We start from the raw sequence: 57,671 nt of genomic DNA, 5'->3' as shown, positions 1-57,671 counted from the left end.
TGCTGCGCGACTACCTGACCGACCTGTTCCCGATCCTGGAGCTGGGCACCAGCGCCAAGATGCTGTCGATCGTGCCGCTGATGGCCGGTGGCGGCCTGTTCGAGACCGGCGCCGGCGGCAGCGCGCCCAAGCACGTGCAGCAGTTCGTCGCCGAGGACTACCTGCGCTGGGATTCGCTGGGCGAGTTCCTCGCCCTGGTCGCTTCGCTGGAACACCTGGCGCAGCGTTACGACAATGCCGCCGCCGCGGTACTGGCCAAGGCGCTGGACGCGGCCAACGGCACGTTCCTCGACAACGACCGCTCGCCGGGCCGCAAGCTCGGCACCATCGACAACCGTGGCAGCCATTTCTACATCGCCCTGTACTGGGCGCAGGCGCTGGCCGCGCAGGACGAGGATGCCGCGCTGAAGGCGAAGTTCGCGCCGCTGGCCAGGGCGCTGGCCGAGAACGAGCAGAAGATCGTCGAGGAACTGGTGGCGGTGCAGGGCAAGGCCGTGGACATCGGCGGCTACTACCGCCCGGTGGTGGACAAGGCCGGCCAAGCGATGCGTCCCAGCGCGACCTTCAACGCGGCACTGGCGGCCCTGTAAGCGCCACCGTCGGTACGCCGCTGGCGTAAACGCCAGGGGCCGGAGGGCGGCGGGCCGGAGCAGGTGCTCCGTTCCGCCGCCCTCCGCGTTTCCGCCGTTGTGCAGGCGAACGGCGCCGTTCGTGCGCCGCGTGCTCCTGTATGCACCGGCATCGCCCTGATCTGTGGAACCCATCACGCCCATTCGTCGCGGCGTTCGCCTAGCCTTGGTCTTCAGGTCGGGCAGTGCGTATCCATCACACACGGGGACAGGCGCATGGCTAGGGTGCTGGTCGTGGGTTCCGACATGCAGGGAGAGCAGGCCCTGCTGCAACGTCTGCGCGGCGTCGCCGCGCTGCCTGCCGGGGTACAGGTCAGCAGCTGCAACGCGCTGGATGCCTGCGACCTGCTGGTGATCAAGGACACCCCGGCGCTGCGCAATGCGGCCCTGCGCATGCTGTCCCTGCGGCCGTGGCTGCACTGCTGGGTGGAGGACCGCCACGGACGCCTGCATGGCGGGCTGTCGGATGCGCCGGTGCCGCTGGACGATGCCGCCATCGCCCGTGCGCTGGGCGACATGCAGGCCGGCAACCGGGACACCGCCGCGGCGCATGCCGCGCCGCCGAGGGCGACCGCGGAAGCCGCGACCGGGGACATCGCCGAGGGCATGCAGGCGATCATCGAGCAGCTGCGGAGCGCACTGGCCTCCGGCGGCGGACGGCTGTCGCTGTGCCTGGGCGGCGAACCGGTGCTGCTGCTGGACATCGAACAGGAGCAGGCCATCGCGCTGCGCGCGGTGGCCGGCCTGCCGCAGCTGCTGGCCGACAGTTTCGAGGCGCTGCAGCTGCAGGTGCCGACGTCGGCGGACTGGCAGCGGCTGGACGCGGGCCTGCCGCGGCATCCCCTGCGGCCGTTGTTGTGGCAGTGGGGCCAGGCCAGCAGCGTGCGCTGGCCGGACCTGGACCGGCAACTGGACGCGGGCGCGGCGGTCCGGCTGTCGCGCTGGCCGGATTTCCGCGTGCTCGGGCACGACCATGACGGCTTCCGGCTCTGCTCGCTGCTGCTGAAGCTTCCCTGCACCGCGGCGCAATGCATGCAGCTGCTGGCGCTGCCGCCGGCACAGGTGCGCGGATTCATCCACGCTGCGTACCTGGGCGGATACGCGGTGATCGAGGCGCCGTCACGGAAAGCCTCCGCGCTGTCGGTCGCCGGTACCGGCGGCCTGTTGGCGCGCATGTGGCGCAGCATGCGCCAGCGGCCGGGGCGCGTCCATGCGTGAGCACAAGATCGTGGTGCTTGGCAGCATGGGCAGCGGCAAGTCCACGCTGGTGCGCAGCATCGCCGACGGTGCGGTGGTCAGCACCGATGTCGCCAACAGCGACCGCGCGGCGGCCGACAAGCCGGCCACCACCGTCGCCCTCGACTATGCCGACATCGACCTGCCCAACGGCGACCGCCTGCGGCTGTACGGCACGCCAGGGCAGCAGCGTTTCGATTTCCTGTGGCCGATCCTGCTGCAGGGCGCGCGCGGCGTGGTGGTGCTGCTGGATGCCGCGCACGCCCAGGCCGGCGACGAACTGGCGTTCTACCTGGGGGTGGTGGCCCGGCATGCACCGGGTGTCGCGGCGGTGGTGGGCATCACCCGGCTGGACATGATCGACCACGCACCGGTGGATGCCTGGCAGCGCCAGGCGGCGCCGTTGCCGCTGCTGCCGCTGGATGCGCGCGAACGCGAACAGGGGCTCTGGTTGATGGACATGCTGATGAGCGAGATGGAAACCCACGAACTGGCGGCCAGCCATGGCTGAGGGCGGCGGACACGGGCTTCCCGACGCGGCGCTGCGCAGGCGCCTTGCACGGCCGCTGGAGGCGTTCGCCGAGCGCGTGGAAGGGGTGCGCAGCGTGGTGCTGGCCAGCGTCGACGGCTTCGCGCTGGTCCAGGCCGGCACCCAGGGCAACAGCGAGCGGCTGGCGGCCATGACCAGCGCGATGCTCGCGCTCGCCGTGGCCGTGGGCCGCGAGCTGGCGCTGGGAGACCTGCAGACGCTGATGCTGGAGGCGGGCGAGGGCAAGGTGTTGATGCTGGCGCTGCCCGCACGGCCGGCGCCGCTGCTGCTGATGGCCGCCTGCGACCGGCGCAGCGTCATCGGCCAGGTGCTGTGGAACGCACGCGAATGCGGCCAGGCGGTGCTGGCCGAACTCGGCGGTCCGTGAGCCAGACCGTCAAGGAACCACCGGCTCGAACCACATGGGGATGCACATGGCTGGATTGAATGAATCGTTGAGCGAGTTGATGGGCATCGACGGCGCGCAGGCGGTGGCGCTGGTCGACTACGAGAGCGGCATGCTGCTGGGCGAAGCCGGGTCCGGTGTGGACATGGAGGTGGCCGCGGCCGGCAATACCGAGGTGATCCGCGCGAAGATGAAGACGGCCGCCTCGCTGAACCTGGACGACTCCATCGAGGACATCCTGATCTCGCTGGGCCGCGCGTACCACATCATGCGCCCGGTCGCCAAGCGCAAGGGCCTGTTCTTCTATCTGGTCCTGGACCGCAACAAGTCCAACCTGGCGCTGGCCAGGCGCAAGGTGCAGGACGTGGAAAGCGGGCTGTCGATCTGAGTTCGCGCGGACCGTGCCGGAGCCGGTAAGGTAGGGCCTCCCGTCCAGGAGCCCAGTGGCGATGCCCTCCACCGGCCCGGCGGCGGCCGCGCAGCGGCTGGCCGCGGCGATCCATGAGGCGTTCGAGGCCTACCACGCGCGTTTCGCCGCGGTCACGCGGCGCGCGCGGCAGCGCTTCGAGCAGCGCGACTGGGCCGCGGCGCAGGCCGACGCGGTCGAGCGCATCGCGCTGTACGACCTGTGCATCGCCCAGTGCATGGCGGACCTGCCGGCGGTGGCCGGCGGACGCCTGCCGGACCGCGATGGATGGCGCGCGGTACGCGCCGCCTATGCCGGGCGGATCGAAGGGCTGATCGACGGCGAACTGTACAAGACGTTCTACAACACCCTGACCCGGCGCCTGTTCGCCACCCACGGGGTGGACGATGCGATCGAGTTCATGGCCATCGACCTGGAACCGTCCGATGCCATCACCCACCCGGTCGCGCGGCATGTCTACAGCGTGTCCGAAACGCGCCCGGCGGAGGCGTTCGAGCGCGCCCTCGCCGACGCCAGGTTCCACGTGCCCTACCGCCACCGCCTGCGCTGCGCGGCGGCCATCGCGGTGCGCCTGCAGGACGACCTGGCGCATTGGGGGCCGTACCCGGTGCGCGCCATCGAGCTGCTGGAGACGGTGTTCTACCGCGAACGCCGTGCCTACCTGGTCGGCCGCGTGTTCGGCGAGCACCGCTTCTCGCCCTGCGTGATCGCGCTGGTCAACGACGGCCAGGGACTGCGTGCCGAAGCGGTGCTCAGCCGGCGCCGCGACGTGGCCCACCTGTTCGGTGTCTCGCGCAGCTATTTCCAGGCCGACCTGCCCACCGTCGCCGATGCGGTGGTGTTCCTGCGCAGCCTGCTGCCGGGCAAGCCGGTGGACGAGATCTACACCGTGCTGGGCCGCGCCAAGCAGGGCAAGACCGAGCGCTACCGCACGTTCTTCCGCCACTTCCTGCAGAACCGGGACGAGCGCCTGGTGGCGGCCGAGGGCACGCCCGGGATGGTGATGTCGGTGTTCACCCTGCCCAGCTATCCGCTGGTGTTCAAGCTGATCCGCGACCGCTTCGCCTGGCCCAAGACGGTGAGCCGGCAGGACGTGGAGGACCGCTATGCGCTGGTGTTCAACCTGGACCGGATCGGCCGCCTGCTCGATGCGCAGCCCTACCGCCACCTGCGTTTTCCGTTGCGGCGTTTCGCCCCGGACCTGCTGGCGGAGCTGCAGGAAAGCTGCGCGCGCAGCGTACGGGTCGAGGGCGACGACCTGGTGATCGCGCTGTGTTATGTGCAGCGGCGCTTCCGTCCGCTCAACCTGTACCTGCGCGAACAGGGCGCTGATGCCGCGCGTTCGGCGGCGCTGGACTATGCGCAGGCGATCGTGGACATGGCGCGCAACGACATCTTTCCCGGCGACATGCTGCTCAAGAACTTCGGCGTCTCCCGGCATGGGCGCGCGGTGTTCTACGACTACGATGAGCTGTGCCGGGTCGGCGACTGCAACTTCCGGGCGTGGCCGCAGCCGCACAGCGCCGAGGAGGCGATGGCCGCCGAACCCTGGTTCCATGTCGCCCCCAACGATGTGTTTCCCGAGCGCTTCCCGTTGTTCATGGGCCTGCCGCAGTCGCTGATGGATGCGGTGCGCGAGGCGCATGGCGAGCTGTTCGACCCGCAGTGGTGGCGCGACCTGCAGGCCACGTTCGCGCGCGGCGAGCATCCCGATACGCCGCCCTATCCGCGTGCGCTGCGGCTGGCCTGAAGGTACTTCCGGATCGGGTGATCCCGCGCCGCGGTACGCGCCGGTGGCGGCCCGGTCCTTCCCGCCGTTGCCGGGCAGCCCGTGTCCCGGATACGGATGCCGCCGCTGTCACCGCGGTTACACAATGCGCCACTAGATTGCTGCGTCGCAGAAGGCACGGCGCCCACCGGCATCCCCGACAGGGCCACCGCGCCATCCGCTCCAGGGGGTGTGCGCGCGAGGGCGCCACATCGACGCAGTACCGCCACCGGGAACGTGGCGGGCCTCCATTCCGGGGATTGCATGCCCGCAGATGGCCGGCCGATGCCGGCCGCGTCCCGGTGACGTTCGTTCGCTTCCCGGCGGGAGGGCCGGGAGCGTCCGTACACCTGTCGTGAAGCAGCGCGCCCGAGTGCGCGCGCCATTCTTTGCCCAACCTTCGAGGGAGTCGTTTCACCCATGCGTACCGTTTCCCGCGTTTCCCGGACCCACCTGGCACTGGCTGTCGCTGCGGCGATGGCGATGAACCCCGCGGTGCAGGCCGCCACCGCCACCGCTGCCGATGAGGATGGCGTCCCGATGCAGGGAGCCGTGGCGTCGGCGCCGGCCGCGGACGCCGGCAGGGAGGGAGCGACCACGCTCGACAAGCTGGTGGTGACCGGCACCCGCATCGCGCGCAGCGAACTGGAATCGGTGATGCCGATCTCGGTGATGGAGTTCGAGCAGGCCAAGGACTTCGGCCGTTTCAACCTGTATGACGCGCTGATGATGAACCCGGCGGTCGGACCGGGCATCGGCGAAATGAATTCGATGGGCCAGGAGTACGACAAGGGGGTCGCCAACGTCGACCTGCGCAGCATGGGAACCAACCGCTCGCTGGTGCTGGTGGACGGCCACCGCTGGGTGTCCGGCGGCGCGCGCACCGCGGCGGTCGACCTCAACACCATTCCCTCGGTGCTGGTGGACCGCATCGAGACGGTGACCGGCGGCGCCGCGGCGATCTACGGGGCCGATGCGGTGACCGGCGCGGTCAACGTGGTGATGAAGAAGCGCATGGACGGCAGCACCGTGTCCGTGACCAGCGGCATCTCCGACAAGGGCGATGCCCAGCAGACCCACGTCTCGGCGGCCACCGGGTTCGACTTCCTGGACGGCGCCGCGCATGTCGTGATCGGCGGCAACTACATCAAGACCGACGAGATCCCGCTGCTCGACCGCTACGACAAGCTGTGGAGCTACCAGCCCAACCCGCGCAACACCGGGCCGGCCGACGGCATCCCCGACAACATCATCATCGACTACCACCAGTTCTACCGCTCCAACCATCCCACGTTCTGCATCTACGACGGCGCCAGCCGTTGCGGCAGCAACAACGGCGACTGGTACCAGCTGATCGACGGCCAGGTGGTGAACATTCCCAAGGACAGCTATACGGTCATCTCCAACGGCGACACCGGCGTCCAGGACGGCGGCCCGGATACCGCCTTCGGCATCTACGACTACATGCTGCTGCGCGACAAGTCGGAGAAGAGCTCGGTGTACGCCAACCTGGAGTTCCAGCTGACGCCGGAACTGGTCTGGAACACCAACGTCGGTCTTGCCCATACCTATGTCAGCGGCCACTCGCAGTGGCCCGGACACCGCGACGACGCGCGCCCGGTGAACTGGTGGGGACCCAACGTCGGCGGCGCCGCCGGCGGGAACCCGGGCGGCATCGCCCGCCTGGACGATCCGTTCCTGCCCGAGGCGCTGCGTGCGTTCATGGTGGAGAAGGGCCTGAGCGAGCTTCCCCTGAACCGGCATTACTCCAACCTGCCGATGTCGCGCGAGATGCACAGCCGCACGGCGATCAGCTTCGGCAGCGAGCTCAGTGGCCGCCTGAGCGACCGCCTGGACTGGCAGGGCTTCTTCCGCTACGGCCAGGTGGAGGACGACATCCGCACCAGCAACATGGTCGGCCGCAAGGAATGGCTGTACGCCCGCGACGTCACCGTCGATGCCGCCGGCAAGCCGATCTGCGCCGATGCCGGCGCGCGTGCCGCCGGCTGCGTGCCCACCAACCTGTACACCACCGCGCCGCCGAGCCAGGCGTGGGTCGACTACGTGATGCCGTACGAGCGCCATGAGGACACCCGCAACACCCTGCTCAATGCCGGCTTCGGCATCAACGGCAGCCTGTTCTCGGTGCCGGCCGGCGACATCCGCGTGGCCGCCGGCGTGGAGTGGCGCTCGGAGAAGCTGACCACCCGTGACGACCCGGATGCCGCCAAGCTGGCCAACATCATCTGGTCGCCGGGCATGGACCTGGCCGTGCACCCGTCGATGGATGCCAGCCGCAAGGTGTCCGAAGCCTATGCCGAGCTGGTGGTGCCGCTGCTCGCCGACCTACCGGGTGCCCACAAGCTGGACATCGAGGGGGCGTACCGCTACTCGGACTACAGCGACAACCCGTCCACCAACACCTGGAAGTACGGGATCATCTGGTCGCCGTTCGAAGGCCTGAGCCTGCGCGGCGTCAAGTCGTTCAGCACTCGCGTGCCGAACTTCGGCGAGCTGTATTCCCCGGTGAGCATGGTCACCCTGGGACATATCGGCGATCCCTGCCAGGACCGCCTGATCACCCAGCACCCGGAGCGTGCGGCGAACTGTGCCGCGATCGTGCCGGGCTGGACCGGACCGCTGCCGAACCCGAACGAGAACGCACCGCGGGTGTTCAGCGGCGGCAACCACGAGCTCTCGCCGGAGACCTCGGATTCGTTCTCGTACGGCCTGGTGTGGCAGCCGGGCTTCCTGCGCGGGCTGGAGGTCACCGCCGACTACTGGCAGATCGACATCGACAACGTGATCACCTCGCTGGCCTACGGCACGATCATGAACAACTGCGTCGGTGCTTCGGGCGGGCCGGACATGGGCTACTGCCAGTTCGTCCACCGTTTCACCGAGACCTCGGGCAACCATGTCGTCGGCGAGGTCGACTATGTCCAGGCGCAGTACGCCAACCTGGCCGGGCGCAAGACCCGCGGCGTCGACTTCAGCGCCAACTACCGTTTCGATCTCGGCCCGGGCCGCTACCACGTCGGCATGAACGGAACCCGGACCCTGGAGCGGCGGATCATCGCGCAGAAGGGCAGCAAGGGCACCGACTACGCCGGACAGATCCAGTACCCGAAGTTCCGCGCCAGCCTGCTCAACAGGTACGACATCGGCGATTTCAGCGTCGGCCTCAACACGCACTACGTCAGCGGCAGCCGGTTCAACGTCAACGATGCGTCGAACGAGACGCGCGAGCAGCCCAACGTCCCGGCGTACTGGCAGCACGACCTGAACATCGGCTGGCACCCCGGGCTGAAGTACTCGGTGTCGCTGGGCATCAAGAACCTCACCAACAGCCGGATCGGCCACCCGGTCATGCGCTCCTACGGCACCACCCCGCACCTCACCGCGGACACGGTGAACGCCAACAACGGCGCCGCCTACACCGACGCGATCGGCCGCTACTACTTCGCCACGCTGAAGATGGACTTCTGAGCATGAAAGCGACTTCGATCCTTCTGTGCGCGGCGCTCGCCGCCGGCCTGCTGCCGCCGGGGCCGGCGGCGGCACAGCAGACGCCGGTGCTGCGCGACCCTTCCCGGGTGCTGGTGATCGCCCACCGCGGCTGCGTGGGCGAGGCGCCGGAGGTCTCGGTGGCATCGATCCACGCCTGTGTCGGCAAGGACATCGACGGCATCGAGCTGGACATCCGCAAGACCCGCGATGGCGTGCTGGTGTCGATCCATGACGACACCGTGGACCGGACCACCGACGGCAGCGGGCGGGTCGACGGCATGACCCTGGAGGAGATCCGCCGCCTGCGGCTGCGCCGCGGCAATGGCGGGGCGTATGCGGTGGTGACCGACGAACCCGTCCCGACGCTGGAAGACATGCTGCGGGCGGCCAGGGAGGCGGGCTTCATCGTCCACCTGGACATCAAGGATGCCACCCATGCGGAGGTCGCGGCAGTGGTGCAGCGGCTGGGAATGGCCGGGCGGGCGAGCGCCTGGATAAGCGGTGCGCCGGCCGCCGCCCACCAGCCCGATCCGCGGGTGGGCGAGGTGCTGGCGATCATCCCGCGGATCCAGGAATGCCCGCCGTCGGAGCATCCGGCCTGCCGCAGTGGCGCGCTGGACGACCTGGAGGGCTTCGCCGCCTACCGCCCCGCCGGCTATTTCCTCTGGTACCGGAGCACGCCGGCCTTCTTCCAGCGCTTCAACGCGGCCGCGCGGGTGCCGGAAACGCGGGTGGCCACCGAGACGCTCTGGGAGATCGACAACCTGCCGACGCCGCAGCGCCACGCCCGCTATCGGGAGCTGCGCGCGCTCGGCGCCACGCTGTTCCTGACCGACAAGCCGGCGGACATGGCGCGCGTCCTGCGTGGCCAGGGCGGAGAAGGATGATGGGCCGTCCGTACAGGTCGCTGGCCGCGCTGCTGCTGTGCGCCGCCAGCGCCGCGGCCCTGGGCGCGGGGCCGATGATCGTCGCGCACCGTGGTGGCGCGCTGGCCTGGCCCGAGAACAGCCTGCATGCGTTCCGGATGGCGGAGCAGGCCGGGGTCGAGTTCCTCGAATTCGACCTGCAGATGACGGCCGACAACCAGCTGCTGGTGACGCACGACGCCGACATCAACCCCCAGTTCTGCACCCCGGAAGCCGGGTCGGGGCTGGTGGCCAAGCCGGTGCGGGTACTGACCCTGGCGCAGAGCCGCGGATTCGACTGCGGTGCGCGCTCGCGCGCGATCTACCCGGAGGCGGAGAAGCGTCCGGGCACGCGCATGCCGGCGCTGGAAGAGGTGTTCGCCGCGTTCAGCGGCAACACGCGCATCCGCTATTTCATCGAGACCAAGCTGCCCGGGGAGCGCGCCGCAGGGGCGCCGGTCGACACCACGCTGTATGCGGCCAAGCTCGACCAGCTGATACGCAGGTACGGCCTGGAGGAACGGGTCGTCCTGCAGTCCTTCGACTGGCGCACACTGCGGGCGATGCGCGAGCTCAATCCGGCGGTGCGTACCTGTCCCCTGGGCGTGCCGCGGAACAGTGCCGACTACCACGCCACCGTGCGCGAGCTGCAGGCCGGCTGCATCGTGCTGGCGGCCGAGGAGACCACGCCGGCGCAGGTCGCGCGGTTCCAGCGCGACGGGGTGCTGGTGTTCTCGGGCGTGATCGACGCGCCCGGCGACTGGGAGACGGCGGTGGAGACCGGCTACGACGCCATCTTCACCAACGATCCGGTCGGTGCCGGCGACTACCTGCGCGCCAGGGGCCTGCGGCGCTGACGCCGCCAACGGGGCGGTCGCGACGGCCGCAGCGGCCGGCCGTCGCGGAGCGGGCGCTGGAGGGGGAAGGGCGGATGCGCCCGCACGCCGGGCCTGCGGCCCACAACGCACAAGGCCTCCGGGAATCCCGGAGGCCTTGTGCGTGTCGCACCGGGCCCGCGGGCCTCAGCGCTTCATCGAGCTGAAGAACTCGTCGTTGGACTTGGTGTTCTTCATCTTGTCGAGCAGGAACTCCATCGCCGCGATCTCGTCCATGGGATGCAGCAGCTTGCGCAGGATCCAGATCTTCTGCAGCAGCTCCGGCTCGATCAGCAGGTCCTCGCGGCGGGTGCCGGAGCGGTTGATGTCGATGGCCGGGTAGACCCGCTTCTCGGTGATGCGGCGGTTCAGGTGCACTTCGCTGTTGCCGGTGCCCTTGAACTCCTCGTAGATCACCTCGTCCATCTTCGAGCCGGTTTCCACCAGCGCGGTGGCGATGATGGTCAGGCTGCCGCCTTCCTCCACGTTGCGCGCGGCACCGAAGAAGCGCTTCGGGCGGTGCAGGGCATTGGCGTCCACGCCGCCGGTCAGCACCTTGCCGGAGCTGGGCACGACATTGTTGTAGGCACGCGCCAGGCGGGTGATCGAGTCGAGCAGGATCACCACGTCCTTCTTGTGCTCGACCAGGCGCTTGGCGCGCTCGATCACCATCTCGGCGACCTGCACGTGGCGCGCGGCCGGCTCGTCGAAGGTCGAGGAGACCACTTCGCCGCGCACGGTGCGCTGCATCTCGGTCACTTCTTCCGGGCGCTCGTCCACCAGCAGCACGATCATGTGCACTTCCGGGTGGTTGGTGGTGATGGCCGTGGCGATCTGCTGCATCATCATCGTCTTGCCGGCCTTGGGCGGGGAGACGATGAGCGCGCGCTGGCCCTTGCCCTGCGGCGCCATCAGGTCGAGGATGCGGCCGGTGATGTCTTCCGAGGAACCGTTGCCGCGCTCCAGGGTGAAGCGCTTGCGCGGGAACAGCGGGGTCAGGTTCTCGAACAGCACCTTGTTCTTGGACGCTTCGATCGGCTCACCGTTGATGGTGTCGACGATGTTCAGCGCGAAGTAGCGCTCGCCGTCCTTGGGGAAGCGGATGCGGCCGGCGATATGGTCGCCGGTGCGCAGGTTGAAGCGGCGGATCTGGCTGGGCGAGATGTAGGTGTCGTCCGGGCCGGCCAGGTAGCTGGCCTCGGCCGCGCGCAGGAAGCCGAAGCCGTCGGGCAGGATCTCCAGCACGCCGTCGGCGGCCACGCCGTCGCCGTGGCGGGTGAGCACCTTGAGCAGCGCGAAGATCACGTCCTGCTTGCGCGCGCGGGCCACGCCGTCGTGGATGCTGAGCTGGTCGGCGATCTCCAGCAGCTTGTGCGCCGGCATCCGCTTCAGGTCGCTCAGCGAGTAGGCCGGGAAGCCTTCCGGCACGTTGGGATGCGGACGCGGCACGAAGGGCTCGCCGCCGCCGTCCTGCGGCATGCCATTGTCGTCGCGGTAGCGGTCGCGGTTGCGCTCGCGGCGGTTGCGGAAGCGCTCGCGGCGGTTGCCCTGACCCTGGCCTTGGCCCTGCGGACTCTGCTGGCCGCTGCGCTGCGACGAGCCGCCGGTGCCGTCGCCACGGGGTTCGCCGCCTTCCTGGCCGGCCTGCGGGCCGCCGTCGGTCGCTGTCGGCGCACGGTGCTCGGTGTCCGCCGGCGGCGCGGAGGCATCGGCAGCCGGAAGCGGCAGCGCGGACTGCGCCGGGGGAGCCGCGGCGGGAGTGGACGCGGGGGCGCCGGCATCGCCGGTGTCGGCGACCTTGGCGGCACGCGGCTTGCGCACGCGCTTTTCGACGGGTGCGTCGGCGCTCCCGGTTTCGGAAGGAGTGTTCTCGGACAAGTGCTTGATTCCTCTCGCTGACGTGCGAGCGCCCAGCAGGGCGGCGAACTGGTTGGGAATGATCCGGACGAGAACCCGGCCGGAGGGTGCGGCAGGCGAAGGCTGCCGGATGTCGCGACACTACCACCGCCACGCGCGGCGGCGCAAGGTCGCGGGAAATCGTCGTTGGGCCGCGGTATGGCTGGCCCGGAGCCGGCGGTGGCGGCCGCCGGCCGGGGGGGTCAGGCCAGCGCCTTGTCGATCATCTGGCTCAGCTGGCCCTTGCCGACGGCGCCGATCTGGGTGGCCTGGATCTGGCCATCCTTGAACAACAGCAGCATCGGGATCGAGCGCACGTGGTACTTGACCGCGGTGGCGCGGTTCTCGTCGACGTTGAGCTTGGCGATCTTCAGCTTGCCGTCGTAGGCGTCGGCCAGTTCGTCCAGCACCGGGGAAATCATCTTGCAGGGACCGCACCATTCGGCCCAGAAGTCCACCAGTACCGGGGTGTCGGACTGCAGCACGGCGGCCTCGAAATCGGCGTCGCCGACGTGTAGAACCTTATCGCTCACTTGGGGAGTCTCCTGAGGCAATGCGACGACCCATGCCGGGTTGGCCTCCGCATTGCGCTAAACTGGGGCATTGCGCGGACAGAAGGCATGGCCTTGGCGTCGCGCGACCCGGCGCAGGGGCCGCAGTGTGCGACGGGGCCCGATACGATGCAAGCCGCCCGGCCGTTGGCCGACCGCCACTACACAAGACAGAATTAATGAGCGACAAACCGCTGACCGATGTGACCTTTTCCTCCTTCGAACTGCAACCGGCGCTGCTGGCCGGACTGGAAGGAGCCGGATTCACCCGCTGTACCCCCATCCAGGCATTGACCCTGCCGGTGGCGTTGCCCGGTGGCGATGTCGCCGGGCAGGCGCAGACCGGCACCGGCAAGACGCTGGCCTTCCTGGTGGCGGTCATCAACCGGCTGCTGAGCCGGGCGGCGCTGGCCGACCGCAAGCCGGAGGACCCGCGCGCGCTGATCCTGGCGCCGACTCGGGAACTGGCCATCCAGATCCACAAGGACGCGATGAAGTTCGCCTCCGACTCCGGCCTGCGCTTCGCCCTGGTCTACGGTGGCGTCGACTACGACAAGCAGCGCGAACTGCTGCAGAAGGGCGTGGACGTGATCATCGCCACCCCGGGGCGCCTGATCGACTATGTCAAGCAGCACAAGGTGGTGTCGCTGCATGCCTGCGAGATCTGCGTGCTGGACGAAGCCGACCGCATGTTCGACCTGGGCTTCATCAAGGACATCCGCTTCCTGCTGCGGCGCATGCCCGAGCGCACCACCCGCCAGACCCTGCTGTTCTCGGCCACGCTCAGCCACCGCGTGCTGGAGCTGGCCTATGAGCACATGAACGAGCCGCAGAAGCTGGTGGTGGACGCCGAGACGGTGACCGCCGAGCGGGTGCGCCAGCGCATCTACTTCCCGGCCGACGAGGAGAAGCTGCCGCTGCTGCTGGGCCTGCTGTCGCGCAGCGAAGGCGCCCGCACCATGGTGTTCGTCAACACCAAGATGTTCGTCGAGCGGGTGGCGCGCTCGCTGGAGAAGGCCGGCTACCGGGTCGGCGTGCTGTCCGGGGACGTGCCGCAGAAGAAGCGCGAGAGCCTGCTCAACCGCTTCCAGAAGGGCCAGCTGGAGATCCTGGTCGCCACCGACGTGGCCGCGCGCGGCCTGCATATCGACGGGGTCAAGTACGTCTACAACTACGACCTGCCGTTCGATGCCGAGGACTACGTGCACCGCATCGGCCGCACCGCGCGGCTGGGCGAGGAGGGCGACGCGATCAGCTTCGCCTGCGAACGCTATGCGATGGGCCTGCCGGACATCGAGGCCTACATCCAGCAGAAGATCCCGGTCGAGCCGGTCACCACCGAGCTGATGACCGCGCTGCCGCGCCCGGAGCGGCCGGCACCGGCGCCTGGCGAGGCCGGCGACGAGGACGAGAGCGTCGGCGCGATCTTCCGCGAGGCACGCGAACAGAAGGCCGCCGACGAGGCGCGCCGCGGTGGTGGCCGCAGTGGCCGCTCCGGCGGCGCGGGCCGCGGCGAACGTCGCCCGGTGGGCGAGGCCCGGGGCGAGGGCGATGCGGAAGGCCGCCGCCGTCGCCGCAAGCCGCGCCCGGAAGGCGAGCAGGCGGCCACTGTGGCCACTGCCGCCGCGCCGGGTCCGGCGGCCGAGCAGGCGCCGCCGCCGGCCGTCGAGGGCGAGCGCGCACCGCGCAAGCGCCGTCGCCGCCGTCATGGACGTCCGGTGGAAGGCGTGGAAGCCCCCGCCGCGGCGGCCGCCGGCAGCAGGGCCGGGGCAGGCCCGGTGCAGGTGCCGGCCAAGCCGGTGCGTCCGTCGCGCGAGGAGAACGACTCGTTCCTGACGCGGCTCGGGCGCAAGATCCGGCGGATGCTTGCGGGCGATTGACCGCCCGCCACCGGCCCTGCGCTGCCCGCCCGCCACCGGAAAGGTGCCTGCGGCGGGCACCGGGCGGGGCCGCAGCCTGTCGCGCCCGCAACGCGCGACCCTGCGCGGCGCCGCGTCCGGCATAATCGGCGCATGAGCGTTCTGCGTTTCGACAATGTCAGCAAGCACTATGCGGGCGGCCACCAGGCGCTGGTGGACGTCAGCTTCGAGGTCGCGGCGGGGGAGATGCTGTTCGTCACCGGGCATTCCGGCGCCGGCAAGAGCACCCTGCTGAAACTGATCCACCTGAGCGAGCGTCCCACGCGCGGCACCGTGCTGTTCGGCGACCGCAACCTGCTCAAGGTGCGCGGCGGCAAGGTCGCGCTGCACCGCCGCGAGGTCGGTGCGGTGCACCAGGACCACCGCCTGTTGACCGACCGCAGTGTCGGCGAGAACGTCGCGCTGCCGCTGATCCTGCGTGGCGACCGCCGCACGGACACCGGCAAGCGGGTGCGTTCGGTGCTGGAGCGCATGGGGCTCGGGCACCGCGAGAAGGCGCTGCCCACCCAGCTGTCGGCCGGCGAGCAGCAGCGCGTGGGCATCGCCCGCGCGATCGTCGCCGAGCCCCGGCTACTGGTGGCCGACGAACCCACCGGCAACCTCGACCCGACCCTGGCCGCGGAGATCATGGCGCTGTTCGCCGAGCTGCCCGGCCGCGGCACCAGCGTACTGGTGGTCAGCCACGACCTGCCGCTGCTCAAGCGCATGCGCAAGCGGGTGCTGATCCTCGACCACGGCCGGCTGGCCGATGACATCTCGCCACAGGATCTGGCCGAATGAGCAGGGCGGTACCGAAGAAGGAAGCGGGTGCGCCCTCGCGGCTGGCGGTTTGGTCCGCGCACCATCTGCACAGCATCGTCTTCAGCCTCGGCCGCGCGCTGCGCAAGCCATGGGCGACGGCGCTGACCGTGGCGGTGATGGCGCTGGCGCTGGCGCTGCCGCTGGGGCTGTCGATCGTGCTGGACAACCTGCGGCATTTCGCCGGCAGCGTGCAGCAGTCGCGCGACATCAACCTGTTCCTCAAGCCGGAAATCGATGCCGCCGCGGCCCAGGACGTGGCCACCGCGCTGCGGGCCCGCGCGGAAGTGGCCGAGGTGCTGCTGCGCACCCCGGACGAGGGCCTGGCCGAGCTGCGCCGCAGCGCCGGGCTGGAGGAGGCGATCGATGCCCTGGCCGGCAATCCGCTGCCGACATTGCTGATCGTCACCCCTGCCGAGGGCGACGACGCGGCGCTGGCGGCCTCGCTGCAGGCGCTGCCGCAGGCCGACCTGGTCCAGCACGACGCGCTGTGGCGCAAGCGCCTGGATGCCTGGCTGCAGTTCGGCACCCGGCTGGTGCAGGTGCTGTCGCTGCTGCTGGGGCTGGGGGCGGTGCTGGTGGTGGGCAATACCGTGCGCCTGGACATACAGGCACGGCGCGAGGAGATCGACGTCCTGCAGCTGCTGGGCGCCAGCGACGGCTTCATCCGCCGGCCGTTCGTCTATCTGGGAGCCTGGTACGGCCTGGCCGCGGGTGCGCTGGCGCTGGCGCTGATCGGGGCCAGCGGCCTGGCCCTGCGCCCGCCGCTGGCGGCGCTGTCGCAAAGCTATGGCAGCCAGTTCGTCCTGCATGGGCTCGACGCCCTGCACTCGGGCATGGTGCTGCTGGGAACGCTGGTGCTGGGCTGGCTGGGGGCATGGCTGGTGACCGGCCACTTCCTGCGGCAGACCCGCCCGGCCGGGACGTGAGCCGACGCATGTCCACGCATGAACTCAGGCACCTGATCAGCGACGCCCCCCGGGTCATGGTGGTGGATGGCTCGAAACTGGTGCGCAGGCTGATTTCCGACATGCTGCAGCGCGAGCTGCCGGATGTGGAGGTGGTCGGGTGCGCCGGCGTCGAGGAGGCGCAGTCGGCGCTGGCGACCGGCCCGGTGCACCTGGTCACCACCTCGCTGGCGCTGCCCGACGGCGACGGCCTGGCCCTGGCCCGCAGCGTGCGCCAGGCAGCAGGGCAGACTTACGTGCCGGTGATCGTGGTGTCCGGCGATACGCAGCGGCACCTGGAGCAGCGGCGGTTCAACGAATACGTCACCGACTACTTCGACAAGGCGCTGGGCCCCGGCGCACTGGCCACCTTCATCCGCGGCTATGTGCAGCCCGAGCCGGTGCCGGGTGCCACCGTGCTGTATGTCGAGGACAGCCGGGTGGTGGCCGAGGCGACCAAGCGCATCCTCGAGCGCCATGGCCTGCACGTGGTGCACGTGCTGACCGCCGAGGATGCGTTCTCGCTGCTCACCGCCGAATCGCTGGGGCGCACCGAGCGCCGCATCGACCTGGTGCTGACCGATGTCACCCTCAAGGGCGAACTCAACGGCCGCGACGTGATCGAGCGCGTGCGCATCGACTTCGGCTACGGCAAGCACCACCTGCCGGTGCTGGTGATGACCGGCGACAGCAACCCGCACAACCAGTCGGCGCTGCTGCAGGCCGGTGCCAACGACCTGGTGCAGAAGCCGATCGAGGAGCGCCTGCTGGTGACCAAGGTGCTGTTCCAGCTGCGCCTGACCCGCCTGGCGCAGGCGGAGCCGCAGTGAGCGCGGCCCCCAGCATCCAGCTCGAACCGAGCTGGAAGGCGCGGGTGGGCGAGTGGCTGCTGCGCCCGGACATGCGCGAGCTGTCGGCCTTCCTGCGCCAGCGCAAGGCGGCCGGGGCCCGGGTGTTCCCGCCGGGTCCGCAGATCTTCGCTGCCTTCGAGGCCACCCCGTTCGACCAGGTGAAGGTGGTGGTGCTGGGACAGGACCCGTACCACGGCCCCGGCCAGGCGCATGGCCTGAGCTTCTCGGTGATGCCGGGCGTGCCGGTGCCGCCGTCGCTGTTGAACATCTACAAGGAGCTGGAAAGCGACGAGGCGCTCGTCCCCGCATTCCAGCGCCCCGACCACGGCTGCCTGCTGCCATGGGCGCGGCAGGGCGTGCTGCTGCTCAATGCGGTGCTGACCGTGGAGCAGGGCCGTGCCGGCGTCCACCAGGGCAAGGGCTGGGAGGGGTTCACCGACCATGTGGTGGACGTGCTCAACCGCGAGCGCGAGGGCCTGGTGTTCCTGCTCTGGGGCAGCTATGCCCAGGCCAAGGGCAAGGTCATCGACAGCGGTCGCCATCGGGTGCTCAGGGCGCCGCATCCCTCGCCGCTGTCCGCCCACCGGGGATTCCTGGGCTGCCGGCACTTTTCGACGGCCAACGCCTATCTGGCCCGCCGCGGGCAGGCGCCGATCGACTGGCGCCTGCCGCCGCGTGCCGCGCTGGACGGCCTGCCGGGCCAGGCCTGAACGGTCTCGGCGGCTGTCATCGGACGGTGACAGGACGGGGGGTAGAGTGCGGGAATCCCTGTCGGGGCGGTCCTCCGGGCCTGGCGGGGCGGTTTGTCGACGGATTTGGAACGCTGGAACTTTTCCTGTACCGGGCAGTCCAATGGAACGGCTGCTAAGATGAGATCCCATGAGCTCGAACACCTCTACTGCCCTTGTGGCAAACAATCTTCCGATCCCCAGCGCGCTCGGCTCGCTGGACGCCTATATCGGTGCCGTGCACCAGATCCCGGTGCTGTCGGTCGATGAGGAACAGGTGCTGGCGCGCCGTTTCCGCGACGAGCAGGACCTGGACGCCGCGCGCGAGCTGGTGCATTCGCACCTGCGTTTCGTGGTGCACGTGGCCCGTGGCTACAACGGCTACGGCCTGCAGCTGGGCGACCTGATCCAGGAAGGCAACATCGGCCTGATGAAGGCGGTCAAGCGCTTCGATCCGGACATGGGCGTGCGCCTGGTCTCCTTCGCGGTGCACTGGATCCGTGCCGAGATGCACGAGTTCATCCTCAAGAACTGGCGCATCGTCAAGGTCGCCACCACCAAGGCCCAGCGCAAGCTGTTCTTCAACCTGCGCAAGTCCAAGACCCGCCTGGGCTGGATGAACGCGGCCGAGGTCAGTGCGGTCGCCAAGGACCTGAACGTCTCCGAGCGCGAAGTGATGGAGATGGAGTCGCGCCTGTCTGGCCGCGATGTGGGGTTCGACGCGCCGGTGGGCGAGGACGACGACCATGCGCCGCCGTCGCCGGCCGCCTACCTGGTCGCCCGTGACGAGGACCCGTCGCAGGCCTACGAGCGCCAGGACAGCGAGGACAACCAGCTGCAGCTGCTGCGGCAGGGGCTGGCGAATCTGGATGCGCGTTCGCGGGACATCGTCGCCCGCCGCTGGCTGGACGATGAGAACAAGCTGACCCTGCAGGAGCTGGCCGACGAGTACGGCGTGTCGGCCGAGCGCATCCGCCAGATCGAGGCCAACGCGCTCAAGAAAATGAAGGCGTTGTTCGCCGCCTGATCGGCCGCCGGTTCGACGACGACACATGCAAACGCCCGGGGAAACCCGGGCGTTTGCGTTGCGTGGTCGCGACGCGGGGACTCCCGTGCCATCGCGGCCATGTGGATCTCCGTTCCTGCATCCACGAACGGAGGCGACGGCGCAGGGGTGCTGCCTGTGCGGCGCGATCGGCGTGGTCGCCAGCGAAGCCGGCTGTTCTGCGCCATTGCTCGATGTGCCGGCGCAGGCCGGGTGGGCCGATGTCCGTGGTGCATTGCGGTAGCGCTACCCGTCTCGAGGGAAAGCAGCCTGGCGTCTACCACTCCGAGTGGGCGGCGCGTGGCTTCTGCCCGGTCCTATCCGTCCGCTGCCGGCGGGGCTGTTCCAGCTCCAGAGCCTGCTCTTCATCGATGGGAAGCCGGCGTTCCGTGGGGTGGCCAATGCCGTCGAAAAGCTGACCGGCCAACAGGTGCCGGCGCGCTTCGCGCCCGGCGGCGGGTGACGCCGGCGGCGGCGTTCACTCCCGCAGGGGCGGCCCATCGCGCGGCCCGCTGTCGGCATCGCCGAAGATGATCCGCGCGCTGCGCTGGTAGCTCCAATAGGCCACGGCCCAGTTGAGCAGCACCACCAGACGGTTGCGGAAGCCGATCAGGAAGAATACGTGGGCGGCCAGCCAGAACCACCAGGCGAGGATGCCGGAGAGCTTCAGGCGGCCCATGTGCACGATGGCGGCCATGCGTCCGATCGTGGCCAGGTTGCCCTGGTCGCGGTAGCGGAACGGCGGCGGTGCGGGGCGTTCCCGCAGTCGTGCCTGGACCACCGCGGCCACGTACTTGCCCATCTGCTTGGCGGCGGGCGCCACGCCGGGCACCGGGCGCCCGTCGGCCTGCGCCAGCGCGGCCAGGTCGCCGGCGACGAAGATGTCCGGGTGCCCGGGCACGCTGAGGTCCGGCAGCACCTGCACGCGCCCGGCCCGGTCCAGCGGTACGCCCAGCGTGCGCGCCAGCGGCGAGGCGGCCACGCCGGCGGCCCAGACCACGGTGCGGGCGGGGACGTCCTGCGTGCCGAGGCGGAACCCGTGGTCGTCGATGGCGGTGACCGGGGTGCCGGTGTGGACCTCCACGCCCAGCCGCTCCAGTTGCTGGCGGGCCTTCAGCGACAGGGCTTCGGGGAAGCTGGACAACACCCGTGGCCCGGCCTCGACCAGACGTACCCGCGCCGAGGCGGGGTCGATGTGGCGGAACTCGTTGCGCAGGGTGTGGCGTGCGATCTCGGCCAGGGTGCCGGCCAGCTCCACCCCTGTGGGGCCGCCGCCGACGATGGCGAAGCTGAGCCAGGCGGCCTTCTCCGCCGGATCGGATTCGGCCTCGGCCCTCTCGAACGCCAGCAGCAGCCGGCGCCGCAGCGCCAGCGCGTCGTCCAGGGTCTTCAGCCCCGGCGCGTGCGGTGCCCACTGGTCGTTGCCGAAATAGGCGTGGGTGGCGCCGCAGGCCACCAGCAGCAGGTCGTAGTCGAGGCGGTCGCCGTCGCGCAGGCAGGCCTGGCGGCGCGCGGTGTCGATGGCCTCGATCTCGCCCAGGCGCACCTCGACATTGCGCTGCCGGCCGAGGATGTGCCGCAGCGGCGCGGCGATGTCCGGCGCCGACAGGCCGGCGGTGGCCACCTGGTACAGCAGCGGCTGGAACAGGTGATGGTTGCGGCGGTCGACCAGGGTGATGCGCAGGGCGGTTCCGGCCAGTGCGCGGGTGGCCCAGAGGCCGGCGAAGCCGCCGCCGATGATCAGCAGGCGGGGCGGACGGTCGTGCTGCATGGGCGCTACTCCGGTGGCGCCGGCCGTGGTCGGCGGGAGGCGGGGCGGACTGCGCGCAGTTTCGCACGGGGTGCGCATGCGGGGGGCAATGATCGATACTGGCGTCCAGCCCAGCGTCATGGAGAGAACAATGCCCGATCCCGAGAAGCGCATCGCCCTGCTGATCGATGCCGACAACGCGCCGGCCGCCAAGATCGACGAGGTGCTGGCCGAGGTGGCCCGCTTCGGCGTCGCCAATGTGCGCCGCGCCTATGGCAACTGGAAGAGCCCGCGGCTCAAGGGCTGGGAAGCGGTGCTGCACGAGTATGCGATCCGCCCGGTGCAGCAGTTCGCCTACTCCAAGGGCAAGAACGCGTCGGACATGGCCATGGTGATCGACGCGATGGACCTGCTCTATGCGCGCAACCTGGACGGCTTCGCCATCGTCTCCAGCGACGCCGACTTCACTCCGCTGGTGATGCGGCTGCTGACCGATGGCGTGAAGGTCTATGGCTTCGGCGAGAAAAAGACCCCCGATCCCTTCGTCAACGCCTGTTCCAAGTTCACCTACCTGGAGGCGCTGGGGCAGTCGCATGCCAGTGCGCCGGAGGTCGGCCCGGAGGCGGGCGACGAGACCCGGCCGCGCAAGAGCGGCGCCGAACTGCGCGGCGACACCCGTCTGGTGAAGATGCTGCGCCGTGCGGTGTCTTCGGCCGAGGGCGAGGATGGCTGGTCGCACCTGGGGCCGGTCGGCAGCCAGATCGGCAACCAGGCCTCGTTCGATCCGCGCAACTACGGCTACGGCAAGCTCAGCGACCTGCTGGCGGCGATCGGCCTGTTCGAATTGAAGAAGGACGGCAAGTCGTCGTACGTGCGCGCATTGCCGAAGAAGGCCGCCGCCAAGCCGGCCAAGCCGGACGCGGCATGACGGGTTCCAGCGCCGTGGCCGTCCCGTCCGCCGGCGGCGGCTGGTGCGGCCCATGCCCGCAACGGAGGCCGTCATGCTGAAGATCTGGGGACGGCGCAATTCCAGCAACGTGCGCAAGGTGCTGTGGTGCGCCGAGGAGATCGGCCTGTCCTACGAATCGATCGAAGTGGGCGGGGCGTTCGGCGGCACCCAGTCGCCGGCCTACCGGGCAATGAATCCCAACGGCCTGGTGCCGGTGATCGAGGACCAGGGGCTGCCGGTCTGGGAATCCAACGCCATCGTGCGCTACCTGTCGGCGCGCTATGCGCTGGGGACGCTGTATCCGGAAGACCCGGCGGCACGCGCGCAGAGCGAGAAGTGGATGGACTGGACCCTCTCCAGCTTCGCGGTCGCGTTCCGCGACCTGTTCTGGGGCGTGGTGCGTACCGCGCCGGGCGACCGCGATGCGGCGCGCATCGATGCGGCGCTGGTGCGCTGCGGTGAGTTGCTGGCGCTGGCCGATGCCGAGTTGGCGCGGCAGCCGTGGCTGTCGGGCGACACGCTGGCGATGGGCGACATCCCGTTGGGCGCATTCGCCTACGCCTGGTTCGAGATGCCCATCCAGCGTCCGGACCAGCCGCACCTGGCGGACTGGTACGCCCGCCTGCGGCAGCGCCCGGCCTATCGCACGGGAGTGATGACGCCGCTGACCTGAGTCGATGGCGTGCGCATGCGTACGCCGTGCCGCAGCGTGCCGGCCGATGCGCCGGCGTGGATGCGGGCGGCCGTTCCCGCGGACGACCGGGGCGGAAACGACGACAGCCGCCAGTGGCTGCGCGGCTGTCGTCGAACGCTGCGGAACACCGGAATCAGAACGTCCAGTTCAGCCCCAGGTACAGCTGGCGGCCACTGTACGCATTGGCGTAGAGCCGGGCCCGGGTGTCGTTGCCCAGGTGCACGCGCTGCTCGGACTTGGTGGCGTTGAGCACCGCGGCGCTCAGGGTCAGGTCGTCGCGGATGTTGAACGCGGCGTTGAGGTCCAGCTGGTCGTAGGGCTCGGTGTACAGGGTGAAGCCGTTGTTCAGGCCACCGACCACCTCGCCGCGGCGGTTGTACGAAGCGCGGGCCATGAAACGGCCGCTTTCGTAGAACGCGGTGAAGTTGGCCTGGGTCTTGGCGCTGCCGACCAGCGGCGAAGAGCCGATGCGCTCGCCGTCGATCTCCACCGAGGCCAGGTTGGTGTCGTTGTACGTGTAGTTGGCCTGGAAGCCCAGGCCGAAGTCGAAGGTGTACTGGCCGTACACTTCCACGCCCTGCGACACGCCATCGCGACCGTTGGCCTGGGTGGAGTAGTTCTGCACGGTCACCGTCTGCCCGTCGATCACCATCTGCTGGTCGCGGACCACCGGCACCGTGAAGTTCTTCACGTCCTTGCGGAATACACCCACGCCGGCGACCGCGCCCGGCTGGAAGTACCACTCCAGGCTGAGGTCGTACTGGTTGGCCTCGAACGGCTTGAGGTTCTTGTTGCTGCCCGAGCCGTACCAGCCCGGATTGGGCGCGCCGCCGGCGACCCGGCGGTCGTTGCTGTATTCCTCGGTGTAGTAGCTCAGGCCGCCGGGGTAGGCGATGCTGGTGTAGCCCGGGCGCGCGATGACCTGGGACGCGGCCGCACGCAGGACCAGGTTCTCGCTGATGTCCCAGGCGATGTTGAAGCTGGGCAGGACGTCGGTATAGGTCTTGTCCAGCGATGCCAGGACATAGCTCTTTTCCCGCGCCATCTCGTCGGGCAGGCGGACGAAGCCGCTCTCGCAGCTGTAGCCGCTGTTGGCGCCCAGCAGCGCACCGGCGGCCGGGTCGTTGCAGGACATCGGCGCCCCGCTGCTGTTGTTGGCGAAGTAGTCGATGAAGCGCTCGACCGCATCGCTCGATTCGGCGTGCTGGCGGGTGCGGGCCACGCGCACGCCGATGTTGCCGCGCACGCGTTCGGTGCGGAAGTTGGCCTGGAAGTAGCCGGAATGGACCTTCTCGCCGACGTTGTAGACGAAGTCGTCCTCGCGGCGGTTCTGCATGCCGCCGTAGCGCTGGTTCAGGTACGCGATGTAGGCGGGGTAGTCGATGCCCGGGAAGACGTTGGCGTTGAAGCCGCCGGCGATGTCGCCCAGCGGCCGCGACAGGAAGTACCCCGGCTGGGCGATGCCGGCACTGGCGTCGCAGCCGGCCTGGTACCGCTTGCTGTAGTCGCCCGGGTCGGCCCCCTGGCAGACCCAGTAGGTGTTGCCGGTGTTGCGGTGGACCTTGCCGTCGCTGTACTTGGCGCCGAACTGGATCGAATCGAGCCAGCCGCTTTCGAACAGTTTGGTGATGTCGGCCTGGAAGTGGTTCTGCTTGACGCTGGTCTGCATCCACGAGGAGTCGGTCGAGCCGGTGTCGACCTCGGCGACGCCGGCCATCAGCTGCTCCTGCAGGTCCGGCGAGACCGACAGCGACGGCGTGCCGTTCAGGTCCCACGCGGTGTAGTGGTTGCCGGCCTGCCAGACCCCGTTCACCTGGCGGCGCGGCTTGGCCGCCATGCGGAAGCTCATCGATGGGCCACCGTCGGACCAGGTGCGGCCGCCGTTGAAGGAGGCCTTCCACAGCGGGCTGATGTCCCAGTCGACGCTCAGGTCGGCGGTCTGCGAGAGGGCCTTTTCGCGGCTGTGGGTGCCGGTGATCTGCGGCGTGGGGATGGTGCAGTCGTCCGGGCCCCAGCCGCCGCCCGGCATGCCGGCCGCCGCGGCCTGGTCCTCGTTGCAGTAGTAGGCCTTCCCGGCCAGCATTTCATACTCGGCGCCGGTGACGATGGTGCCGCTGGGATCCAGCGTGAACCCGTTGAGCAGGCGTCCGCCCTGCCAGTTGCCGTCGCCGGCCACGCGCGCCAGGTTCCATTCCGGCACCTTGAGCATGTTCTGGGTGTAGTTGCCCTGCAGCTCGAAGCGGAAATAGTTGCCGGTCAGGGTGAGGTTGTCGACCGGGCGGAACTGGAAGGTCAGCTGCCCGCCGGTGCGCTCGCGCTTCTCGTCCTTCACCGCGAAGTTGACCGAGGTGGGCATGAACATGCCCGAGTAGTGGCCGCCATTCTGGTCGTAGATGCCGGACGCGCCCCAGAAGCGGGAGGCGCCGGGCAACGGGTTGCCGTGGACATCGGTGGGCGGGTGCCGGGTGGTGCCGGCGACGTTCCACACGTAGTCGTCGATGATGTTGCCGTTGGCATCCACACGATCACTGTACCACTGCCAGTCTTCGGTGGTCACGTCCATGCTGCGGTTGTTGCGGTTCTGCCGGGTCGCGCCGACCAGCAGTCCGAAGCGCTCGTCCTCGCTGTGCCAGGCGTACATCGCCGATGCCTGCGGATCGGTGCCGTTGCTGGTGTCGGAGGTGGTGTACTCGATCGTGGCGAAGCCCGAGTTGGCCTTCATGTCCAGCGGGCGGTGGGTGCGCAGGATCACGGTGCCGCCGATGCCGCCTTCGTCGATGCGCGCTTCGGGCGTCTTGAACAGTTCCGCGCTGGAGAGCATGTTCGACGGCATCAGCACGTAGTTGAACGAGCGCGATGCCTCGTCGTTGGTTTCCGAGGAAGCGATGTAGTTGCCGTTCAACTGGGTCAGGGTGAGGTCCGAGGCCAGCCCGCGCACGCTGACGTTCTTGCCCTCGCCGCCGCTGCGGCTGATGATCACGCCGGGAACGCGCTGCAGCGCATCGGCGACGTTCTTGTCGGGGAACTTGCCGACGTCCTCGGCGGTGATGACCTCCACCACCGCATTGGCGTCGCGCTTCTGCTGCAGGCTCTTCTCGATGGCGTAGCGGTAGCCGGTGACGGTGACGCTGTCCAGGGTCGTCGCATCGGGGGCGGCCTGCTGGGCGAACGCGCAGGCCGGGATGGCCGCGGCGACGGCGGCCAGCGCGAGCGTGATCGCGCCGGACAGCGCGCTGGGGGCGTGCATGCGTGACATCTGTTTCATTCCACTCTCTCCCTCTCCTGGATTGAATCGGTACTGACGCGAAAAGATTGAATCGATCTAAGTTCCGGGGTCGGGTACCCCGTGATGCTCCAGGGTCGTTTCGCGCATGGATCGAGTGACGAATCCGGCCCGTCTTCCCCTGCCCGCATGCCCACGCATGCCGTATCCGATTTGGATCGATCTAAAATGATTGGCGAGAAATTTTTAACACAGCGCCACGGCCGGCGCATGCTGCTGCGCAATATGTCCCGCCGGCGAAACCGGCCGGCAGAGGGAAGCGGCCGCTGCCGGCGGGCGGTGAAACCCGCGGATGGGCCTGGCCGGGGCTTCCGTGGGCGAAGCCGCCACGCCGCGCCGAGGACGGCCGGCCGCGCCGGGCCGTGTGCAGGACGGCGCACGTGGATGGTGCGCCGCAGAATGCGGGGCGATGACCAGGCATGCTTTACTTGAATCGATCTAAATTCAGTGTCTGCCGGATTTGGAACGATACAAGCCGGGTGAGGATCGGGTGTCGAGGGCACCGCCGCCATTCGCTGCCTTCGGCAGCCCAGGGCGTGCGGGGAGCCGCACCGGCCTGCCGGTGTGCATCGATCCCGATCCGCGCAGGGGGCCCGTCCCCGCCACCGACTTCGTGATCCCGGCACTCTCTCCATCCCCGGCGGGGATGGGCCGGGCATCACGGGTCCGGCTCCGGCCGGACCCGCCTCCACCGCCGTACCGACATCGACCCTGAGGAACCGCCCATGCGCCGATCGCCGTCCATCCTCCGCCACCGCCGCGCCGCCGGCCTGGCCTGCCTGCTGGCGATGGGCCTGGCCCCGTCGCTCCCGGCCGCGACGCCCGCGCTGGAGCGCGAGGTCAACACCTTCATCGGCAGCAAGGACGACGGCAACACCTTCCCGGGCGCGTCGGCGCCGTTCGGCCTGATCCAGGTCAGCCCGATCGGCAGCCATTACGCCGGTTGGCGCTATGACGACGAAACGATCCGCGGCTTCGGCCATTCGTTCGTGTCCGGGGCGGGCTGTTGGGAGCAGGGCGGGCAGGTGTCGGTGCTGCCGGTGACCGGCCGCATCGGTCCCGGGGGCGATTTCGACACCGGCGATGCCAAGGCCTTCGACCACACGCGCTATGCCTCGCCCTACCGCCACGAGGGCGAGGTCGGCGAGGCGGGCTACTACAAGGTCCGGCTCACCGGCTACGGTGGCATCGACGCGGAAGCCACCGCGCGGACCCGCGCGGCGGCCGAGCGCTACACCTTCGGCGCGGGAGCCGCCCAGGGCCATGTACTGGTCAATGTCGGCCAGGCCAACGAGCGCCACTCGGTGATCGGCAGCGTGATCGACGTGGTTGGCGACCGGGCCGTGGAAGGCAAGCTGGTGACCAAGAGCTTCTGCGGCGGCCACCAGTACACCACCTGGTTCCGGATCGAGTTCGACCGCCCGTTCCAGGCCTTCGGCACCTGGGGCGAACAGGGAGGGCTGCCTGCCGCGCGCCATAGCATGGAAGGCGAGCTCAAGCCGAACGGCGCCTGGTTGAGCTTCGACCTGGCCGATGGCCGTTCGGTCACCGCCACCAGTGCGATCTCGCACGTCGATGCCGAGGGCGCACGCACCAACCTGCGCGCCGACGGCATGGACGGTGGCACCCTGCTCGGCTTCGAGCGCATGCGCGAACTGGCGCGCGGCGCCTGGCGCGAGGAGCTGGCGGCGGTGGCGGTGGACGGCGGCAGCGCCGACGACCGCACGGTGCTGTACACCGCGCTGTACCACGCGCTGCTGCAACCGATGACCGGCAGCGATGCCGACGGGCGCTACCGCGGCTACGACGATGCGATCCACCGGGCCGACGACTGGACCTACTACGAGTACTTCTCGCTCTGGGATACCTACCGCGCGCAGAACCAATGGCTGGCCCTGACCAAGCCGGCGGTGGCGCGCGACATCGCCCGCAGCGTGCTGGCGATCGATGCGCAGGGCGGCTGGCTACCGCGCTGGGGCTACGCCAACTTCGAGACCAACATCATGACCGGCGATCCGGTCACGCCGTTCCTCGTCGACCTGTGGCGGTTCGATGCGCTGGCCGGCCGCGAAGGCGAGGCCTGGGCGGCGCTGCGCCGCAACGCCTTCGGCCTGCCGCCGTTGAACTCGCGCGCGGCCGGCCGTTCCGGCAATGCCCGCTACCTGCGCGACGGCTACGTGGCCTACGACCGCGCGTTCCCCTCCAAGGGCATGGACGTGGACCCGCACCACGGTGGCTCGGCGACGCTGGAGTACGCGCTGGCCGACTGTGCCCTGGCGCAGATGGCCGATGGCCTGGGCCATGCCGATGACGCGGCCGCACTGCGCGAGCGCGGCCGCAACTGGCGCAGGGTGTGGGACCCGCAGGTGCGCGACGAGGCGACCGGCTTCACCGGGTTCCCGCGCCCGCGCGACGAGCACGGAGCGTGGTACACCCCGGCCGACGGCCACTACAGCCCGCGTTCGCAGCACGGCTTCCACGAAGGCACCGCCTGGCAGTACCAGTGGCTGGCGCAGCAGGACGTGCCGGGCCTGGTGGCGGCGATGCACGGCCGCGAGCAGGCTGGCCGCCGGCTGGATGCGTTCTTCGCCTACGACGCGCTGGTGCAGGCGCCGCTGACCGCTGCGCGCAAGGAATGGGTGGTCGGCCCGTACAGCTACTACAACCAGTACCGCTACAACCCGAACAACGAGCCCGACCTGCATTCGCCGTGGATGTATACGCTGATCGGCCAGCCGTGGAAGACCGCCACCGTGGTGCGTGCCGCGCAGCAGCTGTTCACCAACGCGCCCAACGGCGTCACCGGCAACGACGATCTGGGCACGATGTCGGCGTGGTACCTGTTCAGCGCGCTCGGCCTGTACCCGGCGGTGCCCGGCAGCGGCCAGTTCCTGCTGCACACGCCGCGCTTCCCGCGGGCCCGCGTGGCGCTGGGCAACGGCCGCAGCCTGGACCTGCAGGCTCCCGGTGCCGATGGCCGCCGCCTGCAGTACATCCAGGGCGTGCAGGTCGATGGCCGGCCGCAGCCTGCGGTGTGGATGGACTGGGCGCGGCTGCGCCAGGGCGCCACGATCCGCTACGCGCTGGCCGCGCAGGTGCCCGAGCAGGGCTGGGGCACGGCGCCGGCGGATCTTCCGGCGTCCTACTGCGCCGCGCCCGGGAGCGTGCTGGAGTGAGCGCTCCCGCTGCCGCCGGCCCGCGCCACCGCCGCCGGCAGCGTGCCGCGATCCTATAGGCTTCGAGCTTTCCGCCACCAGAATCCCAGCCATGAACGACACCACCACCGGCGCCGGCAAGGGCGCACGCAGGACCGGGAAGCGCCCGGTCACCGTCACCGACATCGCCCAGGCCGTGGGCGTGTCGCGGGCGACCGTGTCGCTGGTGCTGCGCGGCAGCCCGCTGGTCAACGTGGATACCCGCGCCAGGGTCGAGGCGGAGCTGCGGCGGCAGCGCTACGTCTACAACCGCACCGCCGCCAACCTGCGCCGGCGCACGTCCTCGTCCATCGCCCTGGTGATCAACGACCTGTCCAACCCGTTCTTCGCCGAGTTCGCCTCGGGGGTGGACGAGGCGCTGGGCGGCAAGGGCTACGTGACCCTGCTCGGCAGCACCGGTGAATCGCCGGAACGCCAGCAGGCGGTCCTGACCACCCTGATGGAGCACACCCCGACCGGCTTCATCCTGTCGCCCGCCGAGGGCAGCGATGCGGCGCAGCTGCGGCAGGTCCTCGGCACGCACGCCAACGTGCTGCTGTTCAACCGCGAACTGCCGGGCGCGGACTGGGATTTCCTGACCCTGGACAACCAGCAGGGCGCCTACCTGGCCACCCGCCACCTGATCGAGCGCGGCCACCGGCAGATCGCCTTCTTCGGCGGCCATGCGGCCTCCAGCTCCTGCCACCAGCGGCGCAGCGGCTACCAGCAGGCACTGGCCGAAGCCGGCCTGCCGGCACCGCCGCAGTGGATGATCGAGTCGGCGCCCAACCGCCTGGAAGCGGCCGCGCGCACCGGCGACCTGTTCGCCGACGGCGACCGTCCCAGTGCCGCCGTCTGCTACAACGACACCGTCGCGCTGGGCCTGATGCTGGGCCTGACCTCGCGCGGCATCCGCCCCGGCGGTGACTTCGCCGTCACCGGTTTCGACGACATTTCCGAAGCCGCGGTGGCGGTGCCGCCGTTGACCACCCTGACCGCCGATCCGCGCGAGCGCGGCCGCCAGGCCGCCGCGCTGCTGCTGCAGCGGCTGGACGATCCGGAGGCGCCGCCGATGCGTACGGTGGCCCCGGTCCAGCTGCGCATCCGCGAAAGCAGCGCCGCCCGTCCCACCTGACCCCGACCCGCCCATCCCGCGCATCGAGGCGCGCCCGCATGCCGACTTCTTCCACGCCGCTGTCACCGCCCGTACCGCCCGCCGCCGTGGTCACGCCCCGCGTCGCACTGGCGGTGGTCACCACGATCTTCTTCATGTGGGGCTTCCTCACCAGCCTCAACGACGTGCTGATCCCGCACCTGAAGGCGGTGTTCGAGCTGAACTACACGCGGGCGATGCTGGTGCAGTTCACCTTCTTCGGCGCGTACTTCCTGATGTCGCTGCCGGCCGGGCGGCTGGTCGCGCGCCTGGGCTACAAGAAGGGCATCATCGCCGGGCTGCTGATCGCCGCCGCCGGCGCGCTCGGCTTCTGGCCGTCGGCGGCGCTGCGCATCTACGAAGCGTTCCTGGCCTCGCTGTTCGTGCTGGCCACCGGCATCACCGTGCTGCAGGTGGCGGCCAACCCCTATGTCGCGCTGCTGGGCCCGGAACAGACCGCCTCCAGCCGGTTGACCCTGGCGCAGGCGCTGAATTCGCTGGGCACCACGCTGGCGCCCCTGTTCGGCGGGCTGCTGATCCTCAGCACCACGGTCAGGAGCGGCGAGGAGATCGCCGCGCTGCCGGCGGCGGAGCAGCTCGCCTACCGTGCGGCCGAAGCGCAGTCGGTGCAGGGGCCGTATGTCGGCCTGGCCGTCGCCCTGGCGCTGCTGGCGGTGTTCGTCTGCCTGTTCCGCCTGCCGCGGCTGGCCGGGACCGGCGGAGCGGCCGCCCGCGGCGACCACACCCTGCGGGACGCGCTCAGGCACCCGCATGTGCTGTTCGGCGTGCTGGCGATCTTCTTCTACGTCGGCGCCGAGGTGTCCATCGGCAGCCTGATGGTGAACTACCTGGTGCTGCCTGAGATCGGCGGCATGAGCGAGCAGCAGGCCACCCACTACGTGTCCGCCTATTGGGGCTGCGCGATGGTCGGGCGGTTCGCCGGTGCCTGGCTGCTGGCGAAGTATCCGCCTCGCCGCCTGCTGGCCGGTTTTGCGCTGGCCAACGTGGTGCTGCTGGCGGTGACCCTGGGCGCCGGCGGCAAGGTCGCCATGTACGGCATCGTCGCCACCGGCCTGTTCAACTCGATCATGTTCCCGACCATCTTCTCGCTCGCCATCGAGCGGCTCGGGCCGCTGACCAACAAGGCCTCGAGCCTGCTGATCATGGCCATCGTCGGCGGTGCGGTGATCCCGCTGCTGCAGGGCATGCTGGCCGACCGGGCCGGGCTGCACCTGAGCTTCGCGCTGCCGGTGGCGTGCTACCTCTACATCATCTTCTACGGTCTGGCCGGTTCGCGGCCGCAGGCCGTCAGTGGCCAGGGAGGCTGAGGCCAGATGGGCAAGATCGTTTGTTTCGGTGAAATTTTGATCGATCTACTCGCGCAGCCGCCGGCGACCCCGGAAACGCCGCGCGCCTTCCTGCAGTACGCCGGCGGCGCGCCGGCCAACGTCGCGGTGGCCGCGGCGCGGCTCGGTGCACGCAGCCATTTCGCCGGCATGCTCGGCCGCGACATGTTCGGCGACTTCCTCGCCGACAGCCTGACCGAGGCCGGGGTGCTCACCGACTGCATCGTCCGCACCGACGCGGCCAAGACCGCGCTGGCCTTTGTCGCGCTGGACGCCGGCGGCGAGCGCAGCTTCAGTTTCTACCGCCCGCCCGCGGCCGACCTGCTGTTCCGTGCCGAGCACTTCCAGCCGGCCTGCTTCGACGGCACCGGCTGCTTCCATGTCTGCTCCAACAGCCTGACCGAGCCGGCCATCGCCGCGGCGACCTTCGCCGGCATGGACCGTGCCCGCGCCGCGGGCGCCGTGGTCAGCCTGGATCTCAACCTGCGCCCGGCGTTGTGGCCTGCGGGCGTGGACCCGACCCCGCGCCTGTGGCAGGCGCTGGAGCGCGCCGACCTGGTCAAGCTGTCGCGCGAGGAGCTGGATTTCCTGGCCGCACCGTTCGGCGCCGACGGCGGCGCGGAGGTACTGCGGCGCCTGCTCGCCGCGCGGGCGCAGTGGGTGATCGTCACCGATGGCGCCGCGCCGCTGTGCTGGCATACCCGCGACGCCCACGGCGAGGTGCCCAGCTTCCGTGTGCCGACCGTGGACACCACCGCGGCCGGCGACGCCTTCGTCGGCGGCGTGCTCTACGGCCTGGCCGAACGCGGTGGCACCGGGGCCGCGTTCGCGGCGTTCTGCCGCGACCACGGCGCGGTTACCGCCACCCTGCGGTTCGCCGCGGCGGTCGGCGCCCTGGCGGTCACCCGCAAGGGCGCGTTCGCCGCCATGCCCACGCTGGACGACGTGCAGCAGCTGCTGCAGCAACAGGAGGCTCTCGCATGACCCCCACGCTCGACTTCCGCTCCCCGGCCTTCCTGCGCGCGCACATCGCCGACACCATGGCCTTCTACCACCCGCGCTGCATCGACCCGGCCGGTGGTTTCTTCCATTACTTCAAGGACGACGGCACGGTCTACGACGCCGGCCATCGCCACCTGGTCAGCAGCACCCGCTTCGTCTTCAACTACGCCATGGCGTACCGCGAATTCGGCAACCCCGAGTACCTGGACGCGGTGACGCACGGCGTGGCGTACCTGCGCAACGTGCACCGCAATCCGGCCACCGGCGGCTATGCCTGGACCCTGCGCGACGGCCGGGTCGAAGATGACATGAACCACTGCTACGGCGTGGCCTTCGTGCTGCTGGCCTACAGCTGCGCGCTCAAGGCCGGGCTCGCCGAGGCGCGCGACTGGATGGACGAGACCTGGCAGCTGCTGGAAACGCACTTCTGGGAGCCGCGGCATGGCCTGTACCGCGACGAGGCCGACGCGCGCTGGACCTTCACCGGCTACCGCGGCCAGAACGCCAACATGCACATGTGCGAGGCGATGCTGGCCGCGTTCGAAGCCAGCGGCGAGCCGCGCTACCGGGAGCGCGCCCTGCAGCTGGCCGACCGGATGACCCGCCGCCAGGCGGCGAAGGCGGGCGGTCTGGTGTGGGAGCACTACGACGCCGACTGGAACATCGACTGGACCTACAACCTGGACAACCCCAGGCACCTGTTCCGGCCCTGGGGATTCCAGCCCGGGCACCAGACCGAGTGGGCCAAGCTGCTGTTGATCCTCGACCGCCATGTCGAGGCCGACTGGCTGGTGCCGACCGCACGCTACCTGTTCGACAGCGCGGTGGCATGCGCGTGGGACGGAGTGCGCGGTGGTCTGTACTACGGCTTCGCGCCGGCGGGACTGCAGCAGGCGCTGAGCGCGGCAACGGCGCCGGACGGCCCGGTCATGGCGGGCCGGGCGTTTGCGGAAGGCCACACGGATATCTGCGACGACGACAAGTACTTCTGGGTGCAGGCCGAATCGCTGGCCGCCGCCGCGCTGCTCGCCCAGCGTACCGGCGACGACGGTTACTGGCAGTGGTACCAGCGGCTGTGGGCCTATGCCTGGGACCATATGGTCGACCACACCCATGGCGCCTGGTTCCGCATCCTCGACGCCGACAACCGCAAGTACGACGACGAGAAGAGCCCGGCGGGCAAGACCGACTACCACACCATGGGCGCCTGCCACGAGGTACTGAACGTGGTGCGCGGCGCGCACTGAGCGACGGCAACGAAGCCCGGGTACCGCGCCACCGGCGGCGGCCGGCGCCACGTTACCCGGAGGAGCAACGGTACGGCGCCTGGCGCGCCCCCCGCAACCGGCAGCAGGAAGGAGTCCACATGCAGGACGTGCGCAGGAGATTTGGATCGATGCAAACTGGTGTCGTCCGTGCCGGCTGGCGGGCGCTGCTGGCGCTGTCGTGCGCGCTGGCAGGCGCCGCGGCGGCGGCACCGCTGCCGGCGGAATGGCACGTCCGCCTGGTACCGGGCGATGCGCAGCTGCAGGCCCACCCGGGGCTGGATGCGTGGCGTCCGGCGCAGGTGCCGGGCAGCGTGCATGCCGACCTGCAGGCCGCCGGGGTGATCGGCGACCCGTATGCCGGCGCCGCCGAGGCGGGCCTGCAGTGGATCGGCCTGGCCGACTGGGAATACCGCGCGCGCTTCGACGTCGATGCGGCCACGCTGGCACGGCGCCACGCCGAGCTGCGTTTCGACGGGCTGGACACCTTCGCCGAGGTCAGCCTCAATGGCCGGCCGCTGCTGGAGGCCGACAACGCGCACCGCACCTGGCGCGCGCGCGTCGACGGCCGCCTGCGCGCGCACGGCAACGAGCTGCGTGTCGTGTTCCGTTCGCCGATCCGCACCCTGCTGCCGCAGGTGCAGGCGATGCCGCACAAGATCGCCGGCAACTATCCCTCTCCTTACGGCGACGAGCCGAAGGACGCGATGGTCGGCAATTTCACGCGCAAGCCGGCCTACCATTTCGGCTGGGACTGGGGGCCGCGCTATGTCACCGCCGGCGTGTGGCGGCCGGTGCACCTGGACAGCTGGGACCGGCACCGCATCACCGACCTGGCGGTGCGTACCGATGCGCTGGACGAGCAGCGCGCGCGCCTGAGCGTGCTGCTGGAGGTGGAGCAGGGCGCGGTGGCCGGCAAGGCCGGCGTGGTGGTGGACGTGCTCGACCCGGACGGCCGCCGTGTTGCCCGCCTGGAGCGCGAGGTCGCCCTGCAGCCCGGCGCCAACACGGTGCAGCTGCCGCTGGAGATCGCCCAGCCGCGGCGCTGGTGGCCGGTGGGCTACGGCGCGCAGGATCGCTATACCGTGCAGGCGCGCATCGACGGCGGCGGCGAGCCCGCGCGCGAGGCCATGGTCCGCACCGGCCTGCGCAGCGTGCAGCTGCAGCGCGACACCGATGCCGGGGGCGGGCAGGGCTTCGCTTTCGTCATCAACGGCGTGCCGGTGTTCGCCAAGGGCGCCAATGTCATTCCGTTCGAATCGTTCCCGGCCCGGGTCACCCGCGCACGCCTGCGCCGCGACCTGCAGGCCGCGCGCGACGCCAACATGAACATGCTGCGCAACTGGGGCGGCGGCTATTACGAGAGCGACGATTTCTTCGACATCGCCGACGAGCTCGGCCTGCTGGTCTGGCAGGACTTCATGTTCGGCGGCGGCATGCAGCCCGGCTACGATCCGGCGTTCCGCGCCAGCGTGGTGGCCGAGGCGCGCGACAACATCCGCCGCCTGCGCCACCACCCCAGCATCGTGCTGTGGTGCGGCAACAACGAAGAAGAGACCGCCTGGAAGGACTGGGGCCACGGCAGGGACCTGGCTGCGGCCGACCCCGCGTTCGCGGCGAAGGTGTGGCAGGGCTACGTGGACCTGTTCGGCACCGACCTGCGCCGGGTGGTGGCCGAGGAGGCGCTGGGCGTGCCGTACTGGTCGAGTTCGCCGGGCAACGACCTGGACGTCAAGGCCAACGACTCGACGCGCGGTGACAAGCACTACTGGGACGTGTGGGGCGGCCCGGCGCTGCCGGCCACCGCCTACCTGCGCGAGACACCGCGGTTCATGTCCGAGTACGGCCTGCAGGCGTGGCCGCAGCGCTCCACGGTGGATGCGTTCGCGCGCCGTGACGAGCAGCGGATCGACGGCCCGGTGATCCGTGCCCACCAGAAATTCATGGCCGGGCAGGGCAACGAGCGCCTGCTGCACTACATCGAGCGGGAGTACGGCACGCCGGCCTCGTTCGCCGATTTCGTCTATCTCAGCCAGGTGATGCAGGCCGAGGGCATCGCGCTGGCGGCACTGCACCACCGCGCTTCGCGCCCCTACACCATGGGCTCGCTGTACTGGCAGCTCAACGACGTATGGCCGGGTGCGTCGTGGTCGAGCATCGACTACTTCGGCCACTGGAAGGCACTGCATTACCACGCCCGCCGCTTCTTCGCCGAGGTGGCGGTGGCCGCGTTGCGCGACGAGGACGGCGTCACCCGTTTCAGCCTGCTCAACGATGGCCGGCAGCCGCTCACCGCGCAGTGGCGCGTGCGGGTCATGGACGTGGCCGGCGGCGAGTTCGCACGCCAGCAGGAGACCATCACCCTGCCGCCGATGAGCAGCACCGCCGTGGCCGACCTGGTCGACGCCGACCTGCTCAAGGGCCACGACCCGGCGCGCAGCGTGGCGGCGTTCGAGCTGTTGCAGGACGGCCACGTGATCGCGCGGCGGCTGGTGCATTTCGTTCCGGCCAAGGCCCAGGCGCTCGCCGCCAACCAGCTGCGTGCCGAGCTGCGCAGCGATGCCGGCGGCGGCCACCACCTGCGGCTGCACGCCGATGGCCTGGTGCGCGCGGTATGGGCCGATTTCGGCGACACCGGCGCCGGCGTCGACGACAACGCCTTCGATCTGCTGCCCGGCGAAACCCGCGAGCTGCGCGTGCGCGGCGACGTTCCGCTGGACACGCTGCGCGCCGCGCTGCACCTGCACACGCTGGGCGATGCCCTGCATGCCCCTTCCGTTCCACCGCAAGACCCCGCATCCACTCCGAGGACCCGATGATGAACCGAGCCCTGCGCAATGCCCCCCTCGCCGCCGCCCTGCTGCTGGCGCTGTCCGCCTGCAACCCAGCGCCGCCCGCCTCCAGCGCCGCCGCCACAGCGGCCGTGGCCGACCCGGCCGCCGCGTCGGCCGACGTGCCGGCGGTCGATGACGCCGAAGCCGCGCGCATGGCCGAGCAGGTGCGCGAGGCCACCCGCCATGCCTGGCAGGGCTACATGCAGTACGCCAAGGGCCACGACGACCTGAAGCCGATCAGCGCGCAGCCGCGCGACTGGTACCCGGTGCCGCTGCTGATGTCGCCGGTCGATGCCCTGGACACGCTGCTGCTGCTGGGCATGGACAAGGAGGCCGACGAGGCGCGTGAGCTGATCGTCAGCCGGCTGTCCTTCGACCAGGACATCGAGGTGCAGAACTTCGAGGTCACCATCCGCCTGCTCGGCGGCCTGCTGTCGGCCTACCAGATGACCGATGACGCGCGCCTGCTCGCGCTGGCCGACGACCTGGGCACGCGCCTGTCGCCGGTGTTCGACAGCCCCACCGGCCTGCCCTACACCCACGTCAACCTGCGCACCGGCAAGACCCGCGGCAAGATCAGCAACCCTGCCGAGACCGGTACCCTGCTGCTGGAGTTCGGCACCCTGGCCAAGCTCACCGGCAAGCAGGCGTACTACGACAAGGCCAAGCGTGCGCTGGTGGAGACCTTCAACCACCGCTCCAAGATCGGCCTGGTCGGCTTGAACATCGATGTCGAAAGCGGCGAATGGACCAACAAGGACGCGTCGATCGCCGGTGGCGTCGACTCGTACTACGAGTACCTGCTCAAGTGCTGGAAGCTGTTCGGCGACGAAGACTGCAAGCGCATGTGGGACGAGAGCATCGGGCCGTTGAACCGGTACCTGGCCGACGAGGTGCGCGACGGCGAGCTGTGGTACGGCCACGCCGACATGGACAGCGGCGAGCGCACCTCCACCACCTATGGGGCGCTGGACGCCTTTATGCCGGGCCTGCTGGCCCTGGGCGGCGACCTGGACCGGGCCAAGCGCCTGCAGGAGTCCAACCTGAAGATGTGGCGCCTGCACGGCATCGAACCGGAGTCGCTGGACTACGCGGCGATGGAGGTGCGTTCGCCGGGCTACGCGCTGCGTCCGGAAATCATCGAATCGGCCTACTACCTGCACCACTACACCGGCGACGCGCGCTATCGCGGCATGGGCAAGGAATTCTTCGACGACTTCGTCAAGCACACCCGTACCGAGCACGGCTTCTCGGCGCTGAAGGACGTGCGCAGCAAGGAGAAGGACGATTCGATGGAAAGCTTCCTGTTCGCCGAGACCTTCAAGTACTACTACCTGCTGTTCGCCCCGGCCACGGCGCTGGACTTCGACGGCGTGGTGTTCAACACCGAGGCCCACCCGCTGCGCCGTACCTGGTGACCGCGGCGCGCCGGCGCGCGGGGTGGACGGGTGCCCGGCGAGCAGCCGGGCACTAGTGCGCGGATGGGCGGGGGCGTCGCGGCGTCCCCGCCGCCGTGCGGGTGCGGTCCCCGGTGGCGTGCCGGTGGGGCGGGCGTTCCGGCGGACTCAGTACAGGTCGACCGGATCCACGTCCAGCGACCAGCGCACGCGGCGGGCCTGCGGCAACGGATAGACCTGCGGCAGCAGGGCGTCGAGCAGACCGTGCAGGGCCCGCCGCTGGGGAGCGGAGAGCAGCAGCTGGGTGCGCTGGAAACCGGCCCGGCGCGGCATCGGTGCCGGCATCGGACCGTAGTGCTCCACCGCGGTGGTGGCGGGGATCGCCTGCCGCACCGCGGCCAGGAACGCGTTGGCGTGTTCGACCTGCTTGGCCTCCGCGCGCAGCAGCGCCAGGTGCGCGAAGGGGGGAAACCCGGCGCTCTCCCGTTGCGCCAGTTCGGCGTCGGCGAAGGCGTGGTAGCCGCCGTTGACCAGGGTGTGCAGCAGGGCGTTGTCGGGATGGTGGGTCTGCAGCCAGACCTCTCCGGGGCGGTCGGCGCGGCCGGCGCGGCCGGCGACCTGGATCAGCTGCTGGGCCAGTTTCTCGCTGGCGCGGAAGTCGGCCGAGAACAGGCCTTCGTCGATGCCCACCACTACCACCAGGGTCAGCCGCGGCAGGTCGTGGCCCTTGGCCAGGATCTGGGTGCCGACCAGGATGCCCGGGGCCTCGCCCAGGGTCGCCAGGGTCTGCGCCAGCGCGTCGCGGCGCGCGGTGGTGCCACGGTCGATGCGCAGTACCGGGTGCTCGGGGAACAGCTGCAGCAGCCGTTCCTCCAGCCGCTCGGTGCCGATGCCCTGCGGCTGCAGCGCCAGGCTGCCGCAGTCCGGGCAGGCCAGCGGCACCGGGGCGCGGGCGCCGCAGTGGTGGCATTGCAGGCGGCGGCCACCCGCGTGCACGGTCATCGGCGTGGCATGCAGCGGCGTGCTGCAGCGGGTGCAGGGCGCGGTCCAGCCGCAGTCGTGGCACAGCAGTACCGGCGCATAGCCCCGCCGGTTCTTGAACACCAGCACCTGGTTGCCGGCCTGCAGGTGCTGGGCGATGCCGGCCAGCACGTCCGGCGACAGGCCGTCCTGCAGGGGGCGCTTGCGCACGTCGAACACCCGCACCGCCGGTGGCCGGGCATCGCCCGCGCGCTGCTGCAGGCGCAGGTGCGTGTAGCGGCCTGCACGGGCGTTGTGCAGCGATTCCAGCGAGGGCGTGGCACTGCCCAGTACCACCGGCACCCCCAGCGCCTTGCCGCGTACCAGGGCGAAGTCGCGGGCGTGGTAGCGGATGCCGTCCTGCTGCTTGTAGCTGCCGTCGTGCTCCTCGTCGACGATCAGCAGCCCGGCCTGCGGCAACGGCGTGAACACCGCCGAACGGGTGCCGACGACCACCCGCGCCTCGCCACGCGCCGCGGCGGCCCAGACCCGCGCGCGTTCGCCGTCGTTGAGGCCGGAGTGCAGCGCCTGCACCGGAATGCCGAGCCGGGCGCGGAAGCGCGCCAGCATCTGCGGGGTGAGGCCGATCTCGGGTACCAGCACCAGCGCCTGGCGGCCCTGCGCGAGGCAGTGGGCGATGGCCTGCAGGTAGACCTCGGTCTTGCCGCTGCCGGTGACGCCGTCCAGCAGGAAGGGCTGGAAGCCGTCGGCGCCGGTGAGCGCATCGATGGCCGTCTGCTGCTGCGGGTTCGGTACGGGTCCGGCGAGCGGGTGCGCGGGCACGGCGCCCGCGGCGATGGCCACCCGCTGCACGAAGCCGCGCTTGAGCAGGGCGCGGCAGGCCTCGCGCCAGCCGTCCAGGTGCGAGGGCAGCAGGGTCTCGGCCACCGCACCGGTGGCGAGCAGCTCGGCCAGGCGTTGGGGCCGGGTGCCCGCGCGCAGGCGGTCCCGGCCCAGGTGGCCGGCCTCGGTCAGCGTCCAGGCCCAGTCCTGGGTCTCGGGCAGCGGCTCGCCCCGGCGCAGCGGCGCCGGCAGCGCGGTGGCCAGCACCTCGCCCAGCGGGGCGTGCGCGTACCGCGCCAGCCAGCGCAGCGAGGCCAGCAGTTCGCCGCCGAGCAGCGGCTGCCCGTCGCACCATTCCAGCGCCGCCCGCAGCGTGGCGGGAGCGTCCGTGGCGCCGGTGCCCTCGACCACGCCGACCAGTTCGCGGTTGCCGAACGGCACCCGGATCCGGCGTCCGACGTCGTCCGCGGTGGCCGCGGGCCGGCCGGCCGGCGGCAGGTAGTCGAAGGTCTGGGGCAGCGGCACCGGCAGGGCGACGCGCAGGGTGGGGCAGAAGGGCATGTGCGGCAGTGTAGTGGGGCGACCACGTCGGCGCTGGCCGTGTCCGCCGCGGTACCGGGCCGGGCCGGCCGCCGTTGCCGGCGGGGCCGTGCGTGTTGTGCCGGAAAGCATAAATGGTGCGTAAACACCGGCCGTTGCTGGAGATTTGGGTTTATCCACATTTGCTGTGGATAAGTCTGTGCATCAGCGAGGTGCTCCACGCGTCCAGGGCGGTGGTTGAAGCCTTTGCCTCAACTTGGTCAAAAAATAGCCACAAGCGCAAATTCTTTCAAATCAACAACTTGGCCGTGAAACAAAAGCGAAACGCGGGGCTGTGGGCAAAAATGCGGGCAAATGCGATCCACCTATTGACGCTGTGCACAAGTTGCGGCAGGGCCAGCCCGAACCGCCGTGAAGGGCGTGTGCACGCCGGCCGTACGGCGTCTGCGCAGGCCGGGACGCGCTGGGTATCATGCCGGCGATGAAGGAGTACACCTGATGGCGGCTACCGCCACTTCCGTGACGGGCGCCGGCGGTGCCCTGTCCGCGTTCCTGAAGGGCATCGAGCGCCGCGCCCTGGTGGTCGCGGCGCTGCAGGCCGGTGACGAGGAGGGCGGCGACCGCGCCGTGGCGGCCGCGATGCAGGCGTTCGCCGGCCCGGCCGCGGCCCTGCCCATGGCCGACTGGCCGACGCGTTTCTGGACGCTGCTGTGTGCCGCACCGGGCCTGTACACCGCCGGCGACGCCGGCCGGTGGCCGCCGGAGCTGGCGCATCTGCCCACGCTGGCGCCGGCCGAGCGGTTGGCATTGCTGCTGCGCATCGGGGCCGGGCTGGACGAAACCGTGGCGGCGGCGGTGCTGGGCATCGAGACGGAGGCCTACCGCGTGGCCCTTGGTGGCGCCTGTCCGCTGGATGCGCAGGGGCAGCCGGATGCGGCGGCCTGGCGGGCGCTGGCCGAACAGGTGCAGGTCCAGGTGCGGCAGGTGCCGCCCGAACGCCTGGAGCGTCTGGAGCGCCTGCGGGGATCGCTGGCGGCGGACGCGCGGCCTTCCGCCGCGGCGCCGGCCGCGCCGCATGCCGGTGCGTGGGCCGTCCGCCGCCGGCGGTCGTCGCGCCCGGCCGACGGCAGGCGGCGATGGATCTGGCTGTGGGGCGCATTGGTACTGCTCACGCTGGCGGCCGGGCTCTGGGGCTGGCGGTACCAGGGCCGGGACGTCCTCCCGGCGCCGCGGCCGCCGGCGGACGGCGCGGTCGCGGACAATGGCCCGGTGCGGGTCGAGGCGTTGCCGGGCGACGCCGGCGCGCCCGCGCCCGGTGCCGGCGACCGCCTGGCGGTCGCCGATGCGGCGATGATCGCCGATCCCGAGCTGGGGCTGGCGCAGGACGCCGATTTCTACGCCTGGCAGGCCGCCGGCGGACCGATGCCGGTGGACGAATCGCAGGTCCGGCCCGGCCGCGTCGAGCCGGCGGGAGTGGCCCTGGAGACGGTCGATGACGAGGATTGAGCCGCGCCTGCTGCTGTTGGTGCTGTTGCCGGCATTGACGCAGGCCGCGCCGGCGACCGGGCTTCCGGGTGCCGGCGAGCGCGCCATCCCGGTGCCCGAGGCCCTGGATCCACAGCAGCGCTGGGCGGCATTGCCGCCGGCGCGCCAGCAGGATCTGCGTGCGCGCTACGCGGCCTGGCGGGCCCTGCCGGAGAGCGAGCGGCAGCGGGTGCGCCGGGCGGCGGCCGCGGTGGCGGCGCTGCCGGGCGCGGAACGCGACGCTCTGCACGCCCGCTTCCTGGACCTGGACCGGCTGTACCGCGACGGTTGGCGGCTTGGCCCGAAGCTGGGCGCGGTGTACCCCCAACTGCAGCCGCTGCTGGGCTACCTGCCCGATACGCAGCGCGCGCCGATGCTGGCCCTGCTGCACCAGCTCGATGCCGAGCACCTGCGGTTGCTGGCGGTGCTGTCGCAGCGTACGCCGCCGCAGGAGCGGGCGCGGCTGCGCGAGCAGCTGCTGGCCGTCGCCGCCGCCGACCGCGGAGCCTGGCTGCGGCGGCGGGTCGAGGGGCGGTAGCCGGGCCGCCTCGCGGCGGTCGCCGTGACAGGCACCGTTCACTCCTCTTCGCCCCCGCCTGCCTTTACAATAGGCCGCTTCCACGACCCGGCAACAGCGCGTCCCGCGCCGGCCGCAGTCCGTGTCTTTTCCCGTATGACCACCCTTACCGCCACGCCGCGCTTCCACCAGGAAGTGCGCGCCACGGGGTCGCTCGCGTTGCCATTGGTCCTGGGCCATGTCTCGACCGGCCTGATCGCATTCGTCGACAACACCATCGCCGGCCACCACGGCACCGCCACCTTCGCCGCGGTCAGCATCGGCACGGCCCTGCTGTGGCTGCCGATGCTGGTGCCGATCGGCACGCTGATCTCGCTCACCGCCTCGGTGTCGCAGCTGCACGGCGCCGGGCGCGAGCGCGAGATCGGTCCCCTGTTCCGCCAGGCACTGTGGCTGGGCGTGGGCCTGAGCACGCTGATGTTCCTGTTCCTCAGCGTGGTCCCGGGCTTCCTTCCGGCGTTCGGCATCGCGCCGGAGATCGTGCCGGGCGCCACCGACTTCCTGCACGCCATCCGCTGGGGCGTGCCCGCGCTGACGCTGTACTTCTGCATGCGCTACCTGAGCGAGGGCATGCACTGGACGCTGCCGACCATGGTGCTCGGCTTCGGCGGCCTGCTGGTGCTGGGTCCGCTGGGGTATGTGCTGTGCAACGGCCGGCTGGGCTTCCCGGAGCTGGGCGCGCGCGGCCTGGGCATCGCGTCGTCGGTGACGATGTGGGTGCAGGCGCTGGGGTTCGCGGCCTACCTGTGGAAGACCCGCCGGTTCGCCCACCTGCAGCTGTTCGGACGCTTCGAGCCGCCGCGCTGGCGGGCGATCTGGGACCTGCTGCGCACCGGCCTGCCGATCGGCATCACCGTGCTGATGGAAGGCGGGCTGTTCATCATCACCGCGCTGCTGATCGGGCGCATCGGCGCGGTCGAGGCCAGCGCGCACCAGATCGCGATCAACGTCGCCCAGCTGTGCTTCATGATCCCGATGGGCGTGGCCGAAGCCACCACCGTGCGGGTCGGCCACGCCGTGGGCGGCGGCGACCCGGCGGGGGTGCGCCGCGCCACCTGGGCCGGCTACGCCATCGTGATGGTCACGCAGCTGCTGTCGATCACCGTGCTGCTGCTCGGGCACAGCGCGGTGGTCCGCCTGTACACCGACGACCTGGCGGTGGCGGCGCTGGCCTCCGCGCTGCTGCTGTATGCGGCGGCCTTCCAGCTGCCCGACGGCATCCAGGTGCTGTCCGCCGGCGCGCTGCGCGGGCTCAAGGACACCCGGGTGCCGATGTTCATCGCCATGTTCGCGTACTGGGGCGTGGGCATGCCGCTCGGCAGCGGCCTGGGCCTGGGCCTGGGCTGGGGGCCGCAGGGCATGTGGGTCGGCCTGATCATGGGCCTGTCCGTGGCGGCGGTGTTGATGGGCTGGCGCCTGCGGGTCAGCAGCCGGCGGTTGTTCCAGCCCGCGGACCCCGTGACGTGAAGCGCATGCCGATTGCCCCAGCTATGGGTATCCTGCGTTGCAACAAGCCTCTTCTGGAGCGTCCATGAACCCGCCACCGATTCCTCCCCGCAACCCCATCGCCCGCTTCTTCGTCGGGCTGTGGGACGTGATGAACTTCACCCGGCGGTTGATCCTCAACCTGATGTTCTTCGGCCTGCTGTTCCTGGTGCTGATCGTGTTCATGGTGGCCATGGGCAAGGGCGCGTCGTCGGCCAAGGTGCTGCACGACCGCACCACGCTGGTGATCGCGCCGGAAGGACGGCTGGTGGAGCAGTACAGCATCGATCCGGTCAGCCGCGCGCTGGCGCGCCTGGTCGGTGAGAGCAACGCCGAGGAAATCCAGCTGCGCGACCTGGTGCGCGCCATCGATGCGGCGCGCACGGACAAGAAGATCGAGCGGGTGGTGCTGCACCTGGACAAGCTGCAGCCGTCCGGCTTCGCCTCGATGCGCGAGGTGGCCGCGGCGCTGCAGGAGCTGCGCGCCTCGGGCAAGCAGCTGGTGGCCTACAGCGAGAACATGAGCCAGTCGCAGTACCTGCTGGCGGCGCAGGCCGACGAGATCTACCTGGACCCGATGGGCAGCGTGCTGCTGGAGGGTCTGGGCCGCTACCGGCAGTATTTCCGCGCCGGCCTGCAGGACAAGCTGGGCGTGGACGTGCACCTGTTCAAGGTGGGCGAGTACAAGTCCGCCGCCGAACCCTACGTGCTCGACGCGGCGTCGGCGGAGGCCAAGGAAGCCGACCTGTTCTGGATGAACGATGTCTGGCAGCGCTACCTGGGCGATATCGCCGGGGCGCGCAAGCTGGATGCCGCGCAACTGGCGGCGGGCATCGACACCCTGCCCGAGGGCATCGCCGCGGCCGGCGGCGACCTGGCGCGCTTCGCGCTGCAGCAGAAGCTGGTGGACGGCCTGAAGACCCGCGAGGAAGTGGAGGCGCTGCTCACCGAGCGCGGGGTCGCCGACAGCGATGCCGACGGCGGTTTCCGCCAGGTCGCGCTGGGCGACTACCTGGCCCAGATCGACGCGCGGCGTTCGCCGATCGACAAGCGTCCGCAGGTCGCGGTGGTGGTGGCCGAGGGCGAGATCGCCGGCGGCGACCTGCCGGCGGGCCGCGTTGGCGGCATCTCGACCTCGGCGCTGTTGCGCGAGGCCCGCGAGGACGACGACGTCAAGGCGGTGGTGCTGCGGGTGGACTCGCCCGGTGGCGAAGTGTTCGCGTCCGAGCAGATCCGCCGCGAGGTGGAGGCGCTCAAGGCCGCGGGCAAGCCGGTGGTGGTGTCGATGGGCGACCTGGCCGCCTCCGGCGGCTACTGGATCAGCATGAACGCCGACCGCATCTACGCCGACGAATCGACCATCACCGGCTCGATCGGCATCTTCGGCATGATCCCCAACCTGGCACGCAGCTTGGACAAGATCGGCGTGCATACCGACGGCGTGGGCACCACCCGCTTCGCCGGGGCGTTCGACGTGACCCGGCCGATGGACCCGGCGGTGGGGCGGGTGATCCAGTCGGTGATCGACAAGGGCTACGCCGACTTCACCGGCAAGGTGGCGCAGGCCCGCGACCGCAGCGTGGAAGCGGTCGACGAGGTCGCCCGCGGCCGCGTGTGGAGCGGTGCGCAGGCCAAGGAGCGCGGGCTGGTGGACGCATTCGGCGGACTCAAGGCCGCCGTGGCCGATGCCGCCGAGCGTGCACGGCTGGGGGCCCCGGACGCCTACCGCGTGCGCTACATCGAGAAGGGCGCCACCCCGTTCGCGCAGTTCATGAGCGGCTTTGCCGGCAGCCGCGCAGGCGCCTGGGCGTTGTCCGACTCGGGCCTGGCGCGGATGATGCTGGCGCGCACGATGCCGGAGCTGGATACGCAGCTGCGCTTCGTCGAGGACGCGGTGAAGGACCGCGACGGCGCGCCGGTGAAGACCCTGGCCTATTGTTTCTGCGGGCTGTAGGCCGGCACCACCGCAGGCCTGTCGGCAGCGCCGCCTCCGGGCGGCGTTGCCGTTTCTGGGGAGCGGACGCCGCCGTTCGCCGCCGGTGGAAGCAGGGCGGCCTCCTGACCGCGGCGGCGCGCGGCGGTATCCTTTGGCGCATGACCATGAACCGCTGGCGGCTGGACGGACAGACCGCATTGATCACCGGCGCCAGTGCCGGCATCGGCCTGGCGATCGCGCGCGAGCTGCTCGGCTTCGGCGCCGACCTGCTGCTGGTGGCGCGCGACGGCGACGCCCTCGCTCAGGTGCGCGACGAACTGGCCGACGAACACCCCGACCGCCGGATCCACGGGCTGTCGGCCGATGTCGCCGACGACGAGGACCGCCACGCGATCCTGGACTGGGTCGAGGACCACGGGGGGCTGAACCTGCTGGTCAACAACGCCGGCGGCAACGTCACCCGGCCGGCCAACGACTACAGCGAGGACGAGTGGCGCGGGATCTTCGAGACCAACCTGTTCTCGGCGTTCGAGCTGTCGCGCTATGCGCACCCGCTGCTGACCCGGCATGCCTCGTCGGCCATCGTCAACGTCGGCAGCGTCTCCGGCATCACCCATGTGCGCAGCGGAGTGGTCTACGGCATGACCAAGGCCGGGCTGCAGCAGATGACCCGCAACCTCGCCTGCGAATGGGCGGAGGACGGCATCCGCGTGAACTCGGTGGCGCCGTGGTACATCCGCACCCGCCGCACCTCCGGGCCGCTGTCCGATCCCGACTACTACGACGAGGTGGTCGCGCGTACGCCGATGCGCCGCATCGGCGAGCCGGAGGAGGTCGCCGCCGCGGTCGGTTTCCTGTGCCTGCCGGCGTCGAGCTACGTCACCGGCGAGTGCATCGCGGTGGACGGCGGGTTCCTGCGCTACGGTTTCTGAGCGCCGTCGGCCCTCCGCCGGCACGGGTGCGCCGCGCCGTCCGGGCGACGGGGGTGCCGCCCCGGCGATGGATCCGGGACTGGCCGCTACGGGTACCGTGGTGGGCGTCCCGGTGCCCGTGCGGCACAGGGTCGTGGGCGCGGTGTCCGGCGCGGCCGGGCATGCATACAGCCTGTCGGCTCGCGGCCCATCGCGGAGGGCCGCCGCTGCGGGCGTCAGTCCCTGCGCCGCGGCGGTGCCGTCGGGCGGGAGGGGCGGCGCGTCAATGACCTCCGCAGTCGCGGTCCAGACGCGCTTCGATGCCGCGCTGCTCCCGGGTCAGGGCCTGGCGTTCGCTCTGCAGGGCGCTGTGGTAGCGGCGTACCAGCGTCCAACGGTGGTCGCGCAGCCGGGCACAGGCTTCCTGCGCCGGCAGCGGGTGGCAGCTGTCGCGGACCCAGGTGCCGCCGGCCAGGGCCGGCAGCGGCCGGGTCGGGCCCGTGCCACCCTGGACGGCGATGCCGCCCGAGCCGCCCCCGAAGTGGCCTGACACGCTGGCCCGGGCATGGCGCGGGAGGGGGCCATGCCCGGTGACCCACAGTGGCACCCAGCGCGGTCGACCGAGGCCGTCGTCGCTGGTATAGCGCTCGCCGTCGGGCGCAAGGCACTCGTACAGCGGTTGCGGTGGCTGCACGGTGACGATGCGCACCTCGCGCTCGATCGGTTGTGGTTGGGGAGGCGTGCTCGGGGCGGGCGCCGGACGCGGCGGCGGCTGTGGGCGCGGCAGGTCGCGCACCTGCTGCCGCAGGCCGCCATCGCACGGGGCATCCTGCAACGCCACGGTGCCGTCGGCCGCCACGCAGCGGTACACGCGCACGCTGTCGGCGGGGGGCGGTCCCGCGGCCGGCACCGACGGAGACGCCAGGGTCAGAAGGGTGGCCAGCAGGAGCAGGTCGGCGCGCATGGCGCCATGGTGCCGCATGCGGCGTGCGGTGCAAGGGCGCGCGGCGTGGGCCGGCACGCGCGCTTCAGTCGCGCAGGACCTGCCCGTTGGCGGCGATGCGGATGCGGGTGGGCTGGGCCTGGCCGCCGGTGGCGCCGTCGAGCAGGCCGTCCAGGTGCGCGAGCAGGGCCGGATCGAGCTGGTCGCGCGTGCGTGCAGGGGGCTGGCCGGCAAGGTTGGCGCTGGTCGAGACCAGTGGCCCGCCCCAGGCCCGGCACAGGGCGCATACCTGGGGGTGGGCACTGACCCGGACCGCGATGCCGTCGTGGGCGCCGGTGATCCAGCGCGGCGCGCGCGGTCCGGCGGGAACGACCCAGGTATGCGCGCCGGGCCAGCTCTGCAGCACCGCGGCCCGGCGCTCGGCCGTCAGCGCGTCCAGGCGTACCCAGCCGTCCAGCTGGGCCACCTCGGCGGCGACCAGGATCAGGCCTTTCCCGACCGGGCGCTGCTTGAGCGCCAGCAGCCGCATCACCGCGGCTTCGTTGCCGGGATCGCAGCCCAGGCCCCACACGGCTTCGGTCGGGTAGGCGATGACGCCGCCCTCGCGCAGCGGCGGGAGGAGCGTGGCGGGATCGCGGTCGGGCAGGGTCGGCATCGTCATCGGTCGGTGGGCTGTGGGGCCCGCCGGGCCGGGGTGGCGGCGGGCGTGGCATGCAGGCTGTCCAGAGACCGCCTGGTGCGGGAGTGCCGGGCAGCCCCTTGCCGGGACGGCAAGGGGGTCGCGCACTCAGAACGGCGGTGCGTCGTCGTCGGCGGTATTCTTCACGGCCTTCTTGACGACGGTCTTCTTGACCGCTTTCTTGACCGCCTTCTTGGCGGTGGTCTTCTTGGTCGCGGCCTTCTTGGCCGGCGCTTTCTTCGCCGCGGCCTTCTTCGGCGCCGCGTCCTTCTTCACCGCGGTTTTCTTGGCCGCGGTCTTCTTGGCGCCAAAGCCCTTGCGTGCCGGCTTGCCGGTCTCGGCCATCAGCTGCTCGACCTCGGCCAGGGTCAGCGAAGCGGGCTCGCGGTCCTTGGGGATCTTGCCGTTGAGCTTGCCGTCGCTGATGTAGGGGCCGAAGCGGCCGTTCAGGACCTGGATCTCCGAGCCCTCGAAGGCCTTGATGATGCGGTTGCGCGCGATCTCTTCCTTTTCCTCGATCAGGAAGAGCGCCCGCGGCAGGTCGATCTTGTAGGGATCGTCCTCCTTCTTCAGCGAGGCATAGGTGCTGCCGCGCTTGGCGAACGGGCCGAAGCGGCCGATGCCCACGCTCACGTCCTCGCCGTTGGCGTCGACGCCGAGCTTGCGCGGCATGTCGAACAGTTTCAGGGCCTCGTCCAGCGAGATCGAATAGATGCTCTGGCCCGGCTGCAGCGAGGCGAACTTGGGCTTCTCCTCGTCCTCCACGGTGCCGATCTGCACCATCGGTCCGAAACGGCCGATACGCGCGCTGACGTCCTTGCCGCTCTTCGGGTCGGTACCCAGTACCCGTGCGCTGCCGGCGTCGGTGCGATCCAGCGATTCGCTCTTGTCGCTCACCAGCTCCTTGAACGGGCCCCAGAAGCGCTCCATCAACGGCACCCACTCCTCCTCGCCGCGCGACACCGCGTCCAGCTCGTCCTCGAGCTTGGCGGTGAAGTCGTAATCGACGTAGCGGGTGAAGTGGCTGGACAGGAACTTGCTGACCGCACGGCCGACGTCGGTGGGGCGGAAGCTGCGGCCCTCCATTTCGGTGTACTTGCGGAACAGCAGGGTCTGGATGATCGAGGCGTAGGTCGACGGACGGCCGATGCCGTACTCCTCGAGCGCCTTCACCAGGGCCGCTTCGGTGTAGCGCGGCGGCGGCTGGGTGAAGTGCTGTTCGGCAGCGACCCGCTCCATCGGCACGTTGTCACCGGGCTTCATCGCCGGGAGCTTGCGGCCTTCGTCCTCGTCCTCGGCGTTGCGGTTGTCCTTGCCTTCCTCGTAGACGGCCAGGAAGCCGGACACCACGACGGTGGTGCCGCTGGCGCGGAACAGGTGCTCGCTGCCGGCGGCGAGGTCGACGCTGACCGTGTTGAGCGTGGCCGGGATCATCTGGCAGGCCACCGCGCGCTTCCAGATCAGCTCGTAGAGCCGGCGCTCGTCGTCGGACAGGAACCGGGCCACCTGGGCCGGGGTGCGCAGCGCCGAGGTCGGGCGTACCGCCTCGTGCGCTTCCTGCGCGTTCTTGCTCTTGGTGGTGTAGGTGTTGGGCTTGTCGGGCAGCGAGGCGGTGCCGAAATCGCGGGCGATCACGTCGCGGATCTCGTCCAGCGCATCCTGCGACAGGTTCACCGAGTCGGTACGCATGTAGGAGATCAGGCCGACGGTGCCCTCATCGCCGATCGCCACGCCCTCGTACAGCTTCTGCGCCACCTGCATGGTCTTGCGGGTGGTGAAGCCGAGCTTGCGCGAGGCCTCCTGCTGCAGGGTGGAGGTGGTGAACGGAGGCGCGGGGCGCCGCTTGCGTTCCTTGCTGGCGACGTCGGTGACGTGCAGGCGCCCCTGGGCGGCCTGCTGGATGCGCAGCCGGGCGGCCTCGGCGGTGTCGCCGTCGGTGATCGTGAACTGCTCGAACTTCTGCCCGTCCAGCTTGATGAGCTTGGCCGAGAAGTGCTGGGTCGGATGCGCGCAGTCGGCCTGGATCGACCAGTACTCGCGGGCCTTGAACGCCTCGATCTCCTCTTCGCGCTCGACGATCATGCGCAGCGCCGGGCTCTGCACGCGGCCGGCGGACAGGCCGCGCTGCACCTTGCGCCACAGGACCGGCGAGAGGTTGAAGCCGACCAGGTAGTCCAGCGCACGGCGGGCCTGCTGGGCATCGACCAGGTCGCCGGCGATGGCGCGCGGCTGGGCCATCGCCTCCTTGATCGCGCGCGGGGTGATCTCGGTGAAGACCACGCGCTGCATGGGCTTGCCCTCCAGCAGCCCGCGCTCCTTCAGGATCTCGGCGATGTGCCAGCTGATCGCCTCGCCCTCGCGGTCCGGGTCGGTCGCCAGGAAGATGTCGTCGGCGCTCTTGGCGGCCTTGGCGATGGCCTCGACGTGCTTTTCGTTCTTCTCGATCAGGTCGTAGCGCATGGCGAAGCCCTGCTCGGGATCGACCGCGCCTTCCTTGGGAACCAGGTCGCGCACATGCCCATACGAGGCCAGGACGGTGAAGTCCTTGCCGAGGTATTTGTTGATCGTCTTGGCCTTGGCGGGCGATTCGACGATGAGCAGGTGCTTGGGCATGTCAGTGGGTTCTTGCGGGGGAGGGGGCCCCGGTGGGGGCGCTAGGGTGGCGCAAACGCGCCCGATAGTGAAGCGGAGGCGGCCGCAGCGGATATGCCGACGCCCGGGCAGGGCCCGGGCGTTCAGCTTTCCGCGTCAAGAGAAATCATGGCCGGCCGCGGTTGTCAAGCGGCGGCCATGCATTTCAGTTGAGGCTGGCGGCCGCGATGCCGATGATCGCCAGCACGGCGATGATGCCCACGACCAGCAGCAGGCCGAAGATCGACAGGATCACGATGGTCACCGTGCCCAGGCCCCGCTGCTGCCATTCCGGATGGTCGGTGAACGCCCATTTGTCCACCACCAGGGTGTCGCAGATCATGTCGTGTAGGCCCTGCTTGCGCTCGGTGAAGGCGGCCATCAGGTAACCGATGCACAGGATCAGGCCGCTGAGCATGGCCGCGAAATAGCGGCCGATGCCGCGCGCGAGGCTGATCCGCTCGCCGTTGCTGCGCACCACCTTGATGCCCACGGCCATCTTGCCCAGGGTGGCCTTGCCGGCGGACGCATGGAAGCCGGCGTAATAGGCGGCTGAAAGCGCGATGGACACCAGGTTGACCAGCAGCTGGATGAAGATGAACCCGGCCCCCATGGCCTCGCTGTTCCTGCCCATGCCGGCCATGCCGATACCCAGCACCATGCCCAGCACCATGGCGATGACACCGCCGACCATGCCCACGACCAGGCTGTCGATGCAGTAGGCCGCCACCCGCTTCCAGAACCCGGCATGGACGATCTCGCCGCCACCGACCACGTTGTCGGCCAGGGCCGCGGTGGCCGGCGCGCTGTAGGGCGACTGCGCTTCGGCGCGTGCGGCGGCCTGTGCGCTGGCGCTGCCGTTCTCGATGGCCTCGTAGTCGGCGCGCAGGTCGATGCCGGTGTCGGCCTGTACCAGCAGCTGCAGCTCGTCGGCGACCGTCGACAGCGCCTGCCATTGCGGCATGCCCTCGCGCCATACCAGTGTGGACAGGTCCAGCTCGCCGCTGCGGAATCTGTCGCGCAGGGTGCCGGCGTCCACCGGCCCCTGCCGTTCGCGCTGGGCATCGGCGTAATACCACTCACTCATCTTGGTTCCCCGTAAGGTTCTGTTCGTCCGGATTCAGCCGTCGCAACCGGCTGGCAGATAGCTGTACGCCGCCTGGAACGGCGGGTTCCCGGCGGCGGCCCGCCTATCGTAGTCGAGCCGGCGTGCCTGTCGTGTGCCGATTTCCGCCGATCGCCGGAAATCCGTGCGCCGCCGGGAAGGTGGAGACGGGTATGCCGATATGCCGAGGAGCACACCGGGAGTAGAGGCCGCTGCCTGGGCGGTGGCCGTCCGCGCAGGAGGCAAGGTGCGGGTGGTCCGCCAGGCGATGGCCGCCGCGGACCTCAGTGCAGGGGTTCGGGCTCGTCGATGAACATCTGCGTTTCCATCCAAGCATAGGCCGCCTCGGCCCCGGGCTGGTTGAACAGCACCATCAGCACGACCCACTTGAGGTCGTCCAGGTCCAGTTCGTCCTGGTCCAGGGCCATCGCCCGGTCCAGCACCAGCTCGCGCTGGTCGGCGTCGAGGATGCCGTGCTGCTCGAGGAACAGCAGGAAGCCGCGTCCTTCCGTGTCCAGCTTGTCCAGCTCCGGTCCGTGGAACACGCGCACCGGGCCATCCACGCGGGCCTGGCCGACGGCCGGCCGCTGCTCGGCCAGGGCGTCCAGCCAGTCGAAGGCCTTGTTGATTTCCGAGGGACTGAAACCGGCCTGGATCAGGCCGTTCTGCAGCGAATCGCGGTCCCTTGCGAGCTCGGCATCCTCGCTGAAATAGTGTTCGAACAGATACAGCAGGACATCCAGAATGCTCTCTTTCATTGCCTCGGCCTGCGCCTTGCGGGCGCTGTGGAGGTGAAGGAACCTCAGGTTCGGGCATAGCGGCCGTGGGCCGACGCTACCGTTCCCTGCAGTTCCATGACCAGCAGCATGGAGGACAGCCTGCTGGCCGTCAATCCGGTGCGTTCGGTCAAGGTGTCCATACCGGTAGGGTCGTAGCCGAGCGCATTCCACAAGCGCTGGTGATCCGGATCCGGCAGGGTGGGGGCCGGGCAGGGGCTGCGCGGCGCCTCAGGGATGGGGGCCAGCAGCCGGTTTTGCAAGGCGCCGGCCAGTTCGCCGGCCAGGTTGGCCACGCCCTCCAGGACGTCGGCCGGTTGTGTCACCAGGGTGGCGCCGTCGCGGATCAGCCGGTGGCAGCCGCGGGCCATGGGGTTGTGGAGGGAGCCGGGGACCGCGAACACCTCGCGTCCGGCCTCCGCGGCCAGGCGCGCGGTGATCAGCGCGCCGGAGCGTTCGCCGGCCTCGATCACCACCGTTCCCAGGCACAGGGCGGCCAGCAGCCGGTTGCGGGCCGGGAACTGGCCGCTGCGCGGCGGCGTGCCGGGGGGATACTCGCTGACCACCGCGCCGGCGGCCGCGACGGCCTGTTGCAGGGAGGCATGGCGCCGCGGATAGGCCTGGTCGGGGCCGGTGCCGATGACGGCGAAGGTGGTGCAGCCCGCGTCCAGGGCGGCGCGGTGGACGGCCGCGTCCACGCCGGCAGCCAGGCCGCTGGCGACGCACAGCCCGCTGGCCGCGAGTCCGCGGGCGAAGGCGTAGGCGGTATCGCGGCCGCCGCTGCTGGGCGTGCGGCAGCCGACCACGGCGATGGCCGGCTGCCAGAGGCAGGCGGGGTCCCCGTCGACGAACAGTGCCAAGGGGGGATTCGGGCTGCTGCGCAGCGCTGCCGGGTAATCGGCCGCCTGCCAGCCGAGCAGGTGGTGGCCGGGCTGCTCGAGCCAGTGGCGGATGTGCCGCAGCGGGGAGCCCCCCACCGGCGCCGCCAATGCCTGGGCCTGGCGGGAGGCGATGCCGGCGGCGCGCCAGGCCTCGGCACCGGCCGCCAGCGCGGCGCATGCACTGCCGGCCCGGTCGAGCAGGGTGCGCAGCGGTCGTACCGGCCCGCCGGCAAGGAGCAGGGCGAGCAGGGCATCGGTCTCCTGCTGGGGCGTGCCGGCGGCGGCGGGCAATGTGGACACGCCGCCAGGATGGGCCACAGACGACGACGGCGCCCTCGGGCGCCGTCCTGCGGTGATGTCGGGGTCTGCCGCGCGGTGCCTACTGCGCGTCCGGGTGCTTGAGCTCGTAGCCGACCCGTGCCGGCTTGGTGCCTTCCATCACCAGCGCATAGCTGACCTTGTCGAAGGTGCGGAACACCATCGCGTGGGCGGCATACTCGTCGGGCAGCGCCACCCGTCCGGCGCCCGGCTTCAGGACGTCGTCCAGCCGCGAGGTGTCCATGCCGGTCACGCGGTCGTTGACGTGGCGCCCGCTGCGCCAGACGGAGAACACGGTGCCGTTGTCGATGCCGTCGCGGGCGCCGCCGGAGATGGCGATGACGTCGCGCGGGCCGCCGGAGGTGAAGGTGTCGGCGACCGCCAGCACGCGCAGCCGCCCGGCCTCGGCGGTGGCCGCCGGCGGGTGTGGAATGAACTGCAGGTCGTAGGGCTGGGCCTGCACCGGCACCAGCCGGTCGCCGGCGCGGACTTCGCGGCCGCTGTCCTCGAGCAGCAGGGTCGCGGTCTCGTCGCGGCCGCCGCCGAGGCGGGTCACGGTGCCGACGTTGACCTGGGCCAGTTCATGGCCGAGCAGTCCCAGCCGCTCGCTGCCGGCGACGTAGTTCTTCCAGAGGTTGCCGGACAGCGGCGTGGGGTTGCCGCGGGCGTCCAGGTCGCGGCTGGGCTGGGGCTTGCCATAGCGCACGGTCGGGCGCAGCACGGCGTAGCGCTGCCCGGCCTGGGCGTCCTGCAGCCCGCGCACGTAGGCCATCTGCCCGGCGCTGGCCAGCAGGTGGCTGTCTTCCAGGCCGACCACGTAGGGAAGGTGCTTGAACTCCTCCACCACGGTCAGGTTCTTCAGGAACGGTTCAACCTCGGACAGCGGGATCGCGTTGATCGGCGCTTCGCTGCGGGCGCCCGGCTGGACCTGCGCCTGCGGCGTCACCCGGTCCAGGTAGGCCAGGCTCAGCACGTCGCCCGGATAGATCAGGTGCGGGTTGTCCACCTGGGGGTTGGCCTGCCAGATCTCCGGCCAAAGCCACGGCTTCTCCAGGAAACGGGCGGCAATGCCCCAGAGCGTGTCACCCTTGCGCACCACATAGGTGTCCGGATGGGTGGCGGTTGTTTCCACCGCCACGGCATAGGCCGTCACGGTCAGCAACGCAACGGCGGCGACCGTACGTAATTGTTTCAGCATGGCTGCGATCTGCCTGATTCCCCAACAGGTCCGCGCACTATAGTGCAGAACGCGGGGCGCCGGGCAAGCGCAGGCGTTAGAATTGCGACATCCTGCCGGATTGCGCGGCGTCTTTTCCATCGGTGCACTCATGGCCACCCTGCCCATTCTCGAATTTCCCGACCCGCGGCTGCGGACCAAGGCCGCCACCATCGATGCCGCGGAAGTGACCACGGCGGACTTCCAGCAGCTGCTCGACGACATGTTCCAGACCATGTACGAGGCGCCGGGCATCGGCCTGGCCGCCACCCAGGTGGATGTCCACAAGCGTTTCATGGTCATCGATGTCAGCGAGGAGCACGACACGCCGCAGGTGTTCATCAACCCGCAGATCGTCAGCGCCAGCGAGGGCGGCCGCGTCTACCAGGAAGGCTGCCTGTCGGTACCGGGCATCTATGCCGACGTGACCCGTGCCGACAGCATCGTGGTGCGCTTCCTCGACCGCCAGGGCGCGGCGCAGGAGCTTGCCGCCGATGGCCTGCTGGCCACCTGCATCCAGCACGAGATGGACCATCTGGACGGCAAGCTGTTCATCGACTACCTCTCGCCGCTCAAGCGCGAGATGGTGCGCAAGAAGCTGGCCAAGCAGCGCAAGCACGTCGCCTGAGCCGGCCCCGCGCCGGTTGCCGCGCGGGGTGGGGTCGCAGCAGCCTACGGCGCCGGTTCCCGGCGCCGTCGTTCTTTCCGGGAGTTGGATCACCATGAGAATCGTTTTCGCCGGTACGCCGGAGTTCGCCGTCGCCGCGCTGGGGGCCGCCGCGCGCCACCACGAGGTGGTGGCCGTCTACACCCAGCCGGACCGGCCGGCCGGCCGCGGCCGTGGGCTGATGCCATCGCCGGTCAAGCGCGACGCCATCGTCCGCGGGCTTCCGGTGCTGCAGCCGGACACCCTGCGCACCCCCGAGGCGCAGCAGCAGCTGCGCGCGCTGCAGCCGGACCTGATGGTCGTGGTCGCCTACGGCCTGATCCTGCCCCAGGCGGTGCTGGAGATCCCGACCCATGGCTGCTGGAACGTGCACGCGTCGTTGCTGCCGCGCTGGCGCGGTGCGGCGCCCATCCAGCGCGCGATCGAGGCCGGCGACGAAGAGACCGGCGTCTGCCTGATGCAGATGGAGGCCGGGCTGGATACCGGGCCGGTCCTGCTGAGCCAGCGCACCGGGATCGCCGCGACCGACACCGGCGGGCAGCTGCACGACCGGCTGGCACAGATGGGTGCGCAGGTCCTGGCCGACGGCCTCGGACTGCTGCGCGCGGGACTCAAGCCGGTCGCGCAGGCGCAGCCGGACACCGGTGCCACCTACGCGCACAAGCTGGACAAGGCCGAGGCCCGGCTGGACTGGAGCCAGGCCGCGCCGGTGCTGGCGCGCCGCGTACGCGCATTCAACCCCTGGCCGGTGGCCGAGGCCCTGCTGGCCGGTGAGCGGGTACGCATCCACGGGGCGGTGGCGATCGAGGACGACCGCGGCCGCGTGCCGGGGACGGTGATCGCCGCCTCCCGTGACGGCATCGACATCGCCTGCGGCCAGGGCGCCCTGCGCCTGCGCGTGGTGCAGCGCGAGGGCGGCAAGGCGATCACCGCCGCCGATTATCTCAACGCCCGCCGCGACCTGCCGGTGGAGGGCTGAGCGATGGCGACAGCGCAATCCGGAGGGCGCGCGGAGGCGGTCCCGGCCGCGCCCGGCGTGCAGACACGGGCGCTGGCCGCGCGGGTGCTGGCCGGAGTGGTCGGACGCGGACGCTCGCTGCGCACGGAGCTGGCGACGGCCTTGCCCCGGCTTGCCGACGGCCGCGATCGCGCCCTGCTCGAGGCGATCTGCTTCGCCGCGCTGCGCCGCTGCACGGCGTACGAACGCGCGCTCGGACAGTGGCTGCAGAAGCCGCTGGGACCGCGCGACGGTGAGCTGAAGGGGCTGTTGCTGGCCGGCTTCGCGCAGCTGGATGCGCTGGCGATGCCGCCGCATGCGGCGCTGTCGGCCACGGTGGACGCGGCGCGAGCGCTGGGCCGCGAGCGCCAGGCCGGGCTGGTCAATGCGGTCCTGCGGCGGGCCCAGCGCGAGGGATTTCCGGCGGTGCAGCCCGCGGAGGCCTGGCCGGCGTGGCTGCAGGCGCGGGTCCGCCACGACTGGCCGGCACAGGCCGAGGCGGTGTTCGCCGCGAGCCTGCAACCGGCGCCCTTGTGGCTGCGGGTCAACCGCCGGCAGTACCGCCGCGAGGCCTATCTGGAGCTGCTGGCCGGATCGGGCATCGAGGCGTTGGCCACACCGCTGGCGGCCGATGCGGTGCGGCTGCCGGTACCGGTGCCGGTCGCCAGCCTTCCGGGTTTCGCGCAGGGCGCGGTCTCGGTGCAGGACCTGTCCGCGCAGCAGGTGGCCGACGCCCTGGCGCCCGCCGCCGGCGCCCGGGTGCTGGATGCCTGCGCGGCGCCCGGCGGCAAGGCC

44 protein-coding genes (2 of these 44 only partly in view) are annotated in these 57,671 nt (G+C 70.6%); 32 read left to right on the top strand and 12 right to left on the bottom strand.

Annotated features, from left to right (window positions below; genetic code table 11):
* The 9 genes from K5L01_RS12625 to K5L01_RS12585 all read left to right on the top strand — a co-directional run.
* Nucleotides 1–590, top strand: the end of a protein-coding gene (locus K5L01_RS12625) for an NADP-dependent isocitrate dehydrogenase (protein ID WP_250064857.1). 1,636 nt of this gene lie to the left of the window's left edge; the window shows 590 of its 2,226 coding nt (coding positions 1,637–2,226); its start codon lies off the left edge, out of view; its stop codon occupies nt 588–590.
* Between the two features lie 255 nt (nt 591–845).
* Nucleotides 846–1,847 (top strand): hypothetical protein, encoded by a 1,002-nt coding sequence (locus tag K5L01_RS12620; RefSeq protein WP_250064855.1) that lies wholly within the window; start codon nt 846–848, stop codon nt 1,845–1,847.
* Nucleotides 1,840–2,376, top strand: coding sequence for a GTP-binding protein (locus K5L01_RS12615; RefSeq protein ID WP_250064853.1), 537 nt, complete (start codon nt 1,840–1,842; stop codon nt 2,374–2,376). The genes K5L01_RS12620 and K5L01_RS12615 overlap by 8 nt, the downstream gene beginning before the upstream one ends.
* Nucleotides 2,369–2,782, top strand: a complete 414-nt coding sequence (locus K5L01_RS12610) for a roadblock/LC7 domain-containing protein (protein WP_250064851.1) — start codon at nt 2,369–2,371, stop codon at nt 2,780–2,782. Before K5L01_RS12615 ends, K5L01_RS12610 begins: the two co-directional genes overlap by 8 nt.
* A gap of 46 nt (nt 2,783–2,828) precedes the next feature.
* On the top strand, nt 2,829–3,188 hold the full coding sequence (locus tag K5L01_RS12605; RefSeq protein WP_250064850.1) for a hypothetical protein: 360 nt from the start codon (nt 2,829–2,831) through the stop codon (nt 3,186–3,188).
* Nucleotides 3,189–3,249: 61 nt separating this feature from the next.
* Entirely contained in the window at nt 3,250–4,977 is a 1,728-nt protein-coding gene (aceK, locus tag K5L01_RS12600; RefSeq protein WP_250064849.1) for a bifunctional isocitrate dehydrogenase kinase/phosphatase, read from the top strand.
* A 438-nt stretch (nt 4,978–5,415) separates the two neighbouring features.
* Complete coding sequence (locus K5L01_RS12595; protein WP_250064848.1) at nt 5,416–8,484, top strand: TonB-dependent receptor domain-containing protein; 3,069 nt, start codon at nt 5,416–5,418, stop codon at nt 8,482–8,484.
* Nucleotides 8,485–8,486: 2 nt separating this feature from the next.
* A complete protein-coding gene (locus K5L01_RS12590; RefSeq protein ID WP_250064847.1) occupies nt 8,487–9,392 on the top strand; it encodes a glycerophosphodiester phosphodiesterase family protein in 906 nt (301 codons plus the stop codon).
* On the top strand, nt 9,392–10,267 hold the full coding sequence (locus K5L01_RS12585; RefSeq protein WP_250064846.1) for a glycerophosphodiester phosphodiesterase family protein: 876 nt from the start codon (nt 9,392–9,394) through the stop codon (nt 10,265–10,267). The genes K5L01_RS12590 and K5L01_RS12585 overlap by 1 nt, the downstream gene beginning before the upstream one ends.
* A 165-nt stretch (nt 10,268–10,432) precedes the next feature.
* Here K5L01_RS12585 and rho read toward each other — a convergent pair whose 3' ends face one another.
* On the bottom strand, nt 10,433–12,163 hold the full coding sequence (gene rho / locus K5L01_RS12580; protein WP_250064845.1) for a transcription termination factor Rho: 1,731 nt from the start codon (nt 12,161–12,163) through the stop codon (nt 10,433–10,435).
* Between the two features lie 221 nt (nt 12,164–12,384).
* Nucleotides 12,385–12,714, bottom strand: coding sequence for a thioredoxin TrxA (trxA, locus tag K5L01_RS12575; RefSeq protein WP_250064844.1), 330 nt, complete (start codon nt 12,712–12,714; stop codon nt 12,385–12,387).
* Between the two features lie 197 nt (nt 12,715–12,911).
* On the opposite strand from trxA, the gene rhlB reads away from it, so the two are divergent.
* The 6 genes from rhlB to rpoH all read left to right on the top strand — a co-directional run bounded on the left by rhlB (nt 12,912) and on the right by rpoH (nt 19,002).
* Nucleotides 12,912–14,612, top strand: a complete 1,701-nt coding sequence (rhlB, locus tag K5L01_RS12570; RefSeq protein WP_250064843.1) for an ATP-dependent RNA helicase RhlB — start codon at nt 12,912–12,914, stop codon at nt 14,610–14,612.
* A 132-nt stretch (nt 14,613–14,744) separates the two neighbouring features.
* Nucleotides 14,745–15,431, top strand: coding sequence for a cell division ATP-binding protein FtsE (locus tag K5L01_RS12565; protein ID WP_250064842.1), 687 nt, complete (start codon nt 14,745–14,747; stop codon nt 15,429–15,431).
* Nucleotides 15,428–16,378 (top strand): permease-like cell division protein FtsX, encoded by a 951-nt coding sequence (gene ftsX / locus K5L01_RS12560; protein ID WP_250064841.1) that lies wholly within the window; start codon nt 15,428–15,430, stop codon nt 16,376–16,378. The genes K5L01_RS12565 and ftsX overlap by 4 nt, the downstream gene beginning before the upstream one ends.
* 8 nt (nt 16,379–16,386) lie before the next feature.
* Nucleotides 16,387–17,226 (top strand): response regulator, encoded by an 840-nt coding sequence (locus tag K5L01_RS12555; protein ID WP_250064840.1) that lies wholly within the window; start codon nt 16,387–16,389, stop codon nt 17,224–17,226.
* Nucleotides 17,223–17,957 (top strand): uracil-DNA glycosylase, encoded by a 735-nt coding sequence (ung, locus tag K5L01_RS12550; RefSeq protein WP_250064839.1) that lies wholly within the window; start codon nt 17,223–17,225, stop codon nt 17,955–17,957. Before K5L01_RS12555 ends, ung begins: the two co-directional genes overlap by 4 nt.
* A gap of 169 nt (nt 17,958–18,126) precedes the next feature.
* Nucleotides 18,127–19,002, top strand: coding sequence for an RNA polymerase sigma factor RpoH (gene rpoH, locus K5L01_RS12545; RefSeq protein ID WP_250064838.1), 876 nt, complete (start codon nt 18,127–18,129; stop codon nt 19,000–19,002).
* A gap of 496 nt (nt 19,003–19,498) precedes the next feature.
* Here rpoH and K5L01_RS12540 read toward each other — a convergent pair whose 3' ends face one another.
* On the bottom strand, nt 19,499–20,791 hold the full coding sequence (locus tag K5L01_RS12540) for an NAD(P)/FAD-dependent oxidoreductase (protein WP_250064837.1): 1,293 nt from the start codon (nt 20,789–20,791) through the stop codon (nt 19,499–19,501).
* A 130-nt stretch (nt 20,792–20,921) separates the two neighbouring features.
* On the opposite strand from K5L01_RS12540, the gene K5L01_RS12535 reads away from it, so the two are divergent.
* Both K5L01_RS12535 and K5L01_RS12530 read left to right on the top strand, forming a co-directional pair.
* Nucleotides 20,922–21,698 carry an NYN domain-containing protein gene (locus K5L01_RS12535; protein ID WP_250064836.1) on the top strand — a complete coding sequence of 259 codons (777 nt, stop codon included), beginning with the start codon at nt 20,922–20,924 and terminating at the stop codon, nt 21,696–21,698.
* 73 nt (nt 21,699–21,771) lie between these two features.
* Nucleotides 21,772–22,392, top strand: coding sequence for a glutathione S-transferase family protein (locus K5L01_RS12530; RefSeq protein ID WP_336254136.1), 621 nt, complete (start codon nt 21,772–21,774; stop codon nt 22,390–22,392).
* Between the two features lie 154 nt (nt 22,393–22,546).
* Here the strand turns inward: K5L01_RS12530 and K5L01_RS12525 are convergent, their stop codons facing one another.
* Nucleotides 22,547–25,678, bottom strand: coding sequence for a TonB-dependent receptor (locus K5L01_RS12525; protein ID WP_250064834.1), 3,132 nt, complete (start codon nt 25,676–25,678; stop codon nt 22,547–22,549).
* A gap of 743 nt (nt 25,679–26,421) precedes the next feature.
* Between K5L01_RS12525 and K5L01_RS12520 the strand changes: the two genes are divergently transcribed.
* The 7 genes from K5L01_RS12520 to K5L01_RS12490 all read left to right on the top strand — a co-directional run bounded on the left by K5L01_RS12520 (nt 26,422) and on the right by K5L01_RS12490 (nt 37,908).
* The gene (locus K5L01_RS12520) at nt 26,422–28,872 is read left to right on the top strand and encodes a GH92 family glycosyl hydrolase (RefSeq protein WP_250064833.1); all 2,451 of its coding nucleotides are present in this window, start codon (nt 26,422–26,424) and stop codon (nt 28,870–28,872) included.
* A gap of 91 nt (nt 28,873–28,963) precedes the next feature.
* On the top strand, nt 28,964–30,025 hold the full coding sequence (locus tag K5L01_RS12515) for a LacI family DNA-binding transcriptional regulator (RefSeq protein ID WP_250064832.1): 1,062 nt from the start codon (nt 28,964–28,966) through the stop codon (nt 30,023–30,025).
* 38 nt (nt 30,026–30,063) lie between these two features.
* Nucleotides 30,064–31,371 (top strand): L-fucose:H+ symporter permease, encoded by a 1,308-nt coding sequence (gene fucP, locus K5L01_RS12510; RefSeq protein WP_250064831.1) that lies wholly within the window; start codon nt 30,064–30,066, stop codon nt 31,369–31,371.
* 6 nt (nt 31,372–31,377) lie between these two features.
* The gene (locus K5L01_RS12505) at nt 31,378–32,373 is read left to right on the top strand and encodes a carbohydrate kinase family protein (protein WP_250064830.1); all 996 of its coding nucleotides are present in this window, start codon (nt 31,378–31,380) and stop codon (nt 32,371–32,373) included.
* On the top strand, nt 32,370–33,638 hold the full coding sequence (locus tag K5L01_RS12500) for an AGE family epimerase/isomerase (RefSeq protein ID WP_250064829.1): 1,269 nt from the start codon (nt 32,370–32,372) through the stop codon (nt 33,636–33,638). The genes K5L01_RS12505 and K5L01_RS12500 overlap by 4 nt, the downstream gene beginning before the upstream one ends.
* A gap of 149 nt (nt 33,639–33,787) precedes the next feature.
* Nucleotides 33,788–36,475 (top strand): beta-mannosidase, encoded by a 2,688-nt coding sequence (locus K5L01_RS12495; protein WP_250064828.1) that lies wholly within the window; start codon nt 33,788–33,790, stop codon nt 36,473–36,475.
* Complete coding sequence (locus tag K5L01_RS12490) at nt 36,475–37,908, top strand: glycoside hydrolase family 47 protein (RefSeq protein ID WP_250064827.1); 1,434 nt, start codon at nt 36,475–36,477, stop codon at nt 37,906–37,908. The genes K5L01_RS12495 and K5L01_RS12490 overlap by 1 nt, the downstream gene beginning before the upstream one ends.
* 147 nt (nt 37,909–38,055) lie before the next feature.
* Here the strand turns inward: K5L01_RS12490 and K5L01_RS12485 are convergent, their stop codons facing one another.
* Entirely contained in the window at nt 38,056–40,251 is a 2,196-nt protein-coding gene (locus K5L01_RS12485) for a primosomal protein N' (RefSeq protein WP_250064826.1), read from the bottom strand.
* A 477-nt stretch (nt 40,252–40,728) separates the two neighbouring features.
* Here K5L01_RS12485 and K5L01_RS12480 point away from each other — a divergent pair, with 477 nt between their 5' ends.
* From K5L01_RS12480 to K5L01_RS12460, 5 genes are all read left to right on the top strand, one after another.
* On the top strand, nt 40,729–41,736 hold the full coding sequence (locus K5L01_RS12480; protein ID WP_250064825.1) for a hypothetical protein: 1,008 nt from the start codon (nt 40,729–40,731) through the stop codon (nt 41,734–41,736).
* Nucleotides 41,723–42,292 carry a DUF3106 domain-containing protein gene (locus tag K5L01_RS12475; protein ID WP_250064824.1) on the top strand — a complete coding sequence of 190 codons (570 nt, stop codon included), beginning with the start codon at nt 41,723–41,725 and terminating at the stop codon, nt 42,290–42,292. The genes K5L01_RS12480 and K5L01_RS12475 overlap by 14 nt, the downstream gene beginning before the upstream one ends.
* Before the next feature lie 135 nt (nt 42,293–42,427).
* Nucleotides 42,428–43,798 (top strand): MATE family efflux transporter, encoded by a 1,371-nt coding sequence (locus K5L01_RS12470; RefSeq protein WP_250064823.1) that lies wholly within the window; start codon nt 42,428–42,430, stop codon nt 43,796–43,798.
* A gap of 64 nt (nt 43,799–43,862) precedes the next feature.
* Nucleotides 43,863–45,770: a signal peptide peptidase SppA gene (gene sppA / locus K5L01_RS12465; protein ID WP_250064822.1), complete on the top strand. Its 1,908-nt coding sequence runs from the start codon at nt 43,863–43,865 to the stop codon at nt 45,768–45,770.
* A 140-nt stretch (nt 45,771–45,910) separates the two neighbouring features.
* Entirely contained in the window at nt 45,911–46,684 is a 774-nt protein-coding gene (locus K5L01_RS12460; protein WP_250064821.1) for an SDR family oxidoreductase, read from the top strand.
* 262 nt (nt 46,685–46,946) lie between these two features.
* Here the strand turns inward: K5L01_RS12460 and K5L01_RS12455 are convergent, their stop codons facing one another.
* From K5L01_RS12455 to K5L01_RS12425, 7 genes are all read right to left on the bottom strand, one after another.
* Nucleotides 46,947–47,627: a DUF4124 domain-containing protein gene (locus K5L01_RS12455; RefSeq protein WP_250064820.1), complete on the bottom strand. Its 681-nt coding sequence runs from the start codon at nt 47,625–47,627 to the stop codon at nt 46,947–46,949.
* Nucleotides 47,628–47,691: 64 nt separating this feature from the next.
* A complete protein-coding gene (gene tsaC, locus K5L01_RS12450; protein WP_250064819.1) occupies nt 47,692–48,261 on the bottom strand; it encodes an L-threonylcarbamoyladenylate synthase type 1 TsaC in 570 nt (189 codons plus the stop codon).
* A gap of 132 nt (nt 48,262–48,393) precedes the next feature.
* Nucleotides 48,394–50,898 (bottom strand): DNA topoisomerase I, encoded by a 2,505-nt coding sequence (locus tag K5L01_RS12445; RefSeq protein ID WP_250064818.1) that lies wholly within the window; start codon nt 50,896–50,898, stop codon nt 48,394–48,396.
* A 184-nt stretch (nt 50,899–51,082) separates the two neighbouring features.
* The gene (locus K5L01_RS12440) at nt 51,083–52,003 is read right to left on the bottom strand and encodes an RDD family protein (protein ID WP_250064817.1); all 921 of its coding nucleotides are present in this window, start codon (nt 52,001–52,003) and stop codon (nt 51,083–51,085) included.
* Nucleotides 52,004–52,305: 302 nt separating this feature from the next.
* Nucleotides 52,306–52,779 (bottom strand): DUF494 family protein, encoded by a 474-nt coding sequence (locus K5L01_RS12435; RefSeq protein WP_250064816.1) that lies wholly within the window; start codon nt 52,777–52,779, stop codon nt 52,306–52,308.
* Nucleotides 52,780–52,823: 44 nt separating this feature from the next.
* On the bottom strand, nt 52,824–53,969 hold the full coding sequence (gene dprA / locus K5L01_RS12430) for a DNA-processing protein DprA (protein WP_250064990.1): 1,146 nt from the start codon (nt 53,967–53,969) through the stop codon (nt 52,824–52,826).
* 88 nt (nt 53,970–54,057) lie between these two features.
* Nucleotides 54,058–55,194 carry a LysM peptidoglycan-binding domain-containing protein gene (locus K5L01_RS12425; protein WP_250064815.1) on the bottom strand — a complete coding sequence of 379 codons (1,137 nt, stop codon included), beginning with the start codon at nt 55,192–55,194 and terminating at the stop codon, nt 54,058–54,060.
* Between the two features lie 130 nt (nt 55,195–55,324).
* Here K5L01_RS12425 and def point away from each other — a divergent pair, with 130 nt between their 5' ends.
* From def to rsmB, 3 genes are all read left to right on the top strand, one after another.
* Complete coding sequence (gene def, locus K5L01_RS12420; RefSeq protein ID WP_250064814.1) at nt 55,325–55,840, top strand: peptide deformylase; 516 nt, start codon at nt 55,325–55,327, stop codon at nt 55,838–55,840.
* A gap of 94 nt (nt 55,841–55,934) precedes the next feature.
* A complete protein-coding gene (gene fmt / locus K5L01_RS12415) occupies nt 55,935–56,858 on the top strand; it encodes a methionyl-tRNA formyltransferase (RefSeq protein WP_250064813.1) in 924 nt (307 codons plus the stop codon).
* A gap of 3 nt (nt 56,859–56,861) precedes the next feature.
* On the top strand, nt 56,862–57,671 hold the 5' portion of the coding sequence (rsmB, locus tag K5L01_RS12410; protein ID WP_250064812.1) for a 16S rRNA (cytosine(967)-C(5))-methyltransferase RsmB. The gene runs 531 nt beyond the window's last position; 810 of the gene's 1,341 nt are visible here — the first part of the coding sequence; its start codon is at nt 56,862–56,864; its stop codon lies off the right edge, out of view.

Source organism: Stenotrophomonas mori, from assembly GCF_023556335.1.
Classification (GTDB): Bacteria; Pseudomonadota; Gammaproteobacteria; order Xanthomonadales; family Xanthomonadaceae; genus Stenotrophomonas; species Stenotrophomonas mori.
The sequence above is the reverse complement of the archived record's forward strand: the minus strand, read 5'-3'. Positions and strand labels throughout refer to the sequence as shown.

Excerpts from the sequence above, each read along its gene's own strand:
- K5L01_RS12520 (WP_250064833.1), top strand. The coding sequence starts at position 26,422 with ATGCGCCGATCGCCGTCCATCCTCCGCCACCGCCGCGCCGCCGGCCTG.
- ftsX (WP_250064841.1), top strand. The coding sequence starts at position 15,428 with ATGAGCAGGGCGGTACCGAAGAAGGAAGCGGGTGCGCCCTCGCGGCTG.
- K5L01_RS12540 (WP_250064837.1), bottom strand. The coding sequence starts at position 20,791 with ATGCAGCACGACCGTCCGCCCCGCCTGCTGATCATCGGCGGCGGCTTC.
- K5L01_RS12585 (WP_250064846.1), top strand. The coding sequence starts at position 9,392 with ATGGGCCGTCCGTACAGGTCGCTGGCCGCGCTGCTGCTGTGCGCCGCC.
- K5L01_RS12555 (WP_250064840.1), top strand. The coding sequence starts at position 16,387 with ATGTCCACGCATGAACTCAGGCACCTGATCAGCGACGCCCCCCGGGTC.
- K5L01_RS12530 (WP_336254136.1), top strand. The coding sequence starts at position 21,772 with ATGCTGAAGATCTGGGGACGGCGCAATTCCAGCAACGTGCGCAAGGTG.
- K5L01_RS12425 (WP_250064815.1), bottom strand. The coding sequence starts at position 55,194 with ATGCTGAAACAATTACGTACGGTCGCCGCCGTTGCGTTGCTGACCGTG.
- K5L01_RS12525 (WP_250064834.1), bottom strand. The coding sequence starts at position 25,678 with ATGAAACAGATGTCACGCATGCACGCCCCCAGCGCGCTGTCCGGCGCG.
- K5L01_RS12455 (WP_250064820.1), bottom strand. The coding sequence starts at position 47,627 with ATGCGCGCCGACCTGCTCCTGCTGGCCACCCTTCTGACCCTGGCGTCT.
- fmt (WP_250064813.1), top strand. The coding sequence starts at position 55,935 with ATGAGAATCGTTTTCGCCGGTACGCCGGAGTTCGCCGTCGCCGCGCTG.
- K5L01_RS12605 (WP_250064850.1), top strand. The coding sequence starts at position 2,829 with ATGGCTGGATTGAATGAATCGTTGAGCGAGTTGATGGGCATCGACGGC.
- K5L01_RS12445 (WP_250064818.1), bottom strand. The coding sequence starts at position 50,898 with ATGCCCAAGCACCTGCTCATCGTCGAATCGCCCGCCAAGGCCAAGACG.
- K5L01_RS12610 (WP_250064851.1), top strand. The coding sequence starts at position 2,369 with ATGGCTGAGGGCGGCGGACACGGGCTTCCCGACGCGGCGCTGCGCAGG.
- K5L01_RS12595 (WP_250064848.1), top strand. The coding sequence starts at position 5,416 with ATGCGTACCGTTTCCCGCGTTTCCCGGACCCACCTGGCACTGGCTGTC.
- K5L01_RS12435 (WP_250064816.1), bottom strand. The coding sequence starts at position 52,779 with ATGAAAGAGAGCATTCTGGATGTCCTGCTGTATCTGTTCGAACACTAT.
- K5L01_RS12620 (WP_250064855.1), top strand. The coding sequence starts at position 846 with ATGGCTAGGGTGCTGGTCGTGGGTTCCGACATGCAGGGAGAGCAGGCC.
- K5L01_RS12495 (WP_250064828.1), top strand. The coding sequence starts at position 33,788 with ATGCAAACTGGTGTCGTCCGTGCCGGCTGGCGGGCGCTGCTGGCGCTG.
- tsaC (WP_250064819.1), bottom strand. The coding sequence starts at position 48,261 with ATGCCGACCCTGCCCGACCGCGATCCCGCCACGCTCCTCCCGCCGCTG.
- fucP (WP_250064831.1), top strand. The coding sequence starts at position 30,064 with ATGCCGACTTCTTCCACGCCGCTGTCACCGCCCGTACCGCCCGCCGCC.
- K5L01_RS12490 (WP_250064827.1), top strand. The coding sequence starts at position 36,475 with ATGAACCGAGCCCTGCGCAATGCCCCCCTCGCCGCCGCCCTGCTGCTG.
- K5L01_RS12485 (WP_250064826.1), bottom strand. The coding sequence starts at position 40,251 with ATGCCCTTCTGCCCCACCCTGCGCGTCGCCCTGCCGGTGCCGCTGCCC.
- K5L01_RS12440 (WP_250064817.1), bottom strand. The coding sequence starts at position 52,003 with ATGAGTGAGTGGTATTACGCCGATGCCCAGCGCGAACGGCAGGGGCCG.
- K5L01_RS12470 (WP_250064823.1), top strand. The coding sequence starts at position 42,428 with ATGACCACCCTTACCGCCACGCCGCGCTTCCACCAGGAAGTGCGCGCC.
- K5L01_RS12615 (WP_250064853.1), top strand. The coding sequence starts at position 1,840 with ATGCGTGAGCACAAGATCGTGGTGCTTGGCAGCATGGGCAGCGGCAAG.
- K5L01_RS12565 (WP_250064842.1), top strand. The coding sequence starts at position 14,745 with ATGAGCGTTCTGCGTTTCGACAATGTCAGCAAGCACTATGCGGGCGGC.
- K5L01_RS12475 (WP_250064824.1), top strand. The coding sequence starts at position 41,723 with ATGACGAGGATTGAGCCGCGCCTGCTGCTGTTGGTGCTGTTGCCGGCA.
- K5L01_RS12480 (WP_250064825.1), top strand. The coding sequence starts at position 40,729 with ATGGCGGCTACCGCCACTTCCGTGACGGGCGCCGGCGGTGCCCTGTCC.
- aceK (WP_250064849.1), top strand. The coding sequence starts at position 3,250 with ATGCCCTCCACCGGCCCGGCGGCGGCCGCGCAGCGGCTGGCCGCGGCG.
- K5L01_RS12590 (WP_250064847.1), top strand. The coding sequence starts at position 8,487 with ATGAAAGCGACTTCGATCCTTCTGTGCGCGGCGCTCGCCGCCGGCCTG.
- K5L01_RS12460 (WP_250064821.1), top strand. The coding sequence starts at position 45,911 with ATGACCATGAACCGCTGGCGGCTGGACGGACAGACCGCATTGATCACC.
- def (WP_250064814.1), top strand. The coding sequence starts at position 55,325 with ATGGCCACCCTGCCCATTCTCGAATTTCCCGACCCGCGGCTGCGGACC.
- rhlB (WP_250064843.1), top strand. The coding sequence starts at position 12,912 with ATGAGCGACAAACCGCTGACCGATGTGACCTTTTCCTCCTTCGAACTG.
- rpoH (WP_250064838.1), top strand. The coding sequence starts at position 18,127 with ATGAGCTCGAACACCTCTACTGCCCTTGTGGCAAACAATCTTCCGATC.
- K5L01_RS12515 (WP_250064832.1), top strand. The coding sequence starts at position 28,964 with ATGAACGACACCACCACCGGCGCCGGCAAGGGCGCACGCAGGACCGGG.
- sppA (WP_250064822.1), top strand. The coding sequence starts at position 43,863 with ATGAACCCGCCACCGATTCCTCCCCGCAACCCCATCGCCCGCTTCTTC.
- K5L01_RS12500 (WP_250064829.1), top strand. The coding sequence starts at position 32,370 with ATGACCCCCACGCTCGACTTCCGCTCCCCGGCCTTCCTGCGCGCGCAC.
- K5L01_RS12505 (WP_250064830.1), top strand. The coding sequence starts at position 31,378 with ATGGGCAAGATCGTTTGTTTCGGTGAAATTTTGATCGATCTACTCGCG.
- K5L01_RS12535 (WP_250064836.1), top strand. The coding sequence starts at position 20,922 with ATGCCCGATCCCGAGAAGCGCATCGCCCTGCTGATCGATGCCGACAAC.